Raw genomic sequence first — 57,671 nt, 5'->3', positions numbered from 1 at the left:
ACACCGTTCTGGTGCAGCGCCCGCACGTTTTCCGGCCGCTTGACCACGCCGCCGCCGCAGCTGATGATCTGGCCGCTGCCCATGCCGAAGCGGGCCGCGGTCTCGGTCTCCAGCGCGCGGAAGCCCTCCTCGCCCCGCTCCTCGAAGATCTGGGGGATGGTTTTGCCCGCCGCCTTTTCGATCTCGGCGTCCAGGTCCACAAAGGGCCGGTTCAGAGCCTTGGCCAGCTGGCGGCCGATGGTGGTCTTGCCGCAGCTGGGCATGCCCACCAGACAGATGTTCAGCCTCTGGGCCCGGATGCGGCGCACGATGGGCTGAATCTTGGACGAGGAGATGCGCCGCCCGGTGAACTGCCGGGCCGCGTACAGCGCCTGGGCCACCAGCATCTCCAGGCCGCTGGCGCAGGGGATGCCTGCCTCCTCGGCCCGCAGAATCAGCTCGGTTTTAAAGGGGTTATAGACCACGTCCAGCACCGCCTCCAGCCGGGGCAGGCCCGCAGGCTGGATGTGGCACTCGCCCGCATTCGGGTACATGCCCGCCGGGCTGGTGTTGATCAGAATCTGCACCTGGCTCTGGGCCTGGGCCTGCTCATAGGTGAGCGCGCCGTCCCTGCCGGTACGGCTGGCAAACAGAATCTCCGCCGCACCCTGGTCCCTGGCCACCGCATGCACGGTGCGGCTGGTGCCGCCGGTGCCCAGAATCAGCACGCTTTTGCCCTTAAAATCCACCCCGTGCTGGTTGGCCAGATACAAAAAGCCGTCGTAGTCGGTGTTGTAGCCGTGGAGGATGCCGTCCCGGTTCACCACCGTATTCACCGCGCCGATGGCCTTGGCCCGGGGCTCCAGCCATGCGCAGTAGGGGATGACCAGCTGCTTATAAGGGATGGTCACATTGATGGCCTTGAAGGCCTTTTTCTGCAAAAAGTCCCGGGCCTGCTGCTCGGTGGGCAGGCTGCACAGCTCATAGCGATAACCGCACAGCGCCTCGTGGATGGCCTTGGAGTAGCTGTGGCCCAGCTTTGCGCCGATCAGTCCGTATTCCATGGTGCTTCCTCCTCTGCCTGCCACAGCGGACCCCAGCGCTGGGTGAGCAGGTCCGCCAGCCCGAAGGCCACCGCCGCCGTCTGCACAATGGCAGCCCGGTGGGCGATGCAGGGGTCGTGGCGGCCCTGAATCTGCAGCTCGGCAGGCTGCAGGGTGCTCATGTCCACCGTCTGCTGGGGCTTGTAGATGCTGGGGGTTGGTTTGACGGCGGTGCGCACCACCAGGGGCATGCCGTTGGTGATGCCGCCGTTGATGCCGCCGTTGTTGTTGGTCGTGGTAATAACCCGGCCGTCCTTTACGGTCATCGGGTCGTTGGCCTGGCTGCCCCGCAGCCCGGCCATGGCAAAGCCTGCGCCGAACTCCACGCCCTTCACCGCGGGAATGCTGAACAGCAGGTGAGCCAGCTGGCTTTCCACACTGTCGAAGAAGGGTTCACCCGCGCCCGCGGGCAGGCCGGTGACCGCCGTTTCCAGCACACCGCCCACGCTGTCGCCCTCGGAGGCAGCAGCCCGCATGGCCTGCTGCATGGCTTCGCCCGCGGCCTCGCTCAGCACCGGCAAACCGGTGCAGGCGTCCAGAGCCTTCAGCTGGGCGTTCAGCTTCTCTTCCTCCAGAGCAAAGGCCTCATCCTCCACGCCCGCGATGCGCGCCGCGTGGGTGGCCACCCGGATGCCCTTGGCCAGCAGCATGCTCTGGCACAGTGCACCCGCTGCGCACAGTGCTGCGGTGATGCGGCCGGAAAAATGCCCGCCGCCCCGGAAGTCCTCAAAGCCGCCGTATTTCACATGGGCGGTGTAGTCCGCATGGCCCGGGCGGCACAGGCCCAGGGTCTTGGCGTAATCACCCGAGCGGGTGTTGGTGTTCTCGATCACCATGGTGATGGCGGTGCCGGTGGTGCGGCCGTTGTACACACCGCTTAAAAATCGCACCTTGTCCGCCTCGATGCGGCTGGTGGACAGGCCGCCCTTTTTCGCCCGCCGTTTTTCCATCTGGGCGGCGATGAATTCCTCATCCACCGGTATGCCCGCGGCCAGGCCGTCCAGCACCGCGCCGATGGCCGCGCCGTGGCTCTCGCCGAAGATGGTCAGCGCCAGTGCGCTGCCGTATGTGTTTTTCACCCAATCACTTCCCCATCAGGATCGCGTTCAGCCCGTCCGCGTCCAGCTTGTCCAGCCGCCAGCAGCCCAGGCCGGGCACCTTCACCACCGTGATGCGCCCGTCGCGGAATTTTTTGTCGTGGAGCATGTAGGCCCACACCTTTTCCTTGTTGTAAGCAACCCGGGCGGGCAGGCCCAGCTTGCGGTAAACCGCCCGCACCCGCTTGGCCAGCTGGCGGTCCTCAATCATGGGCAGCAGGCCCAGCGCCACACACTCGCCATGGTACAGGCCATTGGTCCGGCGGCCGGTGATGCCCTTCACTGCCTCGATGCCGTGGCCCAGGGTGTGGCCCAGGTTCAGGATGGCCCGCATGCCCTTTTCGGTCTCGTCCTTTTCCACCACCTGCTTTTTGATGAGCAGACTGCGATAGATGATGGTCTCGATCTCCGCGTCCACATCCAGCTTTTCAAACATCTCAAACAGCTCGGCGTCGCTGGTCAGGCTCATCTTCACCGCCTCGGCCAGGCCGTTGACGAAGTGGCGGCGGGGCAGGGTGGACAGGGTATCCGGGTCCACCACCACCAGACGGGGCTGCCAGAAGGCGCCCACAATGTTTTTCGCTGCGCCCAGGTCCACGGCCACCTTGCCGCCGATGGAGGAGTCGATCTGGGAGAGGGTGGTGGTGGGGCAGTTGATGAAGTCCACGCCGCGCATATAGGTGGCGGCCACAAAGCCCGCCAGATCACCCACAACGCCGCCGCCCACGGCCACCACCAGGTCGCCCCGGTCAAAGCCCAGTTCCAACATCCGGCACAGCAGTTTTTCATATACTTTCAGGCACTTGCTGCCCTCGCCCTGGGGCACGGTTTCAATGTGGCCCTCCCGGCACTGGGCGCGTACAATTTCGGCGTATTCGGCGGGCACGCCGCTGTCGGTCACGATGAGCACCCTCCGGTTCAGATTGGCCAGAAGGCCCAGGTTGTGCAGCGCGCCGCGCTTCAGGATGATGTCGTAGCTGCGCTCGCCCAGCCGCATGGTCAGTTTCATTCCGTTGGTACTCCTTGTCTGCTCGTTGCTCATTTTGTGTAGACCCCCAATACCCGCAGTGTGTTGCAAATCTGCCCCAGCGCCTCCAGCAGGGTCTTGCTCGCCTGCTCGCCGGGCTGGCCTTCCAGTTCCACGTAAAAATAGTATTCAAAGGGTACGCCGGGCATTGGCCGGCTTTTGATGCATTCCATATTGAACCCGGCCGCGCCGATGGCCTGGATCACCCGGGCCAGCTGCCCGGCCTTATGATCCACCGTGAACAGCAGGCTGAACCGGTCGCCGCCGGTGGGTTTTTCCCGGGTAATGACGATGAACCGGGTGGTATTGTCGCCGTCCGAGTTGATGCCCGCCGCCAGCACCTGCAGACCGTAAAGCTCGGCAGTCTCGGCGCTGGCGATGGCCGCCAGAGTCAGATCGCCGCTCTCGGCCACCTGCTTGGCCGCCACCGCGGTGTTTAGGCACTCGGAGGAGGCAAGCCCTAGGCTGTTCAAAAAACGGGCGCTCTGGGCAATGGCCTGGGGATGGCTGACCACCCGGCGGATGTCCGCCAGCTTCGCCCCGGGCAGTGCCAGCAGGTTCTGGCGCACCGGCAGGTCGTAGACCTTGCACACGTGCAGCTCCGGGTAGGCAAAGCAGAGGTCCAGCACGGCGGACACATCTCCCGCGTTGCTGTTTTCAAAGGGCAGCACACCATAGGCCGCCTCACCGCTTTGCACAGCGTCAAACACCGCCGCCCAGGTGGGGTAGCTTTTTGCCCCCGCCTGAGGGAACAGCTTCCGCAGCGCGATGTGGGAGAACGCACCCTCCACGCCCTGGTAGGCCACCAGGCTGCGGCCCAGCACCTCCATCTGATATTGCGCGGCCAGCTGATACCCGGTCTGCCAGAAGGCCCGGTAATACTTCTCCAGCGCCGGGTCCTCGCTGGCCGCCTCGGTGATCAATTCCGGGTCCGGTGTGCCGCTGGCAAAGACCGGCTGTGCCTCGCCCTGCTCCCGGGCTTTGAGGGCCGCCAGCTCCATCCGGCGGCAGAACAGCCGGGCCAGCTGACGATCCAGCTCCTCAACAGATTGTGTGACGCTCTGTTCCGGTTCCATGCAACGCCCTCCTGTCACATTAATGTGATAAAGTATACCATAGACCGGGCCCCGGCACAACCGCCCCGGGCACTTTTTTCGGTCGGGTTCGGCTTTTTTCGCTGCCGTTTCAGCGCTTGGGCGGTTCCTTCTGCCGCTCCCGGGCCTGGCGGGCCAGCTCTTCAAAGCTGCGCTCGCTGGTGTAAAACCGCCGGTAGGGGTTTTCCAGCGGAGGCCGGGGCGGGGGAGCGGCCTTTTTGCTGCCCGGCAGCCAGCCGGTCAGCCGGGCCCACAGCCCCTTCATCGGGCAGTGGCTCCGGCGGTGAGGGTATCAAACAGGGCATCGGAGGCATCCAGTTTGCCTTCCTCATCCCCGACATTGCTCCGGTGGCCCACCACAAAGCGGCTCATGTATTCCTGGCCGGTCACGACCTCGCCTGCCATGGTGGTGTATTCCCCCAGATCCAGCGACGCCAGCACCGGGCAATCGCTCCAGTTGTACCACTCCACGCCGTCCAGCGGATTTGTCTCATCGGGCATGCTGCCGTCCTCCCGGGCCAGCACGCCGTAGGAATTCTGGAAGGCCTCCGGCTCATCCAGCAGGAAGATGTAGGCATCGCCGGAGGAAAGATCCGCGGTGAGCACCGTGGACTGGGCCATCTGCATGTAACCGTTGGTCATCTCGGTCATGGCCTCGCCCACATCCTGGGCGGCGCTGTCGCTGGTATCCGGCTGCTCCAGGCTCACCTGATAGGCACGGATCTGAGCCAGCACCTGGCCGTCGCCGTTGGAATCCGCCATCACGCCGCCCAGCGCCTGCTCCAGCGCCGTCTGCAGCTCAGAGGGCAGCGGCTGCGCGCTGACCAGTGCGATCTGCTCGTCCGGGTGCACGGTGGTGACAGCCTTCCAGATATAGTGGCCCGCAATCGCCACCAGCACAACGATTACCGCCACAATCTTCCAGTTGTAGTGCCACCAGTTGGCCATCTTCTGCTTTTTGGTATATTCAATGGGTTCGTCCGGCTTCAGATCTTCCGGATCGATGTTCAGAGTATAACGTGCGCTTGCCATGGCCTTACGTCTCCTTTTTTTCGTTCAGGGCCGCACCGATCAGGGCGGCGGTCTGCTGGGGCAGCTCCTTCAGCTGCTCCCGGCTCATTGCTCCGGTCTCGATGGGGGGCAGAATCTGGATGGTCACATGAGCGGGCTTCATCCAGCCGCCGTTGTTTTCCATGATATCCCGGCTGTTGTGAATAGCCAGGGGCACCAGCGGGGCGCCGGTCTTGGTGGCAATGCGGAAGGCGCCGCCCTTGAATTCCAGCAGGCTGCCCTCCTCGCCCTTGTTGCGGGTTCCCTCCGGGAAGATGATCACGGAGTAGCCCTTCTTCACATTGGCGATGGCCTCATTCAGCGCTTCCATGGCCTTGCGGGGGTCCTCCCGGTCCAGGAAGACGCAGTGCAGAAGGCGCATCCAGCCCCGCACCAGAGGAATCTTGCCCACTTCCTTTTTCGAAACCAGCGCATGGGGTTTATCCAGCTGAGTGAGTACCAGGGGAATGTCGTAGTAGCTGCGGTGGTTGCCCACGAACACACAGGGCCGGTCCTCAGGAATGTTCTCCTTACCGGTCACGGTCACGGTGACTCCGGCCAGCCGCAGCAGCTTGCCTGCCCAGTCGGGCACCCAGCGGTCGGCCAGTGCGTCGGCGGTGGCCCAGTCGCCCGCCTCCAGGGCCTTCAGACCCCGGCGCAGAAGGGGCAGTTTGAAGAGCAGATACAACCAGAAATAAATAAACCAGACAATGGTGCGCATAACAGTTCTCCTTGCAGTTTCAGGCAGCCCGCCGGGCTGCGTCGTTATCGCTTATTGTACCATAATTGGCCCAAAAGAAAAAGCGCGCCGCCCCATTCTTTGCCCAAACCTAACAAAAACGCCCTCCCTTTCGGGAAGGCGTTTGGAAGGATATTGGATGTTTTTCCAGTTTACCGGCCATACAGCTCGGTGAGGGCCGCAATGCGCCCGGCCAGCTGCGGGGTGAGGGCGCTTTGCTCCACCCGCCACTGCCAGTTGCCCCAGGGGCGGCTGGGCACATTCATCCGCGCCTCGCCGCCCAGGCCCAGCCAGTCCTGCATGGGCACGATGGCGGTGTTGCTCACGCTGGCCAGCGCCGCCCGGATGAAGCTTTCCACCAGCGGCTCGTCCGCCGTGTGCAGATAGGCCCGGGCCCTTGCCACGTCCTCCGGATGGGCTTCGGTTTCCCAGGCGGCGGTGGTGGTATTGTCGTGGGTACCGGTGTAGACCACCGAGTTGTGCAGGTAGTTGTGGGGCAGATAATCCCCGGCCTCCCGCCGGTCGAAGGCGAACTGCAGCACCTTCATGCCCGGATAGCCGCTGCCCTCCAGCAGCTCCTTCACCTGGGGGGTCAGGTAGCCCAGGTCCTCAGCGATAATCCGCGCGCCGGGCATGGCGGCGTGGATGGCGCTGATGAAATCCATGCCGGGACCGGGCTGCCAGCTGCCGTTCTGAGCGGTGGTGTCCCTGGCCGGAATGGAATAATAGCTCTCGAAGCCCCGGAAGTGGTCGATGCGCACCACATCGTAGATGGTGAGCGCATGGCGCAGCCGCCGCAGCCACCAGGCGTATCCGGTGGCTTTGTGGCGGGGCCAGTCATACAGAGGATTGCCCCAGAACTGGCCGTCAGCGGCAAAGGCATCCGGCGGGCAGCCCGCCACCCGGGTGAGCCGCCGGTCTTCGTCGGTCTGGAACAGTTCCGGATCGGCCCAGATGTCCGAGGAGTCCGGCGAGACGTAGATGGGAATGTCGCCGATGACCTGCACGCCCTTTTGGTGGGCATAGGCCAGAAGTTCCGCCCACTGGCGGTAGAACAGATACTGGACCTTTTTCCAGTAGTCCACCCGGCCGGCCAGCCGCTGCCGGGCCTTTGCCAGCGCGTCGGGGCGGCGCAGCCGCACCTCGTCCGGCCAGTGGTACCAGCTCTGCTGGTCGTTCTCCTCCTTCAGCGCCATGAAGAGGGCGTAGTCCTCCAGCCAGGCGCTTTGCTCCTTCTGCCAGGCGGAAAAGCCGCTGTCACCGTCCGGCAGCCGGTCCGCCGCCTTTTGCAGCAGAGTGTGGCGGCTGGCATACAGTGCGCCGTAGTCCACCCGGGCCGGGTCTTCGCCCCAGTCCGCCTCGGCCTCCTCTTCGGTGAGCAGGCCCTGCCGGATCAGAATACCCGGGTCGATGAAATAGGGATTTGCCGCAAAGGCGGAAAAGCTCTGGTAGGGGCTGTCGCCGTAGCCGGTGGGCCCCACCGGCAGGATCTGCCAGTAGGTCTGGCCCGCGGCGGCAAGAAAATCCACAAACCGCCGGGCCTCTTCGCCCAGCGTACCGATGCCCCAGGGGCCCGGCAGGCTGGAAACCGGCAGCAGGATACCGCTTGCACGCTTCAACACGATCGCTCCTTTCGCTGTGTCAGCCCTTTACCGCACCGGCTGCCACACCCTTGATGATGTGCTTCTGGCAGGCCAGGTAGAACAGGATGATGGGCACGATGGCCAGCACCAGCATGGCCATCATGGCGCCCCAGTCCACCGAGCCGTAGCCGCCCTTCAGGTACTGAATGGCGATGGGAATGGTTTTGTACTTGCGCAGGTCCAGCACCAGACTGGGCAGCAGGTAGTCGTTCCAGATCCACATGGTCTCCAGAATGCCCACGCTCACCAGAGTGGGCTTGAGCATGGCCAGCACCACGCGGAAGAAGGTCTGCAGGGGGTTGCAGCCGTCGATCATGGCGGCCTCCTCCACCTCAATGGGCACACTGCGCATGAAGCCGGTGAACATGAACACCGCAAGGCCCGCGCCGAAGCCCAGATAGATCAGGATGATGCCGACCGGGTTGCCCAGCCGCATGGAGTCGCTGATCTTGGACAGAGGATACATGACCATCTGGAAGGGGACAACCATGGAGATGAGGCAGAGCATGTAGATGGCCTTGGTGTACCAGGTGTGGACCCGGCTGATGTACCAGGCGCACATGGAGGTGCACAGCAGGATCACCGCCACGCTGGCCACCGTGATGAACAGGCTGTAGCCAAAGGCGCTGAAGAAGCCGGTCTTGCGCAGGCCCTCCACGTAGTTTTCCAGCCCCACAAAGGTCTTTTCATCCGGCAGTGAGAAGGGCATCCGGTTGATGTAGGCCTTTTTCTTGAAGCTGTTCATGAAGATCATCAGGATGGGCGAGATGTACACAATGCTCACGATGGAAAAAACCAGGGTGTAGATCCATCCATGTTTCGGCTTGTCGTTCATTACTGCTGCACCTCCTTTGTGCGGGTCAGGCGGTTCTGGGCCAGCGCCAGGATCGCCACCAGAATGGTGAAGATCACGGCCTTGGCCTGGCCGACGCCCTCCCAGCCGTTGCGGCCGTAGAAGGTATTCACGATGTTCAGCGCCAGCATCTCGGTCATATCGGAGGGCTGGCCGTTGGTGAGCGCCAGGTTCTGGTCATACAGCTTGAAGCCGTTGGTCAGGGTCAGAAAGGTGCAGATGGTGATGGAGGGCATGCTCATGGGCAGGGTGATGCGCCACAGACACTGACGGGGATTGGCGCCGTCGATGCGGGCCGCCTCGTACAGATCGCCCGGAATGCTCTGCAGGCCGGCGATGTAGATGATCATCATGTAGCCCACCTGCTGCCAGCACATCAGGATGACCAGGCCCCAGAAGCCGTAGGATGCGCTGTAGGTGAGGGTACGGCCAAACAGGCCGAAAATGCCGTTCAAAATCAGCTGCCAGGTATAGCCCAGCACGATGCCGCCGATCAGGTTGGGCATGAAGAACACGCCCCGGAACAGGTTGGTGCCCTTGAAGGTCTTGGTGAGCAGCAGTGCCACCGCAAAGGCCAGCACGTTGATCAGGATCACCGTGACCACCGTGAACAGGGCGGTGAACCACAGCGAATGCAGGAAGGTGGGATCGGACCAGATGCGGCCGTAGTTTTTCAGTCCCACAAACCGGGCATCCGAAATGGTGGTGAATTCACAGAACGAAAGATACACGCCCTCGATGAAGGGGGCGATAAAACCAATGACAAAGGCCAGCAGGGTGGGCAGCGCGAAGATGGGGAAATATTTTTTGACCGCGCGTTCCATAAACAATTCCCTCCTTGTTGTAATGGGTGAAGATCGGATCGGGTCCGCCTGGGACCGTCATGCCCGCCGGTCCGCCCCCCGCAGGGGGGCAGTGCCGCGCCGGCCGGGGGCAGACCGGCAGGTATGCGCAACAAACCGGGAAAGGGGCGGGCAGAACCTGCCCGCCCCTTCGGTTTTACAAAGAATATTCAGTGAATGGATGCTCAGCCGTTGGCAGCTGCGTACTCGGTGGCCCAGCCGTCCACAAAGGCGGTCTGCACGCCGCTCCAGTCGCCGGTGCCCTGAGCGTACTCCAGCAGGGCAGCGCCCACGCCGTTCTTCCACTCTTCGGAAGGCATGGTGGTGAAGCACCAGTCCACGGTCTTGTGACCGGCGGCCACGTCCTCGTTGGCGGCCAGAACCAGCGGATTCTCGGGCAGGTATTCATCGGTGAAGCCGGTGAACGGGCAGACAAAGCCCATGTCCTTCATACCGGTCTTGCCGGTCTCGCTGGTGATGCACCATTCCACAAAGTCGATGGTGGCCTGGATGTCTTCCTCGCTGGCCTTGGCGTTGATGCACCAGTAGTTCTCGGAACCGGTGCACAGGCCCTGGTTCTCTTCGCCCTCAACGCCGATGTAGATGGGCATCATACCCATATCCTCGTCGGCCACTTCGTAGCCGGTCACCTGGCCGTAGCCCCAGGTGCCGTTCTGGTAGAACACCGCTTCGCCCATGGCGAACTCGGCAGCCGCGTCGTCACCGGTCTTGGAGCCGATCATGGCAGGCTCGCAGGTGGCATTGTTGATGTACAGATCCCATACGTTCTTGTAGTTGTCCAGGTAGGTGCCCTTGATGGCGTCGGTGGAGGTGATGCCGTCGGCCTGGTACTCGTAGTAAACGGGCAGGTTGGCCAGATGGGTCTTGAAGCGCCAGTCGGAGGAGGAGTCCATGCCGGCGCTGGTGAAGGCGGCAAAGCCCAGATCGTCCTTATGGGCGGTGATATCCTCGGCCACAGCCTTCAGGGTATCGAAGTTATTGATCTCGGCAGCGTCCTCGATCACCGCGTAATCCTTGGCGATGTACTCGTTCAGCAAAGCCTTGTTGTAGATCAGGCCGTAGGTCTCGATTACGTAGGCCACGCCGGCGACCTTGTCGCCATCCTTCAGAGCGAAGGAATCGCTGGTCAGCTGCTTGTACAGCTCGGTGTCGGACAGGTCATAGCAGTAGTCCTTCCAGGCGGCCAGGCCAACGGGGCCGTTCACCTGGAACAGGGTGGGGGCGTCGGTCTTGGCCATATCGGCCTTCAGGGTGGACTCATAGGTACCGGAGGCGGCAGTGACCACGTCCACGGGAACGCCGGTCTCCTCGGTGTACTTGGCGGCCAGCTCCACCCACTGGTCTGCCTGCTCGGGCTTGAAGTTCAGGTAGTAAACCCGGCCGCCGGAGGCGTCACCGGTGGTGGAGGCTGCGCCGGTGGAGGTGCTGCCGCTGGTTTGAGATGTACTGGTCGTTCCGGAGCCGCCGCAGGCCACGAAGCTCAGCGCCATGGCTGCTGCAAGCACAAGTGCAAGTGCCTTTTTCATAGTGTGTTTCTCCTTTTTTGATGCTTGATGGTTGACGATTGAAGGGCGGGCTGCTCCCGCCCGGGATACAAATTCATCTGCGCTCGGCCACCGATTCGCCGAACACCAGCTCCGCTTCCAGCATCAGGGTGCGGGCGGGCTGGTTTTTCTCGATGCAGCCCAGCAGCAGCTCCACGCTGGCCTGAGCGATGCGCTCGGAGGGCTGGCGCATGGTGCACAGCCGCGGGGTGTAAAAGTTTGCCAGCTCCACACCGTCGTAGCCGATCACCGACACGTCCTCCGGTACCCGCAGTCCGTGGTCGTTCAGCGCCCGGATGGCGCCGATGGCGGTGGTGTCGCTCATGGCAAACACCGCCTGGGGCCGCTGGCCCTCCTTCAGCCAGGCGTCCATGGCCTGGTAGGCAGCCTCAAAGCTGAAGCTGGTCCGCAGATAGCGGCGGGGCGCCAGCTCCATGCCGTGGGCGGTGAAGCTGTCGTTGCAGCCCTGCAGCCGCTTGTAGCTGGGGTTGCTGTAGGCGGGGTCCGCGCCCAGGATCAGAATGTCCTTATGGCCGTTGACCAGCAGATGGTCGATGGCCGCCGCGCCGCCCTTGCGGTCATCCACACCCACCATGGAAAGGTTGGGGAAGACCAGTTCCTCGCTGACCACCGTGGCCAGCACACAGGGCAGGTGGATATCCGCAAAGCCTTTGCGGAAGTGCTCGGCGCTGCCGCCCAGGAAAATAATGCCTCTGGGCTTCAGCTCCCGGCTCAACTGCCGGGCCAGCACCACCTCATCGCCATCCTCGTCCAGATACTGGACCACGCCGTCGTACCCGGCCCGGCTCACCAGCTGCTGCAGCTGGACCAGCATTCCCGCGAAGAACATGTTGGCGGTGCTTTTGACCACAAACACAATGCTTTTTGCCTCGGTCTGCTTGAGCTTGCGGGCGTTGGCGTTGGGCACAAAACCCCGAGCCTCCACCACCTGGCGGATGCGGGCCTTTGCTTCCTCGCTCACATCCGGGTGATTGTTCAGCGCGCGGGAAACTGTGCTGATGGCATAACCGCTTTCCCGGGCAATGTCCTTGATGGTCATGCGCACCGCTCTCCCTTCCGCAAGTATTCGAAACGTTGCCGGAAACGTTTCCTACGCTTATATTATATGCTCGATTTTTTGCACTTTCAACCGCTTTTCGTTATTTTCATCGATATATGCATCAGTTTGTGAAAAGTTTTGTGCGCTTTGCCTGTATTTCACCGCAAATTCCCGGAAACGATTCCGTACACCGCATACCGGCAAGCACGCCCCCGTTTGTAATCCGGCGGAAAATATGATACAAATAAAGGCAGAAGAACCAGGGCGCGGCGCGCCCGCATAACAAAAAGGAGCGATGATTCAACATGGGTCTTTTCCACCCCAACTACAACGCCCCCGGCCCCGGTGTTCGCAAGGACGAGCCCCGCAAAAAGGGCGCAGCCCGCTTTTTCGAGATTCTCGGCCGCGACATGGGCGATTTGTTCCGGGCCAATGTGCTGTGTGCGATCTGCTTTGTGCCCGCTCTTGCGCTGATCTTCCTGGGCATTCTGGGGCGTGCAGTGCTGCTGTCTGCCGTGGGCGGTCTCCTGGGCGGCTTCCTGCTGGGCCCCTGCTACGCCGGCCTGCACGACACCATTCTGCGCGCCTTGCGGGATGAGCCGGGCTACTGGTGGCACACCTACAAAAAGGCCTTCCGCCGCAACTGGCACCAGAGCCTGATTCCCGGCGCGCTGCTGGGCTTTTTGCTGGCCAGCCAGCTGTTCATGGGCTACTTCCTGTTTACCGGCGGCCAGCCCGACGTGGCCAGTGCTGCGCTGATCTGCCTGAACGTGCTGCTCACCGCCATGATCTTCCCCTTCCTGTTCAGTCAGATGGTGCTGATGGAGCTGCCGCTGCCCCTGCTGATCAAAAACAGCCTGCTTCTGGCTCTTTCCTTTGCCCCTCGCTGCATCGGCGCGGCGCTGATCCAGATTCTGTACTGGCTGGCTGTGATCGCCTTTTTGCCCTACAGCGCCCTGTGGGTACTGCTGTTCGGCTTCGCCTTTGTGGAGCTGATCGTGCTGATGATCCTCTACCCGGTAATGGACAAATGTTTCGGTCTGGAGGAGCGGTTCCGCCAGCAGCAGGCGGAACGCGATGCCAAAAACCGCGAGGAATAACCGCTTATCTCAAACTCCCCCGATCGGGAAGGATCGGGGGAGTTTTCTTTAGCGGAGAAAATCCTTGCAAACAATTTTCCGCTGTGATACAATAAAGCAAATTTACGGGCCAATCTGCCCCGCATCAGGAGAATCTGCATATGAACCGTCCCATCTAAAAATTCCTCACAGGCGTAACAGCCGCTTTGCGCAACTGCGCGAGGCGGTGTTTGCTGTGCGGTATTTTCAGACAAAGGACGGTTTTTTTGCTGCAATGGAAAACAAACGGAACATCCGGCTGATGTACGCCATTGCCCTTTTGCAGGGCATGGTGTTCTACGGGCCGATCGCAACCCTGTACCGCCAGGCGGCGGGGGTGAGCGTTTTTCAGATCACCCTGATCGAGAGCATCTCGCTGGCGCTGGCCCTGGCGCTGGAGGTGCCCTGGGGCATTCTGGCCGACCGGATCGGCTATCGCTGCTCCATGATTTTATGCTGCGGGCTGTATTTTCTTTCCAAAATCGTGTTCTGGCAGGCCAGCGGCTTCGGCGGTTTTCTGGCCGAGCGGCTGATGCTCAGCGTGGTATGCGCCGGACTTTCCGGTCTGGACGTGAGTATTCTGTATCTTTCCTGCCCGGATGAGGAAAGCCACCGGGTCTTCAGTATCTACAACAATCTGGGCATGGCCGGACTGCTGGCGGCCAGTGCCGTATATGCGGTGTTTGTGGGTGAAAATTACCGGCTGGCGGGCCTGCTCACCGTGTTCAGCTACGGGGCCGCTGCGGTGCTGGCGCTTTTCCTGCGGGAGGTACATCCCAGCCAGGCGAGAACAGCCAGCCACCAGCTGGCGGATTTCGCCGCGCTGCTGGGGCAGCTGGCCCGCAGTCCCCGGCTGCTGCTTTTAGTGCTGGCGGCGGCATTTTTGAACGAGGCACACCAGACCATCACCACCTTTTTGAATCAGGTGCAATACACCCGGGCCGGGCTTTCGGCCAGCGCCATCGCCGCCGTCTATGTGGTCATGACGCTGCTGGGGCTGTGCGGCGGGTTTTCCGCCCGGCTTACCGGCTGGCTGGGGGAGCGGCGCACCGGTGCGCTGCTGCTGGGCCTGGCGGCGGCTGCCTGCCTGGCGCTGGCGCTGACGCAGGGCCCGCTGGTTTCAGTGGCGGCAATCCTACTGCTGCGGGTCTGCCACAGCCTGTTCACCCCCTTGCAGACCACGCTGCAGAACCGGCAGGTGACCACCGGCGACCGGGCCACCGCGCTGAGCCTGAACGCCCTTCTCATGGACCTGGTGCCAGTTCACCAACCTGGTGTTCGGCCGGGCGGCGGACGTATTTCTGCCGCTGGCCATGGGCTTCGGCTTCGTGCTCTGCTTCGCCGGGCTGGTACTGTATCTGGCGCAGGACCGGCTGACGAATTCCCGATAAACAAGAAAAAAGGACCTGTTCTCAATGAGAACAGGTCCTTTTTGTATGCTTTTATGCCTGATGCACACACTTGCCGCCCACATAGACGGCCTTCACCGGAATGTTCTGGATGGCGGTGGGATCGACGGCGAAGGGGTCCTGCCCCAGTACCACAAAGTCCGCCAGATATCCCGGAGCGATGCGGCCCTTTTCGTTCTCCTCAAAGGAGGCGTGGGCCGCGTGGATGGTGTAGCTGTCGATGGCCTGCTGCACCGTAAAGGCCTCTTCCGGGCGGTAGGGGCCCGCATCGCCCTTCAGCGTGCTGCGGGTCACGGCGCACTGGATGCAGGCCAGTGCCCGGGGCAGCTCCACCGGGCAGTCGGTGCCGCTGGACACCCAGACCCCCGCGTCCATCAGGGTGCGGAAGGCGTAGCTGGTGGAGGCCAGCTCCTCGCCCACCCGGTCGGTGACCATATGGATGTCGTAGTCCAGGAAGATGGGCTGGGCATACACTTGCAGGCCCATCTCCTCGATCTTTTTCAGCTGGTCGGGGCGGGTGATCTGGCAGTGCACCACACCGTGGCGATGGTCCGCCCGGGGATGCTCCGCCAGCGCCTTCTCGTAGGATTCCAGCACCCGGTCCAGAATGCCGTCGCCGATGGTGTGCACCGCCACCTGCATGCCGTGTTCGTTGGCACAGCCGATCAGGTCGTCGAACTGCTGCTGCGTATAGATGGCGATGCCCCGGTAGCCGGGCTTGTCGGCATAATCCCGGCTCAGGTAGGCGCTGCGGGCGCCCAGAGAGCCGTCGCCCAGAATCTTCAGCGGGCCCACCTTGACCCATTCGTCGCCCCAGCCGGTGTTATAGCCCTCGGCAATGAACTCCTCCAGCGCCTTCACACTGGTGAGCTGGGCCTGCTGGTACATACGCACGGTCATCTTGCCCTCGGCCTCCAGCTGGGCGTAGGCCTCCATCACCTCCCGCCAGTCCACGGTGGCAAAGGCGTCGAAGTCGTCGGTCTGGCAGGAGGTCACGCCATAGGCGTTCAAGTGCTTCTGAGCGTCCAGCAGCATGGTCTTCAAATCCTCCACGCTGGGCTTGGGCAGCTTGGAATACACCAGCTCCATGCCGTTTTCCCGGAACACGCCGTTGGGCTGACCGTCCGGTCCGATTTCAAAGCAGCCGCCTTCCGGCTGCGGGGTTGCGGCGGTAACACCGATCATCTCCAAGGCCTTGGTGTTCACCACACAGGTGTGGCCACAGGTGCGTACAATGCACACCGGATGCTCCCGGCTCACCTGGTCCAGATCCTGCCGGGTGGGGAAGCGCTGTTCATCGGTGAAATAGTCGTGATTCCAGCCGCGGCCCCGCACCCACTGACCGGGGGCGAAGTTCTTCTCCTTCAAAAAGGCGCGCATGGTGTCCAGCACCTCTGCCAGCGATCCGGTGTGGCTGGACAGGTCCGCCACCTGCAGTGCATAACCGTAGTTGAGCAGATGCATGTGGGAATCGTTGAAGCCCGCGCAGACAAAGGCCCCTTCCAGATCCACCACCTGGGCCTCCGGCCCGGCTGCCAGCCGGGCCTGCTCCGCGCCGCCCGCAAAGACAAAGCGGCCGTCCTCCACCACAAAGGCCTCGGTCAGGGGCAGCTGGCCGGTGTAGACCCGCCCGTTTTCATAAAGAGTACGCATAAAAAGTTCCTCCATTGGTCAAAAGCCGGGGCCTCTTCAAAAAGGCCCCGGCCTGCATTGTTCTGCGTTGAATTATTTCTGAGCCGCCTTCTCTTTTTCCAAAGCTGCCTTTACTTCGGGCTTATCTTCATAGAAGATGGCCATATTCGGGTCCACCTGGCCGATGTGCATGTAGCGTGCCTTGTAGTCCTTGAGCAGCTTGAGGTACTGGCCGGACAGAATCAGGATCACCGCCACGTTCACAAAGGTGGGAATGCCGCTGGTGATGTCCACCAGGGTCCAGATGCTCAGATCGCCCACATAGATCAGGTACAAAGTCAGCAGGAAGGGAGGCACTGCGTAGAAGTACTTGAACATGAGCAGCAGGTACTTCTTGACCTGGGGATGGTTCTTGGCCAGATGGCGCAGTACCACTTCGTAGTAGGCATACCAGCCACCGGAGGTGGTGATCGAGAATACCACCATGATGAGGGTCAGGATCACGGTGCCGAACATGCCGAAGTTGTGGGTGAACACATTCAGCGCCAGGGTGGCGTTGGTGGCGCCGCTGGTCCACTCGCCGGAAACCAGCACGGTGATGGCGGTGATGGTGCAGACCACGAAGGTGTCCACAAACACCTCAAAGGAGCCCCACAGCCCCTGCTCCACCGGGTGGCGGGTCTGGCTGGAGGCGTGGATCATGGGACTGCTGCCCCAGCCAGCCTCGTTGGAGTATACGCTGCGGGCCATGCCGGTGGAGATCACCTTGGACACGCTGGCGCCCGCAAAGCCGCCCAGCGCGGCGGAACCGGTGAAGGCCTCGCCAAAAATGGCGCCCAGGGTGGGCAGCAGATTGTCCAGATGCATGAGGATAATAATGATGCCCAGAATCAGGTAGGACAGGCTCATAATGGGCACCAGCTTGGTGAGAATCTGACCCAGCTTTTTCACGCCGCCCCAGATCATAAAGTACAGAAGCAGCACAATGATCAGCGCCGCGATGGCCTGGGGAACGCCCAGAGACTGAGCCACCACCTCAGAGGTGGTGAAGGTGGAGGCGCTGATGAAGAAGGTGGAGAAGATGCCGATGCCGAACACAAAGGCCAGCGGCAGCCACAGCTTGCCCCAGTGGCGCTCCTCGCCAAGGCCCCGCTCCATATAGTAGGTGGGGCCGCCGTAGGGCACGCCGTTTTCATCGGTGCGGCGGTAGTACACCGCCAGGGTCACCTCCACCTGCTTGATGAGCATGCCCAGGAAGGCGGTGAGCCACATCCAGAACACAGCGCCGGGGCCGCCGGTGGTCACGGCGGTGGCCACGCCCGCAATGTTGCCGAAGCCCACCGAGCCGCCCACAGCGGTGGCAATGGCTTCGTAGGGAGTGAGCAGGCCCTTTTCATCGGCGCTCTCGTCGGTGCGGTGGAACAGCCGGCCCAGGGTACGGCTGAAGATGTAGCCCAGGTGACGTACCTGGAAGAACTTGGTGCGCAGGGTGAAGTACACACCGGTAACGATCATCAGGATGATCAGCGGCGGGCCCCAGATGATGTTGTTCAGGGCATTCAGAAAGTTCGACATGATGTTGTGATTCCTCCTTTGTATTCCATCGGATACCATCACAACCACCCGTCACGCCCCGACCATGCCGCAAAAAAAGAGGGGCCGCGACGCCGGAATTTGCATCGCCACCCCCCTGTGAAAGAACGGAACAAAACCCCAATAGCGCCACCACTTTGTTCAAGTGAGAGTGCGCCGCCTGCTGGACGGCACCCCAACAGACACCCCGCTGCCGCCTGGGAATCTGTTTCGGCAAACCGCCTCTTCCTGCAAAGATCTTTGGCCGGCAGGCCTCCCTTTGCAGTACCATACGGTTTGCGCCTCTATTGTGTGGTATTCAATTTACTTTCCTATAATAAAACGGTAATGCGCGCTTGTCAACGGCTTTTTTCTTATTTTTATACGTCTTTTGTGCATTTTCAGCCATTTTTGCTCAACAGGAGGCCGGGTCCGGCTGTTTTGCCTGATAGGTCCAGGGTCCATCCACCGCCTGAGCAGCGAAAACGGCGCACCAGTCGTATCCGTTCACGCCGGTGGGTTCCTGGGTCAGGCAGAGCTGCCAGCTGCCGTCCTCCTGCTGCCGCAGCCAGGACACCCGGTACAAGAACCCCACACCGTCCAGCTGTGCATCCTCCCAGGGCAGCTCCAGCGTCTGCCAGCTTTCGCCCCGGTCCGGGCTGTAATAAAGGTCCGGCCAGTTGTTTTCGCTGGAGGTCTCCACCGAGATCACCAGCGCGCCTTCGGCACCGGCCGCCACGCCGCAGATGGGGTAGTGACCATCCACCTCGGCGGGCAGTGCAAGCGCTTCAAAGCCCTCGCCGCCGGGGGAGCAGCGAAACAGCTCGGTCTTTCCGCCGGTGCCCATGCTCCAGTCGCAGCCCGCCGCCGCATATAGGGTGCCGTCCGGCGCCCCACAGAGCATCCGCCGGTCCGGCGTGTGGGGATAGCTGCCCATGGCCTGTTCCCGCCAGGTGGTGCCGCCGTCCGGGCTGTAGACGATCACCGGCAGTTCGCCGCCCAGCACAAAGCCCACCGGGCCGTCCTCCTGCGGGGAGATATACCAGCTGCTGCGGGTCACGGCGGTGCAGGCTTCGATGCATTCCGCCAGCAGTCCCTCGAACCGGCTGGGCAGGGCGTTCCAGTTTTCGCCCCAGTCCCGGGTGTAGAACAGATGCCCCTCATTTGTGACCCGGATATCGGTCTGTTCATACAGCTGCGGATTGCCCAGCCAGCGTGCTTCGTCCGCCGGCGCAAAGCAGAAGCGTGCGGTGCGGGTACCTGCCCGATCCTCATCCTCCGCCTGGCGCACGGTGAGCATCCAGGTGGGGGAGCCATCCGCCTTGCCGTATTGTCCCGCCTGGTACATGGCCAGATCAAAGCCCTCCGGGGCCGCTGACATGTCCACCACAGTCTGACCGCCCTCCGGGCGGGAAAAGGCGGTGAATTCCACCAGAAGGGGAGTGCCCAGCGCCATCTGCAGATCGTCTTGAGGCAGGGCGCGCAGCCGCTCAGCCACAAGCTCCAGCCGCAGGTTGGGATTTTCCGAGGTGTCCGCGCTGGTTCCGGCATCGCTATCCATCAGAGTCCCCACGTTATTCACATCCTGGTACAGACGGCCGGTGACCGCGTTCCATTCCATCCGGTACCCCTGGAGGAATTGTCCATCCCGGTAGGCATACAAATCCGCCTCCATGGAAAGGGGCAGGCCGTCTGTGCCCAGAGTCAGGGACAGGGAATGCAGATTCCAGCTCAGGTTTTCGGCATCCTCCAGACCCTGGCGCAGCCATTCCTCCAGCGCATCGGTGAAGGGACCGAAACCCTGCTGCATCAGATCGTAGGCCTCCAGCTCCACCCAGCGGGGCTCCGGCGTGGGGGCAGGCTGGGACTCCTGCTGTGCCGGGGCGGAAAGCATCTGTTCAATCCGCCACAGGATTTCGCTGACCTGACCGGCAGTCCGCTCCAGCAGGGTGCAGCCGGTGAGGCTGACCGCCAGCAGCAGGCAGAGCGCCGCTGTCATCCATCGCTTCATTCCGTTCATCCCCCCTGTTTGCACATCCATTCGCCTTTATGATACCGCGGGCAGACCGCCCCGGCAAGCCCGGACGATCTGGCGGAACAAAAAAGCCGGATGCACGCAGCAAAAGCGTGCATCCGGCTTGATTGGGTTTTGTTTATTGTTTGGGAAACCGGTCGAGTCGTCAAATGGGTGCTGGCGTACCTCGCTGAGAAAAATCCGGTGCGTACCCGTTTGCGTACCGCTTCCCGTTACCGGTCGAGTCCGCTCAAAAACCGCCGGCGGTGCGGGGGAAGGGCAGAACGTCGCGGATGTTGGGGATGCCGGTCAAGTACATGATCAGGCGCTCGAAGCCTAGACCGTAACCGGCATGCTTGGCGCTGCCGAAGCGGCGCAGATCCATGTACCAGGTGTAGTCGGTGCAATCCATGCCCAGCTCTTCCATGCGGGCCTTCAGCAGCTCGTAGCGCTCCTCACGCTGGCTGCCGCCGATCAGCTCACCCACGCCGGGCACCAGCATATCGGCCGCGGCAACGGTCTTGCCGTCCTCGTTCTGGCGCATGTAGAAGCTCTTGATCTCCTTGGGATAATCGGTCACGAACACCGGCTTTTTGAAGATCTGCTCGGTGAGGTAACGCTCGTGCTCGGTCTGCAGGTCCACGCCCCATTCCACCTTGTACTGGAACTGGTCGTTGTGCTCCTTCAGCAGCTCCACCGCGTCGGTGTAGCTGACCCGGGCAAACTCGGCGTTCACCAGAGCGTTCAGGCGCTCCAGCAGGCCCTTGTCGAAGAACTGGTTGAAGAAGGCCATCTCATCGGGGCAGTGCTCCAGCACATAGCCGATCACGTACTTCACCATGGCCTCGGCGTTGTCCATGTAATCGGTCAGGTCCGCAAAGGCCATCTCGGGCTCGATCATCCAGAACTCGGCGGCGTGGCGGGGGGTGTTGGAATTCTCGGCGCGGAAGGTGGGGCCAAAGGTATAAATCTTACCGAAGGCCAGCGCCATAGCCTCGCCCTCCAGCTGACCGGACACGGTCAGGTTGGTGCTGCGGCCGAAGAAATCCTGGCTGAAATCCACCTTGCCGTCCTCGGTGCGGGGCAGGTTGTTCAGGTCCAGGGTGGTCACACGGAACATCTCGCCGGCGCCCTCACAGTCAGAACCGGTGATCAGCGGAGTATGCACATACACAAAGCCGTTCTCCTGGAAGAACTTGTGGATGGCATAGGCCGCGGTGCTGCGCACACGGAAGGCCGCCGCGAAGGTGTTGGTGCGGGGACGCAGATGGGGCATGGTGCGCAGGAACTCCACGCTGTGGCGTTTCTTCTGCAGGGGATAATCGGAGGGGCATACGTCCAGCAGCTCCACGCTGTCGGCGTTGATCTCCAGGGGCTGCTTGGCGCCGGGGGTCAGCACCACACGACCCACAACCTGCATGCTGGTACCCACGCCGGCCTTGGCCACGTCCTTGTAGTTCTCCAGCTTGCCGGCCTCGAACACGATCTGCAGGTTCTTGAAGCAGGTACCGTCGCTCAGCTCGATGAAGCCGATGTTCTTGGAATCCCGCACGGTCTTGGCCCAGCCGCACACGGTCACGGTGGTGCCGTCCGCCGGGGGAGCGCTGAACAGTGCCTTGATGTCGATGCGTTTCATGTTTTCTCTCCTTTAACAATGAAAAATCCGGCAGCGATCCCGTCCTTTTCTTAGGACGAATCGCTGCCGGATCCGCGGTGCCACCTAACTTGCCGCCTGATCGCGGCCACTTTTCACGCTCAAAGATAAGCGCTGCGGCTTAACGCGCCGCCCACGGCTCACCCTACTGACCGTTGCCCGGCCAGAATCCGGCGGGCAGGCGTTGGGGCTGCAGCTCCAAAGGGTTCGTTCGGCGGGTCTTGTGCGCGCGGCTTGCACCATCCCGCGCTCGCTGGGGCCAAGGCTCCCGCTTACTTTTCTTTTTCTCAGCCATTGTACTTGGTATTTTACCCCCGCCGGGCGGGTTTGTCAACGGCCAAGCGTCCCTATTGCCCGCCAAACAGCGCCGCCAGCGCCTGCCCCACCAGCCGTCCGGAATATTTGGCCTGCTCCAAGGTATTGCCGTGGCTGCCGATTTCAATAAGCAGGCTGCCGGTGGTAAGGTCTTGGTTGTAATACCGGTAATCGAACAGCACCGGGCGCGTCAGGCCCGGATACCGGCTCTCCATGGCGTTCTCCCAAGCGGCCGAAAAGGCCAGATTCTGCTGGAAGTTGGGCAGGTTCCCGCCGTTGTCCGCTCCGCAGATGATCATCACCTGAGCGGCGGTCTGTCCGTCGATCTCGGCCACCGCGCTCACACGCTGGCCGCTGGCGGGCTCGATCGCGTCCCGGTGCACATCCAGCACCACCTTGATGCTGGGATACTGTTCCAGATAGGCGCGCACGGTTTCGTTGCTGCGCTCATAGCTGCCGTTGTAGCTGGGGTAATCGTGGAGGGTGGTGTCGTGCAGGGTCACGATGCCCGCCGCGTTCAGCTGGGCGGCGATCTCCTCGCCCACCGCCGCCATGTTCACCGCAAGATCGGTGCTGCGGCAGGTAAAGTTCGGGTCGTACCAATCCTTTTCCTCCAGCTCATAGGTCTCGGTGGTGTGGGTGTGCATGATGAGCACCTGGGGCTCGCTGCTGCCCGGCTCGATGGAGAAGGGCAGCCCCCGGGAAGCAGCGTCCGCCACCTGAGAAGCGGAAAGACTGGTGCAGTTTTTGATGGTGCCCGCCCCGCAGGGGATGTAAAGGCCGCCCTCGCCCTGCTCGTAGTGCTCGGTCACAATCTGCCCGGCGTTTTCCGGCCGGGGCTGGGGCTGGGCAGTGGGCTCCGGCACCGGCTGCTCGCTGGCGGCGGGCGGCGGCTCGGATGCGGCAGCCTGTTCCGGCGCGGTGCTCGCAGCCACCGGAGCGGGAGCAGGCTGCGGGGATGGCGCGGCCTCGGCAGCGGCAGGCTGGGCAGGCGGGTCCTCCCAGGCCAACTGACGCACCGCCTCCAGTGCCGCCGCCGGGTCCACCAGGGCAGCGCCCGCCACCGTAAGGCTTGCGGTCATGCTGGGCGGGCCCAGCTGCTCAGCGGCGTTCCAGGCCAGTATCCCCACACCCGCCGCCAACGCTCCCGCGCCCAACCGGCGCAGCCAGCTCGATCGGCCCATGCCGCCGCCCCCTTTCCGTTTTAAGTCCTGCTCAAAGCATATGCGCCCGGGCGGGCGGGTTATTCCTGCTCAGTTGGCAAGATAGCACAGCTCGGCAATGCTTAAAGAGGGCTGCAGGGCCTTGTTGATGGCGGCGCTGAGCAGCTCGGAGCCACTGCGGATCACCCCGTCCAGCTGGCGGCAGGTGAGGATCAGTCCCTTTCCCCCCTCCATGCAGCCATCCGCCTCCATCAGGGTGGGCACCCCCACCGCCAGCACCGGCACTCCCAGCATGGCCCGGGTGATGCAGCGGCCGGAATCCGGCCGTGCGGGGGAAAGTCCGGTGTCGCTGATCTGGATGGTGCGGCCCAGCCGGGCCGGGTCGGAGGTACACAGGCTGTCCACACAGAGGATGGCGGCGGGCTTCAGGGTACGCACCAGTCCCGCCAGCAGCTGGGCCAGCGGAATGCCGGTGGCCCCCGAAGCCCCCGGACTCACGCAGACCACCTCCCGCAGGCCCAGGCCGTCTGCCCGGGCATCCGCGGCAAGGCCCCGGGTCACCAGCACGCCCGCGGCGGTGCGGGGGCCCAGTGCGTCCACTGTGACCCGCCGGTTGCCCACGCCCACCACCAGCACCAGGCCCACAGCGGGCAGCATGGCCCGCAGCTCGGCCGCTGCCGCGCTGATCAGCCGCTCATCCCGTTTGTCCAGTGCGGCCAGACTGGGGGTCTCCAGGGTGGAATACCGCCCCGCCGGGCGGGCCAGTCCCTGCCGGGTGATCTGCACCCGGGTCAGCCGGATGGGCCCGCTGCTGACGGTGCGCACCTGCACGCCGGGGGGCACCGTACCCTTGCCCGGGCGGAACAGCTCATCGGCCATATCGGTATATATGTTCATGCCTTCTTCCTCCTTTTTTGCGGCCGCGGAGAGAAAATTACGCCCGCGGCGGGTCTTTTCTCAGTGTTGGCCGCCGGATTTCAAAAAATTCTCCGAAAAAAGTATGAAAAAAGGCTTGCAACACCCGCTCAAATGTGATATTATAAATTGCACTGTTATGGGTGACAAGGAGGTGGTACGAATGCCTAACATTAAATCGCAGAAGGATCGTGTCGTTCAGTCCAAGAAGGAAGCCCTTCACAACAAGGCGATTAAGTCCAACCTGAAAACAGTCGTGAAGAAGGCAGACGCTGCCATCGCTGCGAATGCAGCTGATAAGGAAGCCGTCGTTGTTGCTGCTATCTCCGCTATTGATAAGGCTAAGAGCAAGGGTGTACTGCACAAGAACACCGCTTCCCGCAAGATCAGCCGTATGGCGAAGCGCGCTAACAAGGCGAATGCTTGATTTTCGACAAAACAGAAGGGCCAGCTCATTTTGAGCGGGCCTTTTGTTTTTGCCTTTTATAAACAATACGCCCGCAGGGAGTTTCCCTGCGGGCGTGTTTTGCTGTTGCCGTGGTTCAGCAGTTATTCGTTCTCTTCCTGATGTTCCGTCTCTTCCTCAGCCAGCGCGCGGCGGATGGCGAATACAGCGGCCGCGATCAAAAGGATCAGCAGCAGAAGCAGCAGCCACCAGGCCCAGCCCTTTTCCTGTTTTTCCGTTTCCGGCACAGATTCCGGTGCAGCGGTCGGGCTTTGCTCCGGCGCTGGTGATGCGGTTGGCTGTGCGGTAGGCTGCGCGGAGGGAGATGCTGTGGGCGATGGGGCAGGGGATGTTCCTCCGGGGCGGATAACTCCTCCATTCGATGGGGTGGACGGCGGCTGCGCCGTGGGCGGAAGAACCGGCGCCGCAGTGGGCGTTTGAGTCACTGCAGGCTTCGGTATAGCAGTTGGCTTTAGTGTAGCCGTGGGCTCAGGCGTTGCGGTAGGCTTCGGCGTACCAGTCGGCTCTGGCGTAGCCGTGGGCTTCGGGGTAGCCGTTGGCTTCGGCGTGGCCGTGGGCTCCGGTGTAGCGGTCGGTTCCGGCGTGGCCGTGGGCTTCGGTGTGGCGGTCGGTTCCGGCGTACCGGTCGGCTTTGGGGTAGCGGTCGGTTCCGGTGTGGCCGTGGGCTCCAGCGTTGCGGTCGGTTCCGGCGTACCGGTGGGCTCCGGCGTAGCCGTGGGCTCCGGTGTAGCAGTTGGTTCCGGCGTGGCCGTCGGCTCCGGTGTGGCCGTAGGCAAAGGCGCTCCGGTCCAGTCAAATTGCAGGTGGGCGGTCAGTGTGGTTCCTTCCTCGGTGTACACATAGTCCACGGTACCTCCGGTCGCAATTTCATACAGTTCACCGTCCTCCAACTTGGCGCCGGTCAATGCGCTGATCTCCTCCGGCTGCAGGGGAATGCCCAGATCGGTGAGACTATAATGGTCGGACCCTGCGGGCAGATGAACCGCCACTGGGCGCTGATTGCTCAGATCCGCCGTGGGCGTGGCTTTGCCCATTTCGATGCCCAGCAATCGGTTTTCTCCGGCTAGCAGATCCACAACCTGCGGGTTGCCGCTCAGATCCAGAAAGGTAAACTCATTGTGCTCCAGACCCACCGTCTGCAGGTTGGGCAAGCCGCTCATATCGATCTCCGTCATGGGGGTATAACCCACCCACAGGTAGATCATTGCCTCGTTTTCCCCCAGCTCCAGACGGGTCAGCGGCCCGCCCAGATAGGTGAAATACTCCAGGTTCTGGTTGGCACTCAGGTTCAGCTCCTGAATGGGGTTGTCGCCGCAGGCAAGATCGCTCAGCGCAGGGTTTGCGCTCACGTCCAGGCTGGTCAGCTGGTTGGCGTGGCAGTGCAGGATTCGCAGTTCCGGCGCACCGGAGGGGTCCAGCTCGCTCAGACTGTTATCGTTGCAGAACAGTGTCTGCAGCTTGGGAGCCAGTGACAGCTCCAGGGATGTGAGCGCGTTGTTGTTGCAGTTCAGATACTCCAGGTTCGGGAACTGTTCCAGCCCCTGCAGCGACGTGATCCCCCGGTTGTGTATGTCCATGCGAACTACCTGTTCCCGCTCCGCGGCGGACAGTCCGCCGCTGGAATCGGTATCCAGGCTGCTCACGTACTTCAAAAAAGCCGGGTCGGGAAAAATCGAGGCATCCAGTGTCGCCTCGCCCTGCACTGCGGAAAGGGACGATGCGCCGGCCGGCTGCACACTTTCTTCGGATGCTGCTCCGACGGGAACAGCCAGCAGCGCCGCCGCCAGGGCCAGCGCCGCGATCCGGCGGCGAAGTTTGGTTGTTGAAAAAACCTTCATATATTACCTCATTTCCAGAATCATATGGGATGGTTTACATCTTTCATGCTACGCTCTTTTGCTCTGGAATGCGGTTGTCTGCCCAAGCATTGCAGCAAAAAGGGCCCTCCCCGGGAAATCCCGGGGAGGGCCCTTTTGATTTTTTGTTTATGCCAGAACCTGCGCGGTACGGCTCAGCTCCTGGGCGATGTTCAGTACATGGTCACCCACACGCTCGAAGTCGGTGAGGATCTCAGAGTAGAGGATGCAGCCCTCGTCGCTGCACTCGCCGTTCTTCATGCGCTGCATGTGATTTTCCCGGAAGCGGGTGGTCATGTCGTCGATGGTCTGCTCCAGCTTGGCAGCATTGTCCAGCCGGGAATCGCCATGCAGGTAGCGCAGCGCCTTGGCGCAGACAGCGCGCATCTCCATCAGCTCCTTGAGCGCGTCATCCGACAGCTGGATGTTCTCCTTTTCCAGCCGCTGGCCGTAGCCCAGAATGTTCATGGCGTGGTCGCTGATCCGCTCGATGTTGCCCGCGATGCGGAAGCCGGAAGCCACCGCTGCAGAGTCCTCGGCGTTGGTCTCGCGCACCATGGCCTTTGCCACGTAATGGCTGATCTCCTTGTTGAGCAGGTCCACCAGTTCCTCGGTGCGAATGGCCTTTTCGGTCTTTTCATCCAGCCCGCTGATAACGGCCTGGAAGGCGGCGTCCACGTTTTCGCTGGCCAGATCCAGCATGCGGCCCAGCTCCTGCTGCAGCTTGCCCAGCCATACAGCGGAGGAGCCCAGGGTGGTCTTGTCCAGATAGGCAAGGCCCATCATCTCGCGCTTCTCCTCCTCGGTCTTCTCGGCGGGTTCCGGCAGGATGCGCTCGGTCAGTGCAGCCATCTGAGTGCCCAGAGGCAGCAGCAGCAGAGTGGTTACGATGTTGAACAGGGTGTGCATGTTGGCGATCTGGCCGGGGATATTCTCCGGCGTGAACGATGCCACCAGAGCGGGCAGCGGGAACAGCACGCACACGATAGTGAAGATGATGGTACCGATGATGTTGAACATCAGGTGGATCAGAGTGGTGCGCTTGGCATTGCGGCTGGTGCCGATGCTGGCCAGCACCGCGGTGATGCAGGTACCGATGTTCTGACCGAACAGCACGAACACCGCGCTGGAGAAGCTGATCGCACCGCTGGCGGCCAGCGCCTGCAGAATGCCCACACTGGCGGAAGAGGACTGAATCAGAGCGGTGAATACCGCGCCCGCCAGGATGCCCAGGATCGGGTTCTCAAAGTGGGTCATCAGGGAAACGAAGGCGGGCTCATCGGCCAGAGGCTTCATGGCGGCGCTCATCATATCCATACCGATGAACAGCACGCCCAGACCGGCCACGATGCTGCCGTAGTTGTGCAGCTTGGGGTTTTTGAAGAAAACCACCAGCGCCACGCCCGCAAAGGCCATGAGCGGCGCCAGCGCGCCCACATCCAGGGCGATCAGCTGGCCGGTGATGGTGGTACCGATGTTGGCGCCCATGATGATCCACACCGCCTGGCGCAGGCTCATCAGGCCACTGTTTACAAAACCGACCACCATGACCGTGGTGGCACTGGAAGACTGGATCACTGCGGTAATACCTGCGCCCACCGCAACGCCCAGGAAACGGTTGGCGGTGAGTTTTTCCAGGATGCTCTTCATCCGGTTGCCGGCCGCGGCCTCCAGGCCGCCGCTCATCATGTGCATGCCGTAAAGGAAGAGCGCAAGGCCTCCCAAAAGGCTCAGAACATTTGCAAGCTGCATGATTTTTCCTCCTGCTTTCGGGCCGGTATCCTTCCGTGCCCTCTCGCTGTTTCTTAAATTTTACTTAGATTTTATGGGTCCATAATATAAATACCGTAAATGAAAAGCCCCGGTCAACAGACCGGGGCAAAACTTTACATAGATTTTTCATTCCAGTGCAAAAACCGGGATTTCTTTGTACAATTGTCAGTTCTGGTCGTGAGGATGGCCCAGTGCCGCGGCTGCCACGCCGCAGATCAGGCTGGCGGTCACCCCGGCTCCAGCCGCCGTAAATCCTCCGGCCAGAATGCCCAGAAGACCCATCCGGTTCACCGCGTCGATCACTCCCTGGGCCAGCAGATGCCCAAAGCCGGTGAGGGGCACCGTGGCCCCGGCACCCGCCAGCTCCACCAGCGGGCCGTAAAGCCCCAGGGCGGACAACACCACTCCGCTCACCACATAGCTCACCAGAATCCGGGCGGGGGTCAGGCTGGTCAGATCAATGAGCACCTGCCCGATTACACACAGCACACCGCCCACCACAAATGCCCACAAATAGCTCATTCGCCTTCCTCCCTTCCGGCACTCAGCTCCACCAGATGGGCCACACCGGGAATGCTCTCGCCCTGCAGAAAGGTGATCTGGCTCATCAGCGCCCCGGTGGACAGAAACAGCACCCGGTTCAGCTCCCCCTTCTGCAGAGCGGGCAGCACACTGGCACACAGCACACTGGCCGAGCAGCCCGCGCCGCTGCCGCCAGCCTGCACATCCTGGTGCTGCACATCATACAAGGTAAGCCCACAATCTCGGTGGTTTTTCAGGTCCATGTCCTCTTTTTCCAACAGCTCCTTCAAAAGGCGGGTGCCCACGATGCCCAGATCACCGGTATACACCGCGTCAAACTGAGAGGGCGCGCAGCCGGTGTCCTCACAATAGCGCAGAATGGTCTCTGCGGCTGCGGGGGCCATGGCCGCCCCCATGTTGTTGATGTCGCAGATTTCGTAGTCCCGCACCCGGCCGAAGGTCACCGCCCGCACATAAGGCCCTGGGCCCTGAGGCTCCACCAGGCAGCAGCCTGCGGCGGTGGCGGTCCACTGAGCGGTGGGGGTGCGCTTGCCTCCGTAGGTGAGGGGAGTGCGGAACTGCCGTTCCGCCGCACAGAAATGGCTGCTGGCCAGCGCCGCTGCCCGCGAAACACAGCCGCCCGCCGCCAGGCAGGCGGCCAGCCCCATCGCCTCGGCCATGGTGCTGCAGGCGCCGTACAGCCCGGCAAAGGGCGCGTCCAGCTCCCGCATGGTGTAACCGGTGGCGGTGCACTGGTTCTGCAAATCGCCTCCCAGCACCAGATCCAGCATCTGAGGGCTGCAGCGGCCCTTTTTCAGCGCCAGGTCCAGGCAATAGCGCTGCAGGCGGCTCTCGGCCTTTTCCCAGGTAAGCTCTCCCAGTGTATTTTCCTCAAACAGCAGATCAAATGTTGCCGCCAGCGGACCTTCGCTCTCCCGCTTTCCGCCCACAGCGGCAAAGGCGGAAATGCAGGGCGGGTCTCGAAAGCGGATGGTATCGCCGGTACGCACGGCGTTCGTCATGGTCCTCATTCCTTCCCCTTATATGAATGGCCGCAGCAGGTGGTAAACAAGCCCCCACACCGCGCTGGCCGCCAGGCCGTACACCACCACCGGCCCGGCGATCAGAAACATCTTGGCCCCCACGCCGGGCACAAAGCCCTCGGACCGGTATTCCATGGCGCTGCTCACCACCGAGTTGGCAAAGCCTGTGATGGGCACCAGCGTGCCCGCCCCGGCCTTTGTGGCTATCTTCTGATACCAGCCCAGCGAGGTGAGCACCGCACTGAACAGAATCAGGGTCACGCTGGTCATGGCAGAGGCATCGCTGAGCACAAAGCCCTTTGCCAGATACGCCCGCCGCAGCACCTCGCCCACCAGGCAGATGCCGCCGCCCACAAAAAACGACCACAGGCAGTCCTTTCCCAGCTTGGAATGGGGGCTGGCCCGCCGGTTCATTTCGTCGTATTCCCGGGGCGTGATCTTCATGGCAAACTTCTCCTTTTTCAAATGGTCTTTCCGGTAGTATTTCCACCGCCCGGGAACCGTATTCGTCAAAGGGCGGCAAAATTAAGGATTGACTATTGTCAGTGCCCGCCGACTGGTGTAGAATAGGAACGATAATAACAAAGGGGGACTACCTTGTGAAGAAACTGATCAGTCCGTTGGATCTTTCCACCGCCGAGATCGACCAGCTGCTTGCTCTGGCCGACCGCATCATCGACGACCCCGCCGCCTACGCCCACAAATGTGACGGCAAGATCCTGGCCACCCTGTTTTTTGAACCCAGCACCCGCACCCGCCTGAGCTTCGAATCCGCAATGCTCCGGCTGGGCGGCAAGGTGTTGGGTTTTTCTTCGGCCAATTCCTCCAGCGCCGCCAAGGGCGAAACGGTGGCCGACACCGCCCGCGTGGTCCAGTGCTATGCGGATATCATCGCCATGCGCCATCCCCGTGAGGGCGCGGCCACCGCAGCAGCTGCCAAGATCAAGTGCCCGCTGATCAACGCGGGTGACGGCGGCCACCAGCATCCCACCCAGACCCTCACCGACCTGCTCACCATCCACCGTCTGAAGGGCCGGCTGAACAATCTGACCATCGGCCTGTGCGGCGATCTGAAGTTCGGCCGCACGGTGCACAGCCTGATTCGCGCCATGATGCGCTACGAGGGCATCCGGTTCGTGCTGATCAGCCCCAAGGAGCTGATGATCCCCAGCTACATCCGGGATGATATGACCGCTGCCGGCTTCCCCATCCGGGAGGTGGAGAAGCTGGAGGACGCCATCGGCGAGGTGGATGTGCTCTACATGACCCGCGTACAGGGCGAGCGCTTCGCGGACCAGGAGGAGTACCTGCGCCTGCGGGACCGCTACATCCTGGATGCCGCCAAGATGGCGCTGGCAAAGCCGGACATGATTGTGATGCATCCGCTGCCCCGGGTCAACGAGATCGCCACCGAGGTGGACGACGACCCCCGTGCCGCTTACTTCGAGCAGGCAAACTTCGGCCGCTTCGTGCGCATGGCGCTGATCCTCACCATGCTGGAAAGCGAAACCGACAATCCGGTAATTCCGGAGCATACCGAGGTGCTGGGTGACTGCCAGAACCCCCACTGCATCACCCAGGTGGAATCCTCTCTGCCCCGGCTGTACACCCGCAACGAGAAGGGCGTATGCCGCTGCGTGTACTGCGAGCATGAATATCAGGGCTGACCGCCCCGTTTCGCCTGCCTGGCCTGGCCGGGCAGGCGTATTTTTTCATGGGCTGTTCACGAACCGGCCATAAAAAATGCTATAATATAGAATACTATATATAAGAAACCGAGGTTTTGATCTATGCAGTGGACCGATATCCGCATCACCGTACCCAAGGCCCAGGCAGACACCGCCGAGGCCATCGCCACCGGCATCTCCGGCGGCGGCATCTACATTGAGGACTATTCCGACCTGGAGACCCAGGTGGAGCAGATCGCCCACGTGGACCTGATCGAGCAGGATTTGCTGGACAAGGACCGCACCAAGGTGATCGTGCATCTGTATCTGGCGCCGGACGAGAACCCCGCCGAGGTGGTGGAGCTGGTCCGCAGCCGCCTGGCCGCCGCTGAGGTGGACTACACGCTGGCCGCCGAGGGCGTGGAGCAGGACGACTGGGAGAACGGCTGGAAAGCCTATTACCACGCCCTGACCATCGGCCAGCGGCTGGCCATCGTGCCCAGCTGGGAGGAATTCGACACCGACCGTGTGGTCATCAAGCTGGACCCGGGCATGGCCTTCGGCACCGGCACCCACGAGACCACCGCCCTCTGCCTGGAGGTGCTGGACGGCCTGGTGAAGGGCGGCGAGCGGATGCTGGACATCGGCACCGGCAGCGGCATTCTGGCCATTGCGGCTCTGAAGCTGGGCGCGGCCAGCGCCGAGGGCGTGGACATCGACCCCATGTGCGTGCGCACCGCCGGTGAGAACGCCGCTCTGAACGGGGTGGATGACAAGCTGAAGGTGCTGATCGGCGATCTGTCCGACAAGGCCACCGGTACCTACAACATCATCACCGCCAACATCGTGGCCAACGCCATCCTGAGCCTGGCCCCCCATGTGCCCGCTCTGATGGCTCCCGGCGCCACCTTCATTGCCAGCGGCGTGATCGATACCCGCCGGGACGAGGTGGTGGAAGGCCTGCGCGCCGCCGGTCTGAACGTGGTCGAGGTGCGCGAGCAGAACGGCTGGGTGGCCATCCTGTGCAAAAACGGGGGCGAAGCCTGAGATGCCGCACCGCTATTTTACCAGTGAGATTTCCGGCGATACCGCCCGGATTACCGGGGCGGACGCCCACCACCTGGGCAAGGTGATGCGGGCAAAGACCGGCGAGCAGGTCATCCTGTGCGACGGGGCAGGCTTTGACTACGACGGCGTGATCACCGCCATCGAGCCGGCTGAGGTGACCCTGTCCGTTTCCGGCAAGCGGCCCTGCACCGCCGAGCCCAAGGCGAAGGTTACCGTCTTCGCGGGCTACCCCAAGCAGGATAAGCTGGAGCTGATTCTGCAGAAATCCGTGGAGCTGGGCGCCGAGCGCATCGTGCCCTTTTTCAGCCGGTTCTGCGTGGTGACTCCCAAAAAGGAGGACCAGAAGAACCAGCGCTACGCCCGCATTGCCGCCGAGGCTGCCAAGCAGTGCGGCCGGGGCATTCTGCCCCAGGTGGAGCTGCCGCTGAACATCAGCCAGCTGCCCGGGCGCTTTTGTGAATTTGATGCGGTGCTCTTTTTCTACGAAAAGGGCGGCCGTCCGCTGCGCCAGTGCGTGCCCGCCGAAGGCGGCCGCATCGCTCTGATCACCGGGGCAGAGGGCGGCTTCTCCGAGGAGGAGGCCCAGGCACTCATTGATGCCGGTGCCACCCCTGTGGGCCTTGGTCCCCGCATTCTGCGGTGTGAGACTGCACCCATTGCCGCCCTGGCCGCAGTAATGACCCTGACCGGCGATCTGGAGTAATTTCCATTCCTTGTGAAAGGAGACCTTTGCGCTATGAACCACCCCCTTGCATCCCCCCGTGCCCGCCGCTGGGCCGCGGCTGCAGCTCTGCTGCTGGTCTGCCTGGCAGGCGGCGCGGCTGTGCTGGCGTTCCGCGATGAGCTGTGGGCCATTCTGACCAGCCAGGCCGCCCGGGACCAGTTCATCGGCTGGGTGCAGAGCAAGGGGATTTGGGGGATTCTGGTGTTCCTGGCGCTGCAGATTCTGCAGGTGGTTGTGGCCGTCCTTCCCGGCGAGCCGGTGGAGCTGATGGCTGGCGCCTTGTTCGGCCCGGTGGGCGGCCTGCTCATCTGTCTGGCAGGCATTTTGCTGGGCAGCATGTTCATCTATGCCGCCATGAAGCTGCTGGGCGCAAAGGCCGTTCCCGCCCAGGCCTTTCACAAGTACCGCTTTTTGCAGGATGAGCAGCGGGCGCGGCGGGCGCTGTACCTGTTGTTTTTCCTGCCCGGCACCCCCAAGGACATGCTCACCTACATCGGCCCCTTTCTGCCGGTGAAGCCGGGGGAGTTCTTCTTCATCTGCACCCTGGCGCGCATCCCCAGTGTGGTCACCAGCACGGTGGCCGGAAGCAGCCTGGCCGACGGTGGTCTTCTTGTTCCCATTGTGATCTTTGTGGTCATGGGCGCATTGGGCCTTGTCTGTCTGTACGGTGAGCAGCGCATTCTGGACTGGCTTCACCGCCGGAAAGAAACCTGAATTTCTTTTTTACCCGCCGCGGCGAATGCCGCGGCGGGTTCGTTTTTTGGTAACGCTGGAAATTCCGGCCATTGTGTGCTACAATTTTTTTACAGTGATTCCTCGCCCTGTATCTTCTGCGGGCAGTGTCACAAGCGGGCAGGAGCCCGCAAACAGGAAATGGAGTGGTTTTTTCATGGCAGAATATGTGTTGTTCACCGATTCCACCACCGATCTGCCGGTGGAACTGGTACAGGAGATGCAGGTGGAGGTAATGCCTCTGGTCTTTACGCTGGGCGGCAAGAATTACCGTAATTATCCCGATAACCGGGAGCTTTCGCCCAAGGAATTCTACGACCGGCTGCGAGCCGGTGAGGTGAGCACCACCAGCCAGATCAACCAGGCGGATTTCCTGGATACCTTTACCCCTGTTCTGGAGCAGGGAAAGGACATTCTGTACCTGGCCTTCTCCAGCGGCCTTTCCGGCACTTTCAATTCCGCCCGTCTGGCTGCTGAGGATCTGCGGGAGCAGTTCCCCGAGCGCACCATCGAGGTGATCGATACCCTGCAGGCCAGCATGGGCGAGGGCCTGGCGGTGTATTATGCCGCCTGCCTGAAAAACGAGGGCAAGAGCCTGCGTGAGGTGGCAGACTGGTTTGTGGAAAACCGCCAGTCCATCTGCGCCTGGTTCACGGTGGATGACCTGATGTTCCTGAAGCGGGGCGGCCGCGTAAGCGGCGCCGCGGCGGTGGCCGGCACCCTGCTGGGCATCAAGCCGGTGCTGCATGTGGACGAGGAAGGCAAGCTGATCCCCATGGAAAAGGTGCGCGGGCGCAAGGCCAGCCTGGACGCTCTGGTCAAGCACTTCGCCGCCAGCACCTACGACCGCAGCGAGCAGGTGGTCTTTGTGAGCCACGGCGACTGCCTGGAGGACTGCCGCTATGTGGCCGACAAGATCGCCGCTCTGGGCGTAAAACGGGTGTGCATTTCCACCATCGGCCCGGTGATCGGCGCCCATTCCGGCCCCGGCACCGTCGCCCTGTTCTTCCGTGCAGAAAAACGATAATTTTAAAGAACAAGCGGGCGGGATCGAAAGATCCCGCCCGCTTTCTTTTTTATTGAATGGCCGCTCCCATAGCCCGGGCCTGTTCCAGTGCCGAGTGTCCGGTCATCTCGCCCGGACCCTGCACGCCGCCCGCAAATACGGTGCCTGCCAGTTCCAGGTTTTCAAAGCAGTCGATCCAACCCTGGATACCGCTTTCCGCACGCTTTGGCACAAAGTCCTCGGTTTCAGCGGCCGCACTGAGCAGATACACCTGCCGGAAGGCGTTCTCTCTCCCGTACAGCGGCTCGGTACGGTCCAGGAAGGTTTTCAGCTGGCCGCACAGCTCGTAATAATAGATGGGCGTGGCAAAGGCCACCACCTGAGCAGCGCGCAGCTTTTCCAGCAGCGGGGCCACATCGTCCCGAATCACACAGCTGCCGGTTTTCTGGCAGGCAGTGCAGCCCCGGCAGAACCGGATCTCCTTGTCCCGCAGGCTCACCAGCTCCACCTCATGGCCCGCCTGCCGTGCACCTTCGGCAAACTGCTCGGCCAGTGCATGGGAATTGCTGCCCGGCCGCAGGCTGGCGCTGATAACCAGAACCTTCTTTTTCATCTTGATCCCCCTTTCTTGTATATTATTTATTTGATTATACAAAAAGTTGATCCGTCAAAAAAGGCCCGGCAGCGCCGGGCCTTTTGCTTACAGGGTACGCAGGGCGTCCTGCAGGGCGGTTTTCTGGGTGGTTTTTTCATCCTTCTGTTTGATGACCCGGGCAGGAACACCGGCCACCACAGCGCCCGCAGGCACATCCTCGATGACCACGCTGCCGGCGGCAATCACCGCGCCTTCGCCCACATGCACGCCCTCGATGACTACCGCGTTGGCACCCACCAGAACGTCGTCCTCCAGGATCACCGGCTTTGCGCTGGCGGGCTCGACCACACCGGCCAGCACCGCGCCCGCGCCCACATGGCAATGCTTGCCCACCGTGGCCCGGCCGCCCAGCACAGCGCCCATATCGATCATGGTGCCCTCGCCGATGACAGCTCCAATGTTGATGATGGCGCCCATCATGATGACCGCCGCGTCGCCGATCTCCACCTGCTCTCGGATGATGGCGCCCGGCTCGATGCGGGCATTGATGCCCTTCAGGTCCAGCAGGGGAATGGCCGAATTGCGGCAGTCGTTTTCCACCACCATGTCCTCAATTTTATCCGCATTGGCCTCCAGAATGGGGCCAAGCTCCTTCCAGTCGCCAAACACGATCTTGGCACCGGTGCCGAACACCTTGGCGGAGCCGTAGTTCAGGGGCTCCTTCTCCTGAATGGTGATCTTCACCGGGGTCTTCTTCTCGGCGTTTGCGATGTACTGAATAATCTGTTCTGCGTTCACGTGTCTTTTCCCACCTTGTTGCTTTGTTTTGGCCGTTCTATTATGCCACATTCCCGGCCATTTTTCAAACCCCTGCGCTCAAACCAGTCCGGCAGCCTTCAGGGCAGCGGTCAGCTTGGCCTTTGCGGCTTCACCCATGGGCCCCAGAGGCTGGCGATAACCACCCACATCCATGCCCATCTGGTTCATGGCCTCCTTCACGGGGATGGGGTTTACCTCCAGGAACAGACCGTTGATCACGTCCAGCAGGCCCAGCTGGGTCTCCAGCGCCTTCTGCCGGTCCCCGTTCAGATAGTTCATGACCATATCGTGGGTCTGGCGGGGCAGAATGTTGGCCAGCACCGAGATCACGCCGCTGCCGCCCAGCGACAGAATGGGCAGAACCATATCATCATTGCCGGAATAGAGGGCGAAATCCTCGTTCACATAGCGGGCGATCTTGGCGGTGTAGCTCAGGTTGCCGGAGGCCTCCTTGATGCCCATGATGTTGGGATGGGTCGACAGGCGGCGCACCACATCCTCGGAGATACCGCAGCCGGTGCGGCCGGGCACATTGTACAGAATGCAGGGGATATGCACTGCATCCGCCACCGTCTTGAAGTGGTTGTACATACCCTCCTCATTGGTCTTGTTGTAGTAAGGAGTGATCAGCAGCAGACCGTCCGCCCCCAGCTTTTCAAAGCTCAGGCTCTTTTCCAGCATGGTCTGAGTGCAGTTGGAACCGCTGCCCGCAATCACCGGCACCCGGCCGGCCACCCGCTTGACCACGAATTCGCAGACTGCGTCGTCCTCCTCATGGCTCATGGCCGAGCTCTCGCCGGTGGTGCCCAGAATCAGCAAACCATCGGTGCCGTTTTCCAGGTGGAAGTCCACCAGCTGGGCCAGTTTTTCAAAATTAACGCTTCCATCCTCATGGAAGGGGGTGATCAGGGCCACGATGGAGCCCTTCAGATTCTTTGCGGTCATAACGGCTGCTCCTCTCTCTATTTGTAAGCTTGCATACAACAAAAAACGCGCCGGAAGGGCGCTGCGGCCTTACCGGCGCGTGGACAATACCACCGCTTACAGGTAAGATAGCGCCCCCGCGGTCCTTCCGCGGACAGTGCCGCGGGTATTCCCCGGGGCCCCATCGGCGCCGCCGTGCCCGGATGCGCCGATTCGGCGGGCTTGCCCCGCCCCACGCTCCGTGCCTGCCGGCTCCTGTGGGGTTCATCGCACCCGCGCCTCTATCCATATATCTGCATCATAGCACGCTATCAAGGTGAAGTCAACGGCTTTTTCCTTCTTTTCCCCGGCGTTTCCGCGCTTGTGCATCCGGGCCGGGTGCCTTATAATAGGAGCAAAACGCAAACAAAAGCCGGCGTACCATGCTATGCCACCGGCTGAGAGGGGAGAGACATTTCATGACGCAGCAGCTGCTGACCCAATACCGCCGGGACCTGCACCAGATCCCGGAAACCGACTTTGACCTGCCCGAAACCCTGGCCTATATCCGCCGGGTGCTGGAGCAGTATCCCTGCACCCTGTTTTCGCCCTGCGAAAGCACCCTGTGCGCCTACTTTGACGCAGGCAAGCCCCACACTGCTGCCTTCCGGGCCGATATGGACGCTCTGCCCATCGCCGAGCGCAGCGGCTGCGACTACGCCTCCCGCCACGAAGGCAAAATGCACGCCTGCGGTCACGACGGCCACATGGCCATGGTGCTGGCGCTGGCCGGGCGGGTGAGCGAAGTGCTGGACAAGCTGCCCCGGAACGTGCTGCTGGTGTTCCAGCCCGCCGAGGAGACCACCGGCGGCGCAAAACTGGTGTGCGACAGCGGCGTGTTTGAAGAATACCACTGCGACCGGATCTTCGGCTGGCATCTTTGGCCGGACCTGCCTGCCGGAGCCATCGCCAGCCGACCCGGTCCGCTGCTGGCCCGCTCCAGTGAGGTGACCGTGACCGTAACCGGCAAAAGCAGCCACGTGGCCAAGCCCCACGAGGGACGGGATGCATTGTATGCCGCTTCCGCCTTTTTGTGCGAGAGCTACCGGCGGATGGAGCTGCTGGGCCGGGCGGAGGAGCCCCGCCTGCTGAAATTCGGCAAGCTGACCAGTGGTCAGGCCCGCAATGCCATCAGCGACTCCAGCCTGCTGCTGGGCACCCTACGGGTCTATTCCGACGAGATGTTCAACGCCGCCGAGGCCATGCTGCGGGATCTGGCCAACACCCTCGAGCGGGAAACCGGCTGCAGCTTTACCATCGCCTTCTCGGCCGGCTATCCGCCGGTGCGCAACGACCAGGCCCTGTTTGAGCAGGCTCGCACCGCCCTGGCTGAGCTCCAGGTGCTGGACGAACCGCTGATGATCTCGGAGGATTTTTCCTTCTATCAGCAGCAGCTGCCCGGTCTGTTTTTGCTGCTGGGCACCGGAACCGGTATTCCTCTGCATGCGGATACCTTCGATTTTGACGAAAGCGTGCTGGCCGCCGGACTCGCTGCAGACGAACTGCTACTGTTCTTGAACTGAATACACTTTTTTCTTGAATTCCCCATAGAACTGCTTGCCCTTGTTATTGCAAGCAGTTCTATGGGATTTTTTGTTTGCTTATCAAGGACATATCTCCAGCAAATCGCCTGTTTTCACACTTTTTTCACTTGTATCCCTATGCATTTTCACAAAATACTTTCTCACTGTTTGACTTTATCACTTTCGCGCAGTATAACGCTAAACAACGACAGAGATGTCAGGGGCCGGCGGGCAGATTCCCGCCGGGCTGCCTGCTCTTTTTTCGTTTCAAGGGGTTTGCGAAGATCCAATCCAAAAAGAGAGGAGCACACACACATGAAACTTTGGAAACGCATGGGCGCCGCCGCACTGGCCGGTGCACTGGCGCTGAGCATGGTCGCCTGCGGCGGCGGCGACGCTGCAGCCAGCGGCACTTCCACCGCGGCGTCCTCTTCCGGCACTGCGGCCGCAACCGGCAGCAACGTGCTGAATGTTATGACTGAGGTCGAGGTCGCCTCGCTGGACCCCCAGCTGGCCACCGACGGCACCAGCTTTGAGGTAATCGCCGACTTCACCGACGGCCTGATGCAGATGGACGCGGACGGTCAGCCCGTTCCCGCCATTGCCGAGAGCTACGAGGTGAGCGAGGACGGCTGCACCTACACCTTCCACCTGCGTGAGGATGCCAACTGGTCCAACGGCGATCCCGTTACCGCCAACGACTTCGTGTTCGCCTGGCAGCGCGCGGCTGATCCCGCCACCGCCTCCGAGTACAGCTACATGATGAGCGACATCGGCCAGATCAAGAACGCCGCCGAGATCATCGCCGGCGAGATGGATAAGAGCGAGCTGGGCGTCACCGCAGTGGACGAAAAGACCCTGCAGGTGGAGCTGACCGTTCCCGTTCCCTACTTCCTGAACCTGATGTATTTCCCCACCTTCTACCCGGTGAACCAGGCATTCTATGAGGGCCTGGCTGAGGGCACCTTCGGAACCAGCCCGGACACCGTGCTGAGCAACGGCGCCTTCATTCTGGACAGCTACGAGCCCGCGGCTCTGTCCTTCAGCCTGGTGAAGAACCCCGACTACTACGACGCTGACAAGGTCCAGCTGGACGGCCTGAACTACCAGGTCATCAAGGACAGCCAGCAGGCCTTCATGAGCTACCAGAACGGCGATCTGGACATCGTCAAGCTGAGCGGCGACCAGGTGGACCAGGTTCAGGGCGACCCTGAGCTGAGCGTACACGGCGCCGGCTACCTGTGGTACCTGACCTTGAACATGGACGGTGTACCCGCTCTGGCCAACCAGAATCTGCGCCTGGCTCTGACCCACGCCATTGATCGTACCTCCATCGTGGAGGACGTGGTGAAGGACGGCTCTCTGGCCACCTACACCGCCGTTCCCCCGCAGTTTGCCACCGGCCCGGACGGCAGCGACTTCTCGGAAGATCAGACCATGTTCCAGGATGTCTGCAGCGACGATCCCGCCAAGGCTGCCGAGTACCTGGAAGCCGCCAAGGCTGAGCTGGGCCAGGATACCTTCACCTTCCAGCTGCTGGTGGAGGACACCACCGAATCCCAGAACGTGGCCGCTGTTATCAAGGAGCAGGTGGAAACCAACCTGCCCGGCGTGACCATGGAGATCAAGGTTGAGCCCAAGAAGCAGCGCGTTGAGGACATCCAGGAAGGCAACTACGAAGTCTGCCTGACCCGCTGGGGCCCCGACTACGCCGATCCCATGACCTACCTGAACATGTGGATCACCGATAACAACAACAACTACGGCAAGTGGAGCAATGCCGAGTACGACGCCATCATCGCCGACTGCACCACCGGCCAGTACGTAAGCGACGCTTCCGCTCGCTGGCAGGCCCTGTACGACGCGGAGAAGATCATCATGGACGAGGCTGTTATCGTTCCCGTTTACACCAAGGCCGATGCCTGCATGATCAAGTCCAATGTGACCGGCGTGGACTTCCACCCCGTTGCTCTGAACCGCGTGTTCAAGAGCGCCACCAAGGGCTAAGGCCCTTTGAACCGCCCGTTCCGCGGGCGGGACAATTCCGATAACCCCCTGAATTTTATGCCGCACAGCTTCCCTTGGCTTTGCAAGGCAAGGGAAGCTTGTGCGGCTTTTTTGTCCGGCGGGCGCATTGCGGCGCCCGGCCCCGTTCAGGGTTTCTTGTATCAAAAGACTGTATCAAAAGAGGGAGATCGCTTGTGAAAAGTTATATTCTGAAACGAGTGCTCATCTCGGTATTCACCCTTCTGGCCATTACGCTGGTGCTGTTCTGCCTGCTGCAGCTCATGCCCGGCTCCCCCTTCAACGACGAGAAGCTCACCGAAGACCAGCGCATCGTCTTGAACGAAAAATACGGTCTGGATCAGCCGGTGCTGGTCCAGTTCGGGCGGTATGTGGCCAACCTGGTGCAGGGTGATTTCGGCGTGAGCTACAACATCAGCAAAAACACCCCCATCAGCCAGCTCATTCAGACCCGCCTTCCCATCAGCATTCAGGTGGGCGGCATGGCCGTTGCCCTGGGCGCGGTGCTGGGGCTCATTCTGGGTGTGATCGCCGCACTGAACCACAACACCTGGCTGGACAGCCTGTGCACCGCCATCTCGGTGCTGGGCGTTTCGGTGCCAAGCTATGTATTTGCCCTGGCGCTCAGCTACACACTGGGCTTCCGGCTGAAATGGCTGCCCATGCTGTACTCCGCAAACACGCCGTTCCTTTCCAGCGTGATGCCCAGCATCGCGCTGAGCATGTTCACCATGGCCTCCATTGCCCGGTTCACCCGCAACGAGATGATGGAGGTGCTGGGCAGCGAGTACATGCTGCTGGCCGAGAGCAAGGGCATCAACGGCGCTCCGCTGATTCTGCGTCATGCGCTGCGCAACGCGCTGATTCCCATCATCACCGTGCTGGCTCCCCTGATCGTGGACCTGATGACCGGCAGCCTGGTGGTGGAGAAGATCTTCTCCATTCCCGGCGTGGGCAGCCTGTTGGTCACGGCCATCCAGTCCAACGACTACAACGTGGTCATCGCCCTGAGCTTCATCTACAGCGCCATGTACATTGGCATCATGCTGGTGGTGGACCTGCTCTACGGCGTGATCGACCCCCGCATCCGGGTAACCGGTGAGGGCGGCCGCATGGGCTTCTTTGCCCGCTGGCGGCTGGTACTGTTCGGCAGAAAGAAGGTGGCGAAGGTATGAATCAGGTACAAACCATTCCCGCCGGCACCCGGGCCGATCTCCCGGACCTGCGGCCGGAGGATTTCACCCTGCGCAGCAGCCGTGAGGATCATCTGGATGCAAACTTCGCCAGCCAGGGCTACTGGCACGACGTGCTGCACCGTTTTGTTTCCAACAAGGGCGCAGTCATTGCTCTGGCGCTCATTCTCATCATTGTGGTCATGGCGGTGATCGGCCCCAGTCTGAGCGGCCGCAGCTATTCCAGCCAGACCCTGAGCGAAAAGAACTTCGCGCCCCGCATCCCAGTGATTGAAAACCTGGGCATCTTCAACGGCGACGAGGTGCTCACCACCACCACCGGCAGCCGCGTGGTGAACGAATACGAGGAAAAAGGCCTGACCGACACCTACTACTGGTTCGGCAGCGACACCCTGGGCCGCGACATCTTCACCCGCGTATGGGAAGGCACTCGGGTCAGCCTGGGCATCGCCATTGTGTCCGCCGTGATCAACATGACCATCGGCATGTGCTACGGCCTGATCAGCGGCTACTTCGGCGGTTGGGTGGACACCATCATGCAGCGCTTTGTGGAGATCAACAACGGCATTCCCCGTCTGGTGATTGTGACGCTGCTGCTTCTGGTGGTCAAGCCCGGCTTCACCACCATCGTCATCGCGCTGGTCATCACCGAGTGGATCAACATGAGCCGTATCGCCCGGGCCGAGATGCTCAAGCTGAAGGAGCAGGAATTCGTTCTGGCCAGCCGTACCCTGGGCGCGGGCAGCTTTTTGATCATCTTCAAGGAAGTATTGCCCAACATCATCGGCCAGATCATCACCCAGCTGATGTTCAGCATCCCCACTGCGATCTTTACCGAAGCCTTTTTGAGCTTCGTGGGCCTGGGCATTCCCGTTCCCCAGTGCAGCCTGGGCAGCCTGATCAGCGAGACCTTCAACAGCTTCACCACCCACCCCTACCAGATTGTTCCTCCCATCGTGGTGATGTCGCTGCTGATGCTCTGCTTCAACATGCTGGCCGACGGCCTGCGGGAAGCCTTTGACCCCAAACTGAAGGAAATGTGAGGTGACAGACCATGGAAAACAATGCAAAGGAAACCGTATTGTCCATTCGGGATCTGTCCATCACCTTCAAGACCGGCGCAGGCCCGGTGAACGCCATCCGCGGCGTGAACATTGACCTGCCCCGGGGCACCACCCTGGCGGTGGTGGGCGAGAGCGGCAGCGGCAAGTCCGTCACCTTCAAGGCGGCCATGGGTATCCTGGCCTCCAACAGTGTGGTGAACAGCGGCAGCATCGTATACAACTACCGCCACAACGACGGCACCCCCGCCACCGTGGACATTCTGAAAATGAAAACCCGCGACATCCGCCGCCACATCAACGGCAAGCGGATCGCGATGATCTTCCAGGACCCCATGACCAGCCTGGACCCCACCATGCCCATCGGCAAGCAGATCATGGAGGGCATGGTCTGGCATTACAAGACCCCCAAGCAGCAAGCCTGGGACAAGGCCGTGCGTCTGCTCACCGAGGTGGGCATTGAGGAGCCGGAAAAGCGGATGCGCCAGTATCCCCACCAGCTCAGCGGCGGCATGCGCCAGCGCGTGGTCATCGCCATCGCCCTGGCCTGTGACCCGGATGTGCTCATCTGCGACGAGCCCACCACCGCGCTGGACGTGACCATCCAGGCCAAGATCCTGGAGCTGATCAAGCGCATCCAGGCCGAGCGCGGCATCAGCGTCATCTACATCACCCATGACCTGGGCGTGGTGGCCAAGGTTGCGGACTTCGTGAACGTGATGTACGCGGGCCGCATCGTGGAGGCGGGCACCATCGACGAGATCTTCTACGATCCCCGCCACCCCTACACCTGGGGCCTGCTCAGCGCCATGCCGGATCTGGACACCGAGGACGACCGGCTCTACACCATTCCCGGCTCTCCGCCGAACCTGCTGCATCCGGTGCCCGGCGACGCCTTTGCGCCCCGGAACGCCTACGCACTGAACATCGACGAGCGGCTGGACCCGCCCCTGTTCCGAATCAGCGAGACCCACTACGCGGCCAGCTGGCTGCTGGATGAGCGGGCGCCCAAGGTGGAGATGCCGCCCGAGCTGAAGGCCCGCATTGAGCGGATGAAAAAGGAGGGAATCTGACAATGGAAGAAAGAAAACCCCTTCTGGAAGTCAAGGGCCTGAAGCAGTACTTCAAGGGCAGCCACCAGTTCACCGTGAAGGCGGTGGACGGTGTGGATTTCGTGATCTATCCGGGCGAGACCTACGGTCTGGTGGGTGAGAGCGGCAGCGGCAAGAGCACCATAGGCCGCAGCGTAATCCGGCTGTACAAGCCCACCGCCGGGCAGATTCTGTTCAACGGCATGGACATTTCCGGCGATCTGAACGCCCAGCAGAACCGGCAGCTGCGTACCCAGATGCAGATGATCTTCCAGGACCCCATGGCCTGCCTGAACCCCCGCAAAAAGGTGGGGGAGATCATCGCCCAGGGTCTGGACATCCATCACCTGTACTCCAGCCGTGCCGAGCGCCAGGAAAAGGTGGCGGCGATTCTGAAAAAGGTGGGCCTGGCCCCCGAGCACGCGGACCGCTACCCCCACCAGTTTTCCGGCGGCCAGCGCCAGCGCGTGGGCATTGCCCGGGCGCTGATCATGGACCCCAAGCTGATCATCGCCGACGAATGCATCAGCGCATTGGACGTTTCCATCCAGGCCCAGGTGGTGAACCTGATGAAGGACCTGCAGGAGGAAACCGGCACCGCCTACCTGTTCATCGCCCATGACCTGTCCATGGTGAAATACATCTCGGACCGGATCGGCGTATTGCATCTGGGCCATCTGGTGGAGACCGGCACCACCGAAGAGATCTTCAACAATCCGGTACATCCCTACACCCAGAGCCTGCTCAGCGCCATTCCCCAGCCGGACCCCCGCACCGAACGGGGCCGGGTGGCCAAGAGCTACGATTACCGCACCGCCGGAGTGGATTACCTGGCGGGCAAGCAGCAGCATCTGGGCGGCACCCACTACGTGCTGGCCACCGACGAGGAGCTGGCCCGCTGGACCGCCCGCGCCTGATTTTCATTTTGCGATCCTCTCTTTTGATACAAATGCAGAACCGGCCGGCCCCGATCATGGGGCCGGCCGGTTCTGCGTTCTCTTATTGCTTTTCTTTTGTGAGCTGATTCAGAAAGGCCTCCAGACGGTCCAGGCCCTCCTCCAGCTGGTCCTGCGCGCAGCAGTAGGAAAGCCGCACATAGCCCTCGGAACCAAAGCAGCTGCCCGGCACAAGGGCCAGCCCGCCCTCCTGAATGAGCCGGGTGCAGAACTCCTCACTGCTCATGCCGAACTGGCGGATGCAGGGGAAGATGTAGAACGCGCCCTCCGGCTTGTTCACCGGCAGGCCCATTTTGCACAGACGCTGGTACACATAATCCCGCCGCTGCCGGTAGCTCTGGCGCATGGCGCTCACATCGCTTTCCAGCGCGGTGATACAGGCGGTCTGGGAGAAGCTGGTCACGCTGACCACGCTGTACTGGTGCACCTTCTGCAGCTGCTGCTTCACCGGCGCGTCCGCCGCCAGCCAGCCCAGCCGCCAGCCGGTCATGGCATAAGGCTTGGAGAAGCTCTCCACCACGATGATGTTCTCCCGCAGGTCCGGGTAAAGGGCGGCAAAGCGGCCGAAAGAATCGGTGTAGCACAGCTGCCAGTACACATCATCGCAGATCACATAGATGCCGGTGCGGCGGACGAGCGCTGCCACCGCGTCCAGGCTCTCTTTGGTATAGACACATCCGGTGGGATTGTTGGGGCTGGTGAGGATGATGGCTTTGGTGCGCTCGCTCACGGCGGCGTTCAGCGCTTCTTCGCTGAGCTGGAAACCATAGGGCTCGGTGTCCACCGGCTTGTACACGCCCCGGCACAGGCCGATCAGAGATTCATACAGGCCGAAGGCGGGGATGGGCACCAGCACCTCGTCGCCCACATCCACCACACCGGACAAAGCACACAGCAGCGCCTCGGTGGCCCCGCAGGTGACCACAAATTCCTCCGGTGCATAGTGCAGGCCCTGCTTTTCGCTGAAGGCGGAAAGTGCCTCCAGCAGCTCAGCGCGGCCATTGTTGGGCGGGTAGTGGGTATCGCTCTGCTCCAGCGCCTGCTGCGCCGCCTGCCGGATGGGCAGGGGAGTGTCGAACTCCGGCTCGCCCAGAGTCAGCTTCACGCAGCCGGGGGTCTGGGCGGCAAGGGCGGTGAACCGGCGGATGCCGGAAAGGGTAAGGCCGGTGACGGCCGGATTCATGGGCAGACGCATGGGTAAACTTCTCCTTCAAACGATTCGCTTTTGTATGTTACCAGTATAGCACAACAGGGCGTTCGCAGCAAAAAAATGCAGGTCGTTTCAGACCTGCATTTTTTGAAAATTACTTTTTGATCATGGAAGCCAGATAGCCCTGGATACCCTTCACGCTGGAAAGGTTCATGGCCTCGGCCTGCACGTCGTCCGCCTCCTGCTGGCTCCACAGGCTGATGGTGCGGCGGGTGGCCAGCACGGCGCTGGCGCTCACGCTGAACTCATCCAGGCCCCAGCTGAGCAGCAGGGGAATCAGAGCGGGATCGGCGGCAGCCTCGCCGCACATGCCCACCGGGATGCCGGCTTTCTTGGCGGCCTTGATCACATTGGCGATGCTGCGCAGCACAGCGGGATGGAAGTGGGTGTACAAAGACGCCACATCCGGGTTGCCCCGGTCCACTGCCAGGGTGTACTGGGTCAGGTCGTTGGTGCCAATGCTGAAGAAGGCGGCCTCCTGTGCCAGCAGATCGGCAATCTGGCTGGCGGCGGGAGTCTCGATCATCACGCCCACCTGTGCGTTGGCGTCAAAGGGCAGACCCTCGGCGGCCAGCTCCTTCTTGGCCTTTTCCAGCATAGCCTTTGCGGCGCGAATCTCCTCCAGGCCGGTGACCAGAGGCAGCATGATCTTGATGTTCTTGTGGTCCGCACCGGCGCGCAGCAGAGCACGCAGCTGGATCATGTAGGTCTCGGGGTTATCCAGGCAGTAACGGATGGCCCGGTGACCCAGGAAGGGGTTCTCCTCCTTCTTCATGTGCAGGTAGTCGATCTCCTTATCGCCGCCCACGTCCAGGGTGCGGATGATGACCTCCTTGCCTGCGAACAGCGCCGCCACCTGACGGTAGGCGTTCATCTGCTCCTCTTCGGTGGGCAGGCTGTCCCGGTCCATGAACAAAAACTCGGTGCGGAACAGGCCGATGCCCTCGGCGCCCTTCTCCAGCGCAGCCTGGGCGTCCTCCGGCTTGCCGATGTTGGCATACAGGCCCACGGCGCGGCCGTCCGCGTTCACGGTGGGCTTGTTCAGGTAAGCCTTCAGCATCTGGCGCTGATGCTCAAATTCCTCGCGGCGGGCCTCGTAGTCCTTCAGAGTCCGCTCGTCCGGGTTCACATACACATGGCCGAACTCACCGTCCATGGCAATGGAATCGCCGTTCTGGATGGTGTCAGCCGCGCCGGGCACGCCCAGCACAGCGGGGATCTCCAGCGCGCGGGCCAGAATGGCGGAGTGGCTGGTGCGGCCGCCGATCTCGGTGATAATACCCACCACGTTCTCCCGGCTGATGCCAACGGTCATGCTGGGGGTGAAGTCCTTGGCAACGATCACGGTGCCGGCGGGGGCATGAGCCAGGTCCACATCCGGCAGACCCAGCAGCTGCTTGAGCAGACGGGCGCGCAGGTCACCGATGTCGGTGGCGCGCTGGCGCATCAGCTCGTCCTCCATGCCGCTGAACATGGCGATGAAGGTCTGGCAAACGGTGTCCACCGCAGCCTCGGCCACGTTGCCCGCAGCAATCTGTTCCTCCATCTGACCCATCATGAACGGGTCGTTCAGCATCATGATCTGGCCGGACAGAATCTCGGCGGCATGCTCGCCCACCTTCTCGGTCATCTCGGCCGCCATGTTGCTCAGCCGCTGGCTCACAGCAGAGGCAGCCGCCTTCAGGCGCTCGGTCTCCTGCTGCTGACCCGCGAACTGCACCGCGGAATAATCCAAATTCTGCTCTTTTACCACCAGCGCATGGCCAATGCCCACACCGGCGGACGCTCCTGTACCCTTTAACATGGTCTTTGTGCCCCTCTCGTCGGCTTTTTTATCAGGTGCGCCCCGGCCCATCTGGTGGACCGGGGCGCCGCGTGTTGTTTGTTCGTTTGCTGATTACTCGCCCAGACCGCTTTCGATCAGGCTCACAGCCTTGTCCAGGGCGGCCTGCTCGTCGTCACCGGTGCAGCGAACTTCCAGCTCGCTGCCGCACTTGATGCAGGCGGCCATCAGGTTCATGATGCTCTTGGCGTTGATCTCCTTATCCTTGAACACCAGCACCACGTCGCTGTTGAACTTCATCATTTCCTGAGCGAACATACCGGCGGGACGCATATGCATGCCCATGGGGTTTACGATCTTGGTCATCTTGCTTACCATAACAGTTTTCTCCTTTTATTTGTTTGATTCTGATGGTTGTGAAGCGCCCGCGCACCGCGCGGGCGGCATTGCGTACAAGAGTTTGGAATTACTGCTCCTTGTTCTTCTTCAGAACACCCAGCAGCAGCATGCCAACCAGGCTGCCCACCACCAGGCTGATTACGTAGCCCAGCACGTTGGTGACCACGGGGAACACGAAGATGCCGCCGTGAGGAGCCATCAGGCTGCAGCCGAAGAACATGCTCAGCGCACCGGCAACGGCACTGCCGACCACGCAGCTGGGAATCACGCGCAGGGGATCGGAGGCAGCGAAGGGAATCGCGCCCTCGGTGATGAAGCACAGACCCATGATGTAGTTTACCACACCGGACTTGCGCTCATCCTGAGTGAACTTCTTCTTGAAGAAGGTGGTGCACAGAGCGATGGCCAGCGGGGGAACCATGCCGCCCACCATAACGGCGGCCATCATCTGGTACTCAATGGCGCCCTGAGCAGCGCCCGCGGCAGCGGCGGTGGCAATGGCGCCGGTACCGGTCACGTAAGCAGCCTTGTTGAAGGGGCCGCCCATATCAATGCTCATCATACCGGCCAGAACAGCGCCCAGCAGGATCTTGCTGGTGCCGCCCAGGCTGTTCAGGAAGGCGATCAGGCCGTTGTTGATAGCGCCCATGATGGGGTTCACCAGGCACATGAACAGGCCCATGAACAGCACGCCGATCACAGGGTACAGCAGGATGGGCTTGATACCCTCCAGGCTGTCCGGCAGCTTATCGCAGACCTTGCGCAGGCCCAGCATGAAGTAGCCGCCCACAAAACCAGCCAGCAGAGCGCCCAGGAAACCGGCGGGAACCGCAGTGGCACTGGGGTCCAGAATGGTGGCAAAGCTGGTGCCCACGGCTGCCAGGCTGCCGCCCACAAAGCCCACGGCCAGACCCGGACGGTCGGCGATGCTCATGGCGATGTAACCCGCCAGAATGGGGAGCATGAAGTTGAAGGCCACGCCGCCCACAGTCTTGAAGAAGGCCGCCACGGGGGTGTTCATGCCGAAGTTTGCAGGGTTAATGGAGTAATCGTCCAGCAGGAAGGCCAGAGCGATCAGGATGCCGCCGCCGATCACGAAGGGCAGCATATGAGAAACGCCGTTCATCAGGTGCTTGTACAGCTGACGGCCGATGCTCTCGTTCTTGGCGGTATCGGTGGTCTCCACCGCGCCGGAGTAGTGGTAGATGGGAACCTGCTTCTCCACAACCTTGCGGATCAGCTCCTCAGGATGATGGATGCCCTCGCTCACAGGAACAAACAGCACGCGCTTACCGTCGAAGCGGGCGGTCTCCACGTTTTTGTCGGCAGCCACGATGATACCGTCGGCCGCGGCGATCTCCTCAGCAGTCAGCACGTTCTTGGCGCCGCCGGAGCCGTTGGTCTCGGCCTTCAGGGGAATCTCCATGGCCTTGCCGGCCTTCTCCAGAGCCTCGGCAGCCATGTAGGTGTGAGCGATGCCGGTGGGGCAGGCGGTAACAGCCAGCACCCGGTAGCCTTCGGCCTTCGCCTCCTCAGCAGGCTGAGCGGAGGCATCGTCGTTCACGGTCTCCACCTTGGGCAGCTTGGTATCACCGTACTTGGCGCTCTCGGCGTCGTCGATGGCCTTCATGAACTCTTCCACAGTGGAAGCAGCACGCAGCTTGGCAGTGAAGTCGCCGTCCATCAGCAGAACCATCAGGCGGCTGAGAATCTCCAGATGCAGGTTGCCGTCCATGGGAGCGGCGATCATGAAGAACAGGTCGCTGGGCTTTTTGTCCATGGCGCCGTAGTCCACGCCGTTGTCCAGGGTCATAGCCGCCAGACCGGGGCGCTTGACCGCCTCGCTCTTGGCGTGGGGCACTGCAATGCCCGCCTCAATGGCGGTGCTGCTCTGGGCCTCACGGGCCAGAATGGCCTTCTTGTAGGCCTCCACATCCGCCAGATTGTCACCGGCCACATGCAGGCCGATCAGTTTATCGATGGCTGCTTCTTTATTCGCTACGCTGGTATGCAGCTCCACGCTTTCCGGTCTGAGCAAATCCGTAATACGCATGATACTCGATTCCTTTCTCTCATTCTTTTTCAGGGGGATACGATCTATTTGCAGGCGTGCGATTTTGGGTTCCGCGATGCACGCTTATGCCTGGTTCAAAAGAGCCTCGATCTCGCTTCGGGTGGCCAGCACATCCGAGAAGGCGGTGGCGCTGCCCGCGGCACTGCCCACACGCAGTGCATGGGCGTAGTCGCCGCTGTCCAGATAACCGGCCAGGAAACCGGCCACCATGGAGTCGCCCGCGCCCACCGAGTTCTTTACCTTGCCCTTGTAGGCGGCAAGGCGGTGGCAGCCGCCGTTTTCGTCCAGCAGCATTGCACCGTCGCCGGCCATGCTGACCAGCACGTTGCGCGCGCCCTGCTGCTGCAGCTTTTCGGCGCACTCCCGAATCTCCTCATCGGTGGTGAGTACCCGGCCGAAGATCTCGCCCAGCTCGTGGTTGTTGGGCTTGATCAGGAAGGGCTTGTACTTGAGCACATTCACCAGCAGATCCCGGGTGGCGTCCACCGCGCAGAGCACATTCTTGCCCTCCAGACGGGCCAGAATGCTCTCGTACACATCGCTGGGCATGCTGGCGGGGATGCTGCCGGCCAGAACCAGCACATCGCCCTCGCCCAGAGCGTCCAGCTTGTGGAACAGCTCCTCCAGCGCCTCGGCGCTGATGTCGGGGCCCTTGCCGTTGATCTCGGTCTCCTCACCGGCCTTCAGCTTCACGTTGATGCGGGTGAGACCGGCGGGCAGATGAATGAAGTCGGTGGCAACGCCCTTGGCGGCCAGGCCGTCCTCAATGGCCTTGCCGGTGAACCCGGCCACAAAGCCCAGCGCCACGTTCTCGTGGCCCAGCTCCCGCAGCACCCAGGACACATTGATGCCCTTGCCGCCCAGCTGCACATCCTCGCTGACGGTGCGGTTCACCTGGCCCAGGGCCAGCGCATCCATGCGCACCACGTAGTCCAGCGCGGGATTGAATGTAACGGTGTATATCATAACCCTTCTACCTCCTTAATCACTGCATGTTTGCGATAGCTTTTATCCGGCAGATGGTCGGTAACGATGCAGGCCTGATCGATGGGGGCCACCGTGACCGCCGATACCCGCCCGAACTTGGACGAATCTGCCAGCACATATTTGATATAGGCCTGGCGCAGCGCCATCGATTTGACCTGAGCTTCCTCCACGTCCGGCGTGGTGTAGCCCTGGCCCACGGTGATGCCGTTGATGCCGATAAAGGCCTTGGTAAAGTTGTAATGGCTCAGGGACTGCACGGCGCCCGCGCCCACAATGGCTTCGGTGCCGGTTTTGAGCATGCCGCCCAGGATATAGGCCTTGAAGCCCTTGTTCACCAGCCGCTGGGCATGCAGGATACCGTTGGTTACAATCAGCAGTCCGTCGCTGGGCTCCATGTACTCCAGCATCCGCAGCGTGGTGCTGCCCGCATCCAGAAAGATCACATCATCCGGCTGGATCTGAGCCGCCGCATAGCGGGCGATCTGGTCCTTCTGGGTCTGATTGAGATGTTCCTTGGCGCTCATGGTGGGTTCGCCGCTCTCAAAGGTGGCATCCACCGCAGTGGCTCCGCCATGCACCTTGTTCAGCTTGCCCTGCTCCGCAAGAATCATCAGGTCCCGCCGCACGGTGGATTCCGAGGTATCCAGCCGCTGGGCCAGCTCGGTGACGGTAGCCGCCCGGCGCTTGGCCAGCACATCCAGGATTACTGCAAACCGTTTTTCCGCCAGCATTCCGCCGCCCCCTTTGCCCGTTTCTCTTGTTCTGGTTTCACTATAGCACAGACGTTTGGCGAATTCAAGCATTTTCTATCAAAAACAATCAAATTTCTTCATTTTCTTTTGCAACGCCCGCGCATTTTCGCTCAAATATGCGCAAATATGCAAAAAAATGCCCCTGCTCCGCACATTGCGGGGCAGGGGATTGCCTTTATGTGTAAGTTACCGCTGGAAGCGGGGCGGCTGGTTCAGGTCCAGCTCCAGCAGGTGTGCCTTGATCTGCATCAGGCTGCGGGCTTCCATGCACAGCCCCCGCACACCCTGGCGGATGAACCGCTCAGCGGTATCCGGGTCGGTGGCGCTCACGCCACAGATGGTCACGGGCAGCTCCTGGCTCCAGGCAGCAGCCACCACCATATCGATCAGGCGGCCCACCGCGTGGGGCCAGCCAGTGAAATAACCGGACATCCGGCTGTCCCGCCGGTCAGCCGCATAGGTGTACTGCGTCAGATCGTTGGTGCCGATGTGCACGAAGGAGCAGCGGTCCGCCAGAATCTCATCGGCCAGCAGGGCGGCACTGGGAACCTCGATCATAGCACCCAGCGGAACCTTTTCATTGAAGGGTACCCCCTCCCGGCGCAGCTGGCTCTTGGCCACCTCCACCAGCTCCAGGGCTTCCTTCCAGTCCGCCGGGCCGGTAATCATGGGGAACATGATGCGCAGATCACCCTTGAGCGCGGTACGCAGCAGCGCACGCATCTGGGTGACAAACAGCTCCGGGTGGCTCAGCTGCAGCCGAACGCCCCGCATACCCAGCGGGGAATAATTGATGGTATCCTCCAGATCGGCCACCCGCTTGTCCGCTCCGATGTCAAAGGTGCAGATGGTCACCGGACGGCCGGCAGCGGCCTCCAGGCAGGTCATATAATAATAGTACTGCTCATCCTCTCCGGGGATGTGATCGCCGGTGATGACGAACTCGCTGCGCAGCAGACCCACGCCGTCTGCGCCCGCATCCATGGCAGCCCGGATGTCGGTGGGACTGGAGCAATTGGCCAGCAGGGTCACGGTGGTACCGTCCTTGGTCACGCAGGGCTGATCCTTCAGGAAGGCCATCCGCTTTTTCAGCATGCCCTCGCCCACGATCCGCCGCTGGGCGTAGCGCACGGCGTCCGCGTCCGGCTTTACAATCATATCTCCGTTGTAGGCATCCAGAATGGCGGCCTGCCCCTCGCTGTAATCCAGCATCTCATTGCCCAGCTGCACCACGGCGGGAATATCCATGGTGCGGGCCATGATTGCCGCGTGGCTCTGGATGCTGCCGCCGCTGGTGGCAAAGCCCAGAATCTTGGCCCGGTCGATGCTGATGATGTCACTGGGGAAGATGCGCTCGCCCACCAGGATGCAGGGCACCTCCAGCTCGGGCGCCTTGCGGGGCTCGCCGTCCAGAATGTTCACCACCCGGCGGCAAACGTCCAGCACATCCACCGAACGCTGGCTCATGTATTCATCGTCCAGATTTTCCAGCGTGGCGGCATAATGCCTGCCCACCCATTCCATGGCCGCGGCCGCGCCATCGCCGTCCGCGATACGCTGAGCCACCTGTGTCAGCAGGCCCGCATCCTCCAGCATCATCCGCTGGAACATAAGAATAGCCTGCTGGGTACCGTCGGTTTTCTCCTCCAGAACGTGCAACTCCTCCTTGGCCAGGATCACGGCCGCATCAAACAAAGCCTGCTCGCGCACCGGAAGACCGACCACACGCACCAATCCGGCGGTGCCGTGATGCAGCCGGTGGACCGGCCCCATGACCAGCCCTTTCGATGCGCTGATGCCTGTGAATCTTCTCATGGAACCTCACCTCCCTGGGATCTGCGCAGGCTCGCCGCCACAAGCGCCTGCAAAAACTCTCCGGGGGCGGCGGCCGCCTGGGCGGACTCCCGGATGCAAATACCCGCCCCCTCTTCAAACAGGGGCGCAAACCGCAGGCAGACCTGTGGGTCCACCTGCTGCAAAAATGCGTCAAACAGCTGATGTGCGGTGTAGACCGGCTCCGGCGCCACACCGGCCAGCTCACAGGCCCGCTCCAGCGGAGCCAGTGTTCGGGCGGCTGCGGTAGCCGCCTGCTTTTCCAGCCCGCCCAGCGCCGCCTGCTCAGTGAAGGTGAGGGAGGGATTGGCTCCCATCACCCGCCGCAGCAGCTCGGCATAGGGGCGAACAAAGCTCTCCGCAAGGGCCCGCTCCTGCCCGGCCTGGATGCTGTAGCCGGTGCCCAGGATTCGGCCGAAGGCCCGGTAGGTATCGTTGTAGCCCAAAGCAATGTTCCGCTCGGCCTGCCGGGGATCGAAGGTCAGAATCGCGCCCAGCTCCCAATGGCTGCGGATCAGAATGACCGGGATATCATCCGGCAGCCGACGCGTCACACCGATGCCGTCCACATCCACGGCCACCACTTCCTCGGCACCCATGCGGCGGGCCAAACCCACCGGCATATTATCGGCATAGCCGCCGTCGATAAACTCCTTGCCCTCAATGGCCCGGGGCCGGAAGGCGGGGAAGCAGGCAGCAGAGGCCAGCAGATAATCCCTCATCTGCCCCTGCGGGATTTCCCGGGCGGTAAGCTCCAGCGGGCGCAGGGTACGCTTGTTCACGGTGACCAGACCGAATTCGACGGGGGAGGCGCGCAGGGCGTCCTCATCCAGCACCCGGTCCACAATGCTTTCCAGCGGGGACACATCCAGTCCGCCGCAGCGCACCGTCTCCTGCCAGAAATTCAGTACACCCTGATCCGGGTCCGGCGGGTCTGTTATCACCTGTCGGGTGTCGATGGTCATCCACATATCCCGGGCAGTGGCCCACTGGTCGGTGGCAAACATTGCCCCGTTCAGACAGCCCACCGAGGTACCGGTGATCACATCCGGCCGCCAGCCAAGCTCGGCCAGCGCCTGATAGACCCCGACCTGGTAGCTGCCCCGGGCGCCGCCGCCCGCCAGTACAAGCCCTCGCTTCATGCCGTCCCGCCCTTCCTTGCTTTCTCACTTTATCAAATTGTAGCAGAAAACTTTTGGGAGATGCAACCATTTTTCCCAAGAAAATCGGCTGAACCGCCTGGTCATCCATTGTGTTTAGTCTATTATAATCCTTTCGTTTGATAAAGGAAATACGTTTTCAACTATTTTTACAAAATATTCTACTAACTAAAAAATATTTTGTGCATCATTCTTGTTTTTCCGGGGGTTTTGTTCTATAATGAAGGCAACGGCGAAATTTGGATTTCATTTTTCGGAATCGGTTTCGCCCTGTATCTCCCGGCTTGCCGGGCTTTTGGAACAAGGAGGGATCATTCGATCATGAGCGCAATGTATTTTGTTGCGGCAGGCGCTGTGCTTGCCCTGCTGTTCGCGGCAACAATGTTTGCCCGGGTCAAAAAAGAGCCTCAGGGAACTCCCCAGATGGCCAAGATCTCGGCCGCAGTGAGCAACGGCGCCACCGCTTACTTAAAGCGCCAGTACAAGGGCGTGGCTATCTTCTTTGCGGTGGTCTTTGTGATCCTTCTGATCATGGCTTTCCTGGGCTTTTTGAGCTTCTTTACTCCCTTCGCATTCCTGACCGGCGGCTTTTTCAGCGGCCTGTCCGGCTTTATCGGCATGCGCACCGCCACCATGGCCAACTGCCGCACCGCCAACGCTGCTTCGGGCAGCCTGAACAAGGGCCTGCGGGTAGCCTTCAGCGCCGGTTCGGTCATGGGCTTCACGGTGGTTGGCCTGGGCCTGCTGGATTTGAGCATCTGGTATTTCTTCCTGCATTTCTGGTACACTGCCATTGATCCGGTGGCCAGCCAGGAAATTCTGATTCAGAACATCACCTCCAACTTGCTCACCTTCGGTATGGGCGCTTCCTCCATGGCGCTGTTCGCCCGTGTGGGCGGCGGCATCTTCACCAAGGCAGCCGACGTGGGCGCCGACCTGGTGGGTAAGGTGGAAGCGGGCATTCCCGAGGATGACCCCCGCAACCCCGCCGTTATCGCCGACAACGTGGGCGACAACGTGGGCGACGTGGCTGGCATGGGCGCCGACCTGTATGAATCCTATGTAAGCTCCATCGTTTCCACCAGCGCATTGGCCGTGGCTGCGGGCTTCGGCATGCAGGGCGTGGGCGTTCCCATGCTGCTGGCCGCACTGGGTGTGCTGTGCTCCATCGTGGGCACCTTCTTCGTCAAGACCAAGGAGGGCGCCAGCCAGAAGAATCTGCTGACCGCTCTGCGCACCGGCACCTACATCAGCAGCGTGCTGATTGCCATCTGCGCCTGGTTTGCCGTCCACTGGCTGCTGCCCGCCGAGCATGCCACCGGCGTGTTCATCGCGGTGATCAGCGGCCTGGCCGCCGGTGTAATCATCGGTGCGCTCACCGAGTACTACACCTCGGACAGCTACTCTCCCACCAAAAAGCTTTCGGCCTCCAGTGAGACCGGCAGCGCAACCGTAATCATCAGCGGCCTGTCGCTGGGCATGCTCTCCACCGTGGCCCCCGTTGTGATCGTGGGCATTTCGGTTCTGCTGAGCTACTTCTGCAGCGGCGGTGCCGAAGACTTCAACATGGGCCTGTACGGCGTGGGCGTTTCCGCCGTAGGTATGCTGAGCACCCTGGGCATCACCCTGGCCACCGACGCCTACGGTCCCATTGCGGACAACGCGGGCGGCATCGCCGAGATGACCCACATGCCCGCGCAGGTGCGTCAGCGCACCGATGCGCTGGACAGCCTGGGCAACACCACCGCCGCCACCGGCAAGGGCTTCGCCATCGGCTCCGCGGCGCTGACTGCTCTGGCCCTGATCGCCTCTTACATTGACAAGGTTCATCAGATCGATCCGGATATTGTGCTGGATCTGTCCATCACCAACCCCACCACCCTGATCGGCCTGTTTATCGGCGGTATGCTGCCCTTCCTGTTCGCAGCCCTGACCATGGATGCGGTGGGCAAGGCAGCCCAGAGCATCGTGGTGGAAGTCCGCCGCCAGTTCAAGGAAATCAAGGGTCTGATGGAAGGCAAGGCCGAACCGGACTATGCCTCCTGCGTGGACATGTGCACCCGCAGCGCTCAAAAGCTGATGCTGGCGCCCGCCCTGATCGCGGTGATCGTGCCCATTGTGGTGGGTCTGATCCTGGGCGTGGAAGGCGTGGCCGGTCTGCTGGCAGGCACCACCGTTACCGGCTTTGTGCTGGCTGTAATGATGGCCAACTCCGGCGGCGCGTGGGACAACGCGAAGAAGTACATCGAGAGCGGCGCCCATGGCGGCAAGGGCAGTGATTGCCATAAGGCCGCCGTGGTGGGCGACACCGTGGGCGATCCCTTCAAGGACACCAGCGGCCCCTCCATCAACATTCTGATCAAGCTCACCAGCATGGTTTCCATCGTGTTCGCCGGTCTGGTAGTCGCGGTACACCTGCTGTAAGCTTACTTCTCCCATTTTCTTCTCTTTCTTAGCCGTAAGGCCTGCCAAAAGACCTCCTGGCCGTTTGTGTACGGCGGGCCATTTGGACCAAAAAGGGGAGAGCGTTTTTAACGCTCTCCCCC

48 protein-coding genes, 1 pseudogene and 2 riboswitches (1 of these 51 running past the window's edge) are annotated in these 57,671 nt (G+C 61.7%); of the genes and pseudogenes, 15 read left to right on the top strand and 34 right to left on the bottom strand.

Going from position 1 to position 57,671, the window contains the following annotated elements; translation table 11 throughout:
• From PH256_RS10350 to PH256_RS10295, 12 genes are all read right to left on the bottom strand, one after another.
• Positions 1-1,043: the 5' portion of a shikimate kinase gene (locus PH256_RS10350; protein ID WP_270914086.1), read on the bottom strand. It extends 226 nt beyond the left edge of the window; 1,043 of the gene's 1,269 nt are visible here — the first part of the coding sequence; its start codon is at positions 1,041-1,043; its stop codon lies beyond the left edge, outside the window.
• Positions 1,028-2,161, bottom strand: coding sequence for a chorismate synthase (gene aroC / locus PH256_RS10345; protein ID WP_270914085.1), 1,134 nt, complete (start codon positions 2,159-2,161; stop codon positions 1,028-1,030). The genes PH256_RS10350 and aroC overlap by 16 nt, the downstream gene beginning before the upstream one ends.
• Positions 2,162-2,165: 4 nt before the next feature.
• Positions 2,166-3,188 (bottom strand): 3-dehydroquinate synthase, encoded by a 1,023-nt coding sequence (locus PH256_RS10340; RefSeq protein WP_270914083.1) that lies wholly within the window; start codon positions 3,186-3,188, stop codon positions 2,166-2,168.
• Positions 3,189-3,217: 29 nt separating this feature from the next.
• Positions 3,218-4,282 carry a prephenate dehydratase domain-containing protein gene (locus tag PH256_RS10335; RefSeq protein ID WP_270914081.1) on the bottom strand — a complete coding sequence of 355 codons (1,065 nt, stop codon included), beginning with the start codon at positions 4,280-4,282 and terminating at the stop codon, positions 3,218-3,220.
• 109 nt (positions 4,283-4,391) lie between these two features.
• Positions 4,392-4,565: a hypothetical protein gene (locus PH256_RS10330; RefSeq protein ID WP_270914079.1), complete on the bottom strand. Its 174-nt coding sequence runs from the start codon at positions 4,563-4,565 to the stop codon at positions 4,392-4,394.
• The gene (locus PH256_RS10325) at positions 4,562-5,332 is read right to left on the bottom strand and encodes a hypothetical protein (RefSeq protein ID WP_270914078.1); all 771 of its coding nucleotides are present in this window, start codon (positions 5,330-5,332) and stop codon (positions 4,562-4,564) included. Before PH256_RS10325 ends, PH256_RS10330 begins: the two co-directional genes overlap by 4 nt.
• Before the next feature lie 4 nt (positions 5,333-5,336).
• Positions 5,337-6,071, bottom strand: a complete 735-nt coding sequence (locus PH256_RS10320; protein WP_270914077.1) for a lysophospholipid acyltransferase family protein — start codon at positions 6,069-6,071, stop codon at positions 5,337-5,339.
• A gap of 170 nt (positions 6,072-6,241) precedes the next feature.
• Positions 6,242-7,708 (bottom strand): 4-alpha-glucanotransferase, encoded by a 1,467-nt coding sequence (malQ, locus tag PH256_RS10315; protein ID WP_442866661.1) that lies wholly within the window; start codon positions 7,706-7,708, stop codon positions 6,242-6,244.
• Between the two features lie 22 nt (positions 7,709-7,730).
• Positions 7,731-8,567: a carbohydrate ABC transporter permease gene (locus PH256_RS10310; protein ID WP_087184484.1), complete on the bottom strand. Its 837-nt coding sequence runs from the start codon at positions 8,565-8,567 to the stop codon at positions 7,731-7,733.
• Positions 8,567-9,409, bottom strand: a complete 843-nt coding sequence (locus PH256_RS10305) for a carbohydrate ABC transporter permease (RefSeq protein ID WP_087184483.1) — start codon at positions 9,407-9,409, stop codon at positions 8,567-8,569. Before PH256_RS10305 ends, PH256_RS10310 begins: the two co-directional genes overlap by 1 nt.
• A 203-nt stretch (positions 9,410-9,612) precedes the next feature.
• Entirely contained in the window at positions 9,613-10,974 is a 1,362-nt protein-coding gene (locus PH256_RS10300) for an ABC transporter substrate-binding protein (protein ID WP_270914075.1), read from the bottom strand.
• 73 nt (positions 10,975-11,047) lie between these two features.
• On the bottom strand, positions 11,048-12,052 hold the full coding sequence (locus PH256_RS10295) for a LacI family DNA-binding transcriptional regulator (protein WP_270914073.1): 1,005 nt from the start codon (positions 12,050-12,052) through the stop codon (positions 11,048-11,050).
• A gap of 305 nt (positions 12,053-12,357) precedes the next feature.
• On the opposite strand from PH256_RS10295, the gene PH256_RS10290 reads away from it, so the two are divergent.
• Entirely contained in the window at positions 12,358-13,152 is a 795-nt protein-coding gene (locus PH256_RS10290) for a hypothetical protein (RefSeq protein WP_270914071.1), read from the top strand.
• 253 nt (positions 13,153-13,405) lie between these two features.
• Positions 13,406-14,365: pseudogene (locus PH256_RS10285) on the top strand (MFS transporter); the annotation flags it as partial.
• Between the two features lie 247 nt (positions 14,366-14,612).
• Here the strand turns inward: PH256_RS10285 and PH256_RS10280 are convergent.
• The 6 genes from PH256_RS10280 to gpr all read right to left on the bottom strand — a co-directional run bounded on the left by PH256_RS10280 (position 14,613) and on the right by gpr (position 23,826).
• Positions 14,613-16,232, bottom strand: a complete 1,620-nt coding sequence (locus PH256_RS10280; RefSeq protein ID WP_270914070.1) for an amidohydrolase — start codon at positions 16,230-16,232, stop codon at positions 14,613-14,615.
• A gap of 72 nt (positions 16,233-16,304) precedes the next feature.
• Complete coding sequence (locus PH256_RS10275; RefSeq protein ID WP_270914068.1) at positions 16,305-17,786, bottom strand: alanine/glycine:cation symporter family protein; 1,482 nt, start codon at positions 17,784-17,786, stop codon at positions 16,305-16,307.
• Positions 17,787-17,920: 134 nt separating this feature from the next.
• Positions 17,921-18,099: riboswitch (Lysine riboswitch) on the bottom strand.
• Between the two features lie 99 nt (positions 18,100-18,198).
• Positions 18,199-19,794 carry a WD40/YVTN/BNR-like repeat-containing protein gene (locus PH256_RS10270; RefSeq protein ID WP_270914067.1) on the bottom strand — a complete coding sequence of 532 codons (1,596 nt, stop codon included), beginning with the start codon at positions 19,792-19,794 and terminating at the stop codon, positions 18,199-18,201.
• A gap of 253 nt (positions 19,795-20,047) precedes the next feature.
• A complete protein-coding gene (gene asnS / locus PH256_RS10265) occupies positions 20,048-21,433 on the bottom strand; it encodes an asparagine--tRNA ligase (protein WP_087184818.1) in 1,386 nt (461 codons plus the stop codon).
• 365 nt (positions 21,434-21,798) lie between these two features.
• The gene (gene spoIIP, locus PH256_RS10260; protein ID WP_270914065.1) at positions 21,799-22,950 is read right to left on the bottom strand and encodes a stage II sporulation protein P; all 1,152 of its coding nucleotides are present in this window, start codon (positions 22,948-22,950) and stop codon (positions 21,799-21,801) included.
• Between the two features lie 69 nt (positions 22,951-23,019).
• Positions 23,020-23,826 carry a GPR endopeptidase gene (gene gpr / locus PH256_RS10255; protein WP_270914064.1) on the bottom strand — a complete coding sequence of 269 codons (807 nt, stop codon included), beginning with the start codon at positions 23,824-23,826 and terminating at the stop codon, positions 23,020-23,022.
• A gap of 181 nt (positions 23,827-24,007) precedes the next feature.
• Between gpr and rpsT the strand changes: the two genes are divergently transcribed.
• Positions 24,008-24,271: a 30S ribosomal protein S20 gene (gene rpsT / locus PH256_RS10250; RefSeq protein ID WP_058963370.1), complete on the top strand. Its 264-nt coding sequence runs from the start codon at positions 24,008-24,010 to the stop codon at positions 24,269-24,271.
• A 122-nt stretch (positions 24,272-24,393) separates the two neighbouring features.
• Here the strand turns inward: rpsT and PH256_RS10245 are convergent, their stop codons facing one another.
• From PH256_RS10245 to spoVAC, 5 genes are all read right to left on the bottom strand, one after another.
• The gene (locus PH256_RS10245) at positions 24,394-26,148 is read right to left on the bottom strand and encodes a leucine-rich repeat domain-containing protein (RefSeq protein WP_270914063.1); all 1,755 of its coding nucleotides are present in this window, start codon (positions 26,146-26,148) and stop codon (positions 24,394-24,396) included.
• A 147-nt stretch (positions 26,149-26,295) separates the two neighbouring features.
• Complete coding sequence (locus PH256_RS10240; protein ID WP_270914062.1) at positions 26,296-27,918, bottom strand: Na/Pi cotransporter family protein; 1,623 nt, start codon at positions 27,916-27,918, stop codon at positions 26,296-26,298.
• A gap of 186 nt (positions 27,919-28,104) precedes the next feature.
• Positions 28,105-28,461: a stage V sporulation protein AE gene (gene spoVAE, locus PH256_RS10235; RefSeq protein ID WP_087184822.1), complete on the bottom strand. Its 357-nt coding sequence runs from the start codon at positions 28,459-28,461 to the stop codon at positions 28,105-28,107.
• The gene (locus PH256_RS10230) at positions 28,458-29,483 is read right to left on the bottom strand and encodes a stage V sporulation protein AD (protein WP_270914060.1); all 1,026 of its coding nucleotides are present in this window, start codon (positions 29,481-29,483) and stop codon (positions 28,458-28,460) included. Before PH256_RS10230 ends, spoVAE begins: the two co-directional genes overlap by 4 nt.
• Positions 29,484-29,501: 18 nt before the next feature.
• Positions 29,502-29,948, bottom strand: a complete 447-nt coding sequence (gene spoVAC, locus PH256_RS10225) for a stage V sporulation protein AC (RefSeq protein ID WP_087184824.1) — start codon at positions 29,946-29,948, stop codon at positions 29,502-29,504.
• Positions 29,949-30,103: 155 nt separating this feature from the next.
• On the opposite strand from spoVAC, the gene pyrB reads away from it, so the two are divergent.
• The 5 genes from pyrB to PH256_RS10195 all read left to right on the top strand — a co-directional run bounded on the left by pyrB (position 30,104) and on the right by PH256_RS10195 (position 34,722).
• Positions 30,104-31,171 (top strand): aspartate carbamoyltransferase, encoded by a 1,068-nt coding sequence (gene pyrB, locus PH256_RS10220; RefSeq protein ID WP_333766373.1) that lies wholly within the window; start codon positions 30,104-30,106, stop codon positions 31,169-31,171.
• A gap of 123 nt (positions 31,172-31,294) precedes the next feature.
• The gene (prmA, locus tag PH256_RS10210) at positions 31,295-32,218 is read left to right on the top strand and encodes a 50S ribosomal protein L11 methyltransferase (RefSeq protein ID WP_270914059.1); all 924 of its coding nucleotides are present in this window, start codon (positions 31,295-31,297) and stop codon (positions 32,216-32,218) included.
• A gap of 1 nt (position 32,219) precedes the next feature.
• Positions 32,220-32,942: an RsmE family RNA methyltransferase gene (locus PH256_RS10205; protein ID WP_270914057.1), complete on the top strand. Its 723-nt coding sequence runs from the start codon at positions 32,220-32,222 to the stop codon at positions 32,940-32,942.
• Positions 32,943-32,975: 33 nt separating this feature from the next.
• Positions 32,976-33,677: a TVP38/TMEM64 family protein gene (locus PH256_RS10200; RefSeq protein WP_087184828.1), complete on the top strand. Its 702-nt coding sequence runs from the start codon at positions 32,976-32,978 to the stop codon at positions 33,675-33,677.
• A gap of 175 nt (positions 33,678-33,852) precedes the next feature.
• Complete coding sequence (locus tag PH256_RS10195; protein ID WP_270914056.1) at positions 33,853-34,722, top strand: DegV family protein; 870 nt, start codon at positions 33,853-33,855, stop codon at positions 34,720-34,722.
• 49 nt (positions 34,723-34,771) lie between these two features.
• On the opposite strand, the gene PH256_RS10190 is transcribed toward PH256_RS10195, so the two are convergent.
• The 3 genes from PH256_RS10190 to dapA form a co-directional block, all read right to left on the bottom strand.
• Positions 34,772-35,314 (bottom strand): flavodoxin family protein, encoded by a 543-nt coding sequence (locus PH256_RS10190; RefSeq protein WP_087184830.1) that lies wholly within the window; start codon positions 35,312-35,314, stop codon positions 34,772-34,774.
• An 87-nt stretch (positions 35,315-35,401) separates the two neighbouring features.
• Entirely contained in the window at positions 35,402-36,094 is a 693-nt protein-coding gene (dapD, locus tag PH256_RS10185) for a 2,3,4,5-tetrahydropyridine-2,6-dicarboxylate N-acetyltransferase (protein WP_087184831.1), read from the bottom strand.
• A 78-nt stretch (positions 36,095-36,172) separates the two neighbouring features.
• Positions 36,173-37,060: a 4-hydroxy-tetrahydrodipicolinate synthase gene (gene dapA, locus PH256_RS10180; RefSeq protein WP_270914055.1), complete on the bottom strand. Its 888-nt coding sequence runs from the start codon at positions 37,058-37,060 to the stop codon at positions 36,173-36,175.
• Between the two features lie 100 nt (positions 37,061-37,160).
• A riboswitch (Lysine riboswitch) is annotated at positions 37,161-37,331 on the bottom strand.
• A gap of 166 nt (positions 37,332-37,497) precedes the next feature.
• Here dapA and PH256_RS10175 point away from each other — a divergent pair.
• The 6 genes from PH256_RS10175 (at position 37,498) to PH256_RS10150 (ending at position 44,888) form a co-directional block, all read left to right on the top strand.
• Positions 37,498-38,601: an amidohydrolase gene (locus PH256_RS10175; RefSeq protein WP_270914054.1), complete on the top strand. Its 1,104-nt coding sequence runs from the start codon at positions 37,498-37,500 to the stop codon at positions 38,599-38,601.
• A 315-nt stretch (positions 38,602-38,916) separates the two neighbouring features.
• Entirely contained in the window at positions 38,917-40,608 is a 1,692-nt protein-coding gene (locus PH256_RS10170; RefSeq protein ID WP_270914053.1) for a peptide ABC transporter substrate-binding protein, read from the top strand.
• Between the two features lie 194 nt (positions 40,609-40,802).
• Positions 40,803-41,801 carry an ABC transporter permease gene (locus PH256_RS10165; RefSeq protein WP_087184835.1) on the top strand — a complete coding sequence of 333 codons (999 nt, stop codon included), beginning with the start codon at positions 40,803-40,805 and terminating at the stop codon, positions 41,799-41,801.
• Entirely contained in the window at positions 41,798-42,862 is a 1,065-nt protein-coding gene (locus tag PH256_RS10160; RefSeq protein ID WP_270914052.1) for an ABC transporter permease, read from the top strand. The genes PH256_RS10165 and PH256_RS10160 overlap by 4 nt, the downstream gene beginning before the upstream one ends.
• A gap of 11 nt (positions 42,863-42,873) precedes the next feature.
• Positions 42,874-43,953 (top strand): ABC transporter ATP-binding protein, encoded by a 1,080-nt coding sequence (locus tag PH256_RS10155; RefSeq protein WP_270914051.1) that lies wholly within the window; start codon positions 42,874-42,876, stop codon positions 43,951-43,953.
• A gap of 2 nt (positions 43,954-43,955) precedes the next feature.
• A complete protein-coding gene (locus PH256_RS10150) occupies positions 43,956-44,888 on the top strand; it encodes an ABC transporter ATP-binding protein (protein ID WP_270914049.1) in 933 nt (310 codons plus the stop codon).
• A gap of 82 nt (positions 44,889-44,970) precedes the next feature.
• Here the strand turns inward: PH256_RS10150 and PH256_RS10145 are convergent, their stop codons facing one another.
• From PH256_RS10145 to PH256_RS10110, 8 genes are all read right to left on the bottom strand, one after another.
• Entirely contained in the window at positions 44,971-46,122 is a 1,152-nt protein-coding gene (locus PH256_RS10145) for a pyridoxal phosphate-dependent aminotransferase (RefSeq protein WP_270914047.1), read from the bottom strand.
• A 109-nt stretch (positions 46,123-46,231) separates the two neighbouring features.
• On the bottom strand, positions 46,232-47,941 hold the full coding sequence (gene ptsP / locus PH256_RS10140; protein ID WP_087184840.1) for a phosphoenolpyruvate--protein phosphotransferase: 1,710 nt from the start codon (positions 47,939-47,941) through the stop codon (positions 46,232-46,234).
• Between the two features lie 93 nt (positions 47,942-48,034).
• Positions 48,035-48,298 (bottom strand): HPr family phosphocarrier protein, encoded by a 264-nt coding sequence (locus tag PH256_RS10135; RefSeq protein ID WP_058963390.1) that lies wholly within the window; start codon positions 48,296-48,298, stop codon positions 48,035-48,037.
• A gap of 88 nt (positions 48,299-48,386) precedes the next feature.
• Entirely contained in the window at positions 48,387-50,372 is a 1,986-nt protein-coding gene (locus PH256_RS10130) for a PTS fructose transporter subunit IIABC (RefSeq protein ID WP_087184841.1), read from the bottom strand.
• Positions 50,373-50,456: 84 nt separating this feature from the next.
• Positions 50,457-51,359, bottom strand: coding sequence for a 1-phosphofructokinase (gene pfkB / locus PH256_RS10125; RefSeq protein WP_087184842.1), 903 nt, complete (start codon positions 51,357-51,359; stop codon positions 50,457-50,459).
• On the bottom strand, positions 51,356-52,111 hold the full coding sequence (locus PH256_RS10120) for a DeoR/GlpR family DNA-binding transcription regulator (RefSeq protein ID WP_087184843.1): 756 nt from the start codon (positions 52,109-52,111) through the stop codon (positions 51,356-51,358). The genes pfkB and PH256_RS10120 overlap by 4 nt, the downstream gene beginning before the upstream one ends.
• A gap of 207 nt (positions 52,112-52,318) precedes the next feature.
• Positions 52,319-53,947, bottom strand: a complete 1,629-nt coding sequence (ptsP, locus tag PH256_RS10115) for a phosphoenolpyruvate--protein phosphotransferase (RefSeq protein WP_087184844.1) — start codon at positions 53,945-53,947, stop codon at positions 52,319-52,321.
• A complete protein-coding gene (locus PH256_RS10110) occupies positions 53,944-55,107 on the bottom strand; it encodes a patatin-like phospholipase family protein (RefSeq protein ID WP_270914046.1) in 1,164 nt (387 codons plus the stop codon). The genes ptsP (PH256_RS10115) and PH256_RS10110 overlap by 4 nt, the downstream gene beginning before the upstream one ends.
• 339 nt (positions 55,108-55,446) lie before the next feature.
• On the opposite strand from PH256_RS10110, the gene PH256_RS10105 reads away from it, so the two are divergent.
• The gene (locus PH256_RS10105) at positions 55,447-57,549 is read left to right on the top strand and encodes a sodium-translocating pyrophosphatase (RefSeq protein WP_087184846.1); all 2,103 of its coding nucleotides are present in this window, start codon (positions 55,447-55,449) and stop codon (positions 57,547-57,549) included.
• Positions 57,550-57,671 lie beyond the last annotated feature (122 nt).

Origin of the sequence: Allofournierella sp. CML151, assembly GCF_027853465.1 — a bacterium.
GTDB lineage: Bacteria > Bacillota > Clostridia > Oscillospirales > Ruminococcaceae > Allofournierella.
This window is presented reverse-complemented; position numbering and strand designations above follow the sequence as displayed.

Bases quoted from the DNA above. Each gene is read 5' to 3' on its own strand.
- PH256_RS10340 (WP_270914083.1), bottom strand. From the start codon at position 3,188: ATGAAACTGACCATGCGGCTGGGCGAGCGCAGCTACGACATCATCCTG.
- PH256_RS10335 (WP_270914081.1), bottom strand. From the start codon at position 4,282: ATGGAACCGGAACAGAGCGTCACACAATCTGTTGAGGAGCTGGATCGT.
- PH256_RS10330 (WP_270914079.1), bottom strand. From the start codon at position 4,565: ATGAAGGGGCTGTGGGCCCGGCTGACCGGCTGGCTGCCGGGCAGCAAA.
- PH256_RS10325 (WP_270914078.1), bottom strand. From the start codon at position 5,332: ATGGCAAGCGCACGTTATACTCTGAACATCGATCCGGAAGATCTGAAG.
- PH256_RS10320 (WP_270914077.1), bottom strand. From the start codon at position 6,071: ATGCGCACCATTGTCTGGTTTATTTATTTCTGGTTGTATCTGCTCTTC.
- PH256_RS10310 (WP_087184484.1), bottom strand. From the start codon at position 8,567: ATGAACGACAAGCCGAAACATGGATGGATCTACACCCTGGTTTTTTCC.
- PH256_RS10305 (WP_087184483.1), bottom strand. From the start codon at position 9,409: ATGGAACGCGCGGTCAAAAAATATTTCCCCATCTTCGCGCTGCCCACC.
- PH256_RS10300 (WP_270914075.1), bottom strand. From the start codon at position 10,974: ATGAAAAAGGCACTTGCACTTGTGCTTGCAGCAGCCATGGCGCTGAGC.
- PH256_RS10295 (WP_270914073.1), bottom strand. From the start codon at position 12,052: ATGACCATCAAGGACATTGCCCGGGAAAGCGGTTATGCCATCAGCACA.
- PH256_RS10290 (WP_270914071.1), top strand. From the start codon at position 12,358: ATGGGTCTTTTCCACCCCAACTACAACGCCCCCGGCCCCGGTGTTCGC.
- PH256_RS10280 (WP_270914070.1), bottom strand. From the start codon at position 16,232: ATGCGTACTCTTTATGAAAACGGGCGGGTCTACACCGGCCAGCTGCCC.
- PH256_RS10275 (WP_270914068.1), bottom strand. From the start codon at position 17,786: ATGTCGAACTTTCTGAATGCCCTGAACAACATCATCTGGGGCCCGCCG.
- PH256_RS10270 (WP_270914067.1), bottom strand. From the start codon at position 19,794: ATGAAGCGATGGATGACAGCGGCGCTCTGCCTGCTGCTGGCGGTCAGC.
- asnS (WP_087184818.1), bottom strand. From the start codon at position 21,433: ATGAAACGCATCGACATCAAGGCACTGTTCAGCGCTCCCCCGGCGGAC.
- spoIIP (WP_270914065.1), bottom strand. From the start codon at position 22,950: ATGGGCCGATCGAGCTGGCTGCGCCGGTTGGGCGCGGGAGCGTTGGCG.
- gpr (WP_270914064.1), bottom strand. From the start codon at position 23,826: ATGAACATATATACCGATATGGCCGATGAGCTGTTCCGCCCGGGCAAG.
- rpsT (WP_058963370.1), top strand. From the start codon at position 24,008: ATGCCTAACATTAAATCGCAGAAGGATCGTGTCGTTCAGTCCAAGAAG.
- PH256_RS10245 (WP_270914063.1), bottom strand. From the start codon at position 26,148: ATGAAGGTTTTTTCAACAACCAAACTTCGCCGCCGGATCGCGGCGCTG.
- PH256_RS10240 (WP_270914062.1), bottom strand. From the start codon at position 27,918: ATGCAGCTTGCAAATGTTCTGAGCCTTTTGGGAGGCCTTGCGCTCTTC.
- spoVAE (WP_087184822.1), bottom strand. From the start codon at position 28,461: ATGAGCTATTTGTGGGCATTTGTGGTGGGCGGTGTGCTGTGTGTAATC.
- PH256_RS10230 (WP_270914060.1), bottom strand. From the start codon at position 29,483: ATGACGAACGCCGTGCGTACCGGCGATACCATCCGCTTTCGAGACCCG.
- spoVAC (WP_087184824.1), bottom strand. From the start codon at position 29,948: ATGAAGATCACGCCCCGGGAATACGACGAAATGAACCGGCGGGCCAGC.
- prmA (WP_270914059.1), top strand. From the start codon at position 31,295: ATGCAGTGGACCGATATCCGCATCACCGTACCCAAGGCCCAGGCAGAC.
- PH256_RS10205 (WP_270914057.1), top strand. From the start codon at position 32,220: ATGCCGCACCGCTATTTTACCAGTGAGATTTCCGGCGATACCGCCCGG.
- PH256_RS10200 (WP_087184828.1), top strand. From the start codon at position 32,976: ATGAACCACCCCCTTGCATCCCCCCGTGCCCGCCGCTGGGCCGCGGCT.
- PH256_RS10195 (WP_270914056.1), top strand. From the start codon at position 33,853: ATGGCAGAATATGTGTTGTTCACCGATTCCACCACCGATCTGCCGGTG.
- PH256_RS10190 (WP_087184830.1), bottom strand. From the start codon at position 35,314: ATGAAAAAGAAGGTTCTGGTTATCAGCGCCAGCCTGCGGCCGGGCAGC.
- dapA (WP_270914055.1), bottom strand. From the start codon at position 37,060: ATGACCGCAAAGAATCTGAAGGGCTCCATCGTGGCCCTGATCACCCCC.
- PH256_RS10175 (WP_270914054.1), top strand. From the start codon at position 37,498: ATGACGCAGCAGCTGCTGACCCAATACCGCCGGGACCTGCACCAGATC.
- PH256_RS10170 (WP_270914053.1), top strand. From the start codon at position 38,917: ATGAAACTTTGGAAACGCATGGGCGCCGCCGCACTGGCCGGTGCACTG.
- PH256_RS10160 (WP_270914052.1), top strand. From the start codon at position 41,798: ATGAATCAGGTACAAACCATTCCCGCCGGCACCCGGGCCGATCTCCCG.
- PH256_RS10155 (WP_270914051.1), top strand. From the start codon at position 42,874: ATGGAAAACAATGCAAAGGAAACCGTATTGTCCATTCGGGATCTGTCC.
- PH256_RS10150 (WP_270914049.1), top strand. From the start codon at position 43,956: ATGGAAGAAAGAAAACCCCTTCTGGAAGTCAAGGGCCTGAAGCAGTAC.
- PH256_RS10145 (WP_270914047.1), bottom strand. From the start codon at position 46,122: ATGCGTCTGCCCATGAATCCGGCCGTCACCGGCCTTACCCTTTCCGGC.
- ptsP (WP_087184840.1), bottom strand. From the start codon at position 47,941: ATGTTAAAGGGTACAGGAGCGTCCGCCGGTGTGGGCATTGGCCATGCG.
- PH256_RS10135 (WP_058963390.1), bottom strand. From the start codon at position 48,298: ATGGTAAGCAAGATGACCAAGATCGTAAACCCCATGGGCATGCATATG.
- PH256_RS10130 (WP_087184841.1), bottom strand. From the start codon at position 50,372: ATGCGTATTACGGATTTGCTCAGACCGGAAAGCGTGGAGCTGCATACC.
- pfkB (WP_087184842.1), bottom strand. From the start codon at position 51,359: ATGATATACACCGTTACATTCAATCCCGCGCTGGACTACGTGGTGCGC.
- PH256_RS10120 (WP_087184843.1), bottom strand. From the start codon at position 52,111: ATGCTGGCGGAAAAACGGTTTGCAGTAATCCTGGATGTGCTGGCCAAG.
- ptsP (WP_087184844.1), bottom strand. From the start codon at position 53,947: ATGAGAAGATTCACAGGCATCAGCGCATCGAAAGGGCTGGTCATGGGG.
- PH256_RS10110 (WP_270914046.1), bottom strand. From the start codon at position 55,107: ATGAAGCGAGGGCTTGTACTGGCGGGCGGCGGCGCCCGGGGCAGCTAC.
- PH256_RS10105 (WP_087184846.1), top strand. From the start codon at position 55,447: ATGAGCGCAATGTATTTTGTTGCGGCAGGCGCTGTGCTTGCCCTGCTG.